At 68.6% G+C, this 56379-nt stretch carries 53 protein-coding genes and 1 pseudogene (1 of these 54 running past the window's edge); 33 read left to right on the top strand and 21 right to left on the bottom strand.

The genetic code is table 11. The features are described from left to right. Positions 1–260: 260 nt before the first annotated feature. Together mnmG and RAB70_RS05370 are read left to right on the top strand one after the other, a co-directional pair. On the top strand, positions 261–2150 hold the full coding sequence (gene mnmG, locus RAB70_RS05375; protein WP_148827462.1) for a tRNA uridine-5-carboxymethylaminomethyl(34) synthesis enzyme MnmG: 1890 nt from the start codon (positions 261–263) through the stop codon (positions 2148–2150). Next, complete coding sequence (locus tag RAB70_RS05370; RefSeq protein ID WP_225851496.1) at positions 2150–3016, top strand: nucleotidyltransferase domain-containing protein; 867 nt, start codon at positions 2150–2152, stop codon at positions 3014–3016. The genes mnmG and RAB70_RS05370 overlap by 1 nt, the downstream gene beginning before the upstream one ends. A 251-nt stretch (positions 3017–3267) precedes the next feature. Here the strand turns inward: RAB70_RS05370 and RAB70_RS05365 are convergent, their stop codons facing one another. The 5 genes from RAB70_RS05365 to RAB70_RS05345 all read right to left on the bottom strand — a co-directional run bounded on the left by RAB70_RS05365 (position 3268) and on the right by RAB70_RS05345 (position 11563). Further along, a complete protein-coding gene (locus RAB70_RS05365) occupies positions 3268–4227 on the bottom strand; it encodes an alpha/beta hydrolase (protein WP_148827464.1) in 960 nt (319 codons plus the stop codon). A gap of 268 nt (positions 4228–4495) precedes the next feature. Continuing rightward, the gene (locus RAB70_RS05360) at positions 4496–5353 is read right to left on the bottom strand and encodes a PA4780 family RIO1-like protein kinase (protein ID WP_148827466.1); all 858 of its coding nucleotides are present in this window, start codon (positions 5351–5353) and stop codon (positions 4496–4498) included. A 441-nt stretch (positions 5354–5794) separates the two neighbouring features. After that, positions 5795–7237 carry an efflux transporter outer membrane subunit gene (locus RAB70_RS05355; RefSeq protein WP_148827468.1) on the bottom strand — a complete coding sequence of 481 codons (1443 nt, stop codon included), beginning with the start codon at positions 7235–7237 and terminating at the stop codon, positions 5795–5797. Beyond that, complete coding sequence (locus RAB70_RS05350; protein WP_017912444.1) at positions 7234–10362, bottom strand: efflux RND transporter permease subunit; 3129 nt, start codon at positions 10360–10362, stop codon at positions 7234–7236. The genes RAB70_RS05355 and RAB70_RS05350 overlap by 4 nt, the downstream gene beginning before the upstream one ends. Positions 10363–10372: 10 nt before the next feature. Next, positions 10373–11563, bottom strand: a complete 1191-nt coding sequence (locus tag RAB70_RS05345) for an efflux RND transporter periplasmic adaptor subunit (protein ID WP_026143679.1) — start codon at positions 11561–11563, stop codon at positions 10373–10375. A gap of 301 nt (positions 11564–11864) precedes the next feature. Here RAB70_RS05345 and RAB70_RS05340 point away from each other — a divergent pair, with 301 nt between their 5' ends. Further along, positions 11865–14294: a membrane-bound PQQ-dependent dehydrogenase, glucose/quinate/shikimate family gene (locus RAB70_RS05340; protein WP_148827470.1), complete on the top strand. Its 2430-nt coding sequence runs from the start codon at positions 11865–11867 to the stop codon at positions 14292–14294. 213 nt (positions 14295–14507) lie between these two features. Here RAB70_RS05340 and RAB70_RS05335 read toward each other — a convergent pair whose 3' ends face one another. Genes RAB70_RS05335 through RAB70_RS05320 form a run of 4 tightly spaced genes read right to left on the bottom strand, consistent with a single transcriptional unit; the run spans position 14508 to position 19606 of the window. Continuing rightward, positions 14508–15815, bottom strand: a complete 1308-nt coding sequence (locus RAB70_RS05335) for an MFS transporter (RefSeq protein ID WP_148827472.1) — start codon at positions 15813–15815, stop codon at positions 14508–14510. Positions 15816–15863: 48 nt separating this feature from the next. Further along, positions 15864–16769, bottom strand: a complete 906-nt coding sequence (gene aroD, locus RAB70_RS05330) for a type I 3-dehydroquinate dehydratase (protein WP_225851497.1) — start codon at positions 16767–16769, stop codon at positions 15864–15866. Between the two features lie 36 nt (positions 16770–16805). Beyond that, positions 16806–18101, bottom strand: a complete 1296-nt coding sequence (locus RAB70_RS05325) for a carbohydrate porin (RefSeq protein ID WP_148827474.1) — start codon at positions 18099–18101, stop codon at positions 16806–16808. Beyond that, positions 18098–19606: a nitrous oxide reductase family maturation protein NosD gene (locus tag RAB70_RS05320; RefSeq protein ID WP_148827476.1), complete on the bottom strand. Its 1509-nt coding sequence runs from the start codon at positions 19604–19606 to the stop codon at positions 18098–18100. The genes RAB70_RS05325 and RAB70_RS05320 overlap by 4 nt, the downstream gene beginning before the upstream one ends. A 276-nt stretch (positions 19607–19882) precedes the next feature. Between RAB70_RS05320 and RAB70_RS05315 the strand changes: the two genes are divergently transcribed. The 8 genes from RAB70_RS05315 to RAB70_RS05280 all read left to right on the top strand — a co-directional run bounded on the left by RAB70_RS05315 (position 19883) and on the right by RAB70_RS05280 (position 28682). Then, positions 19883–20422: a gamma carbonic anhydrase family protein gene (locus RAB70_RS05315; RefSeq protein ID WP_017915009.1), complete on the top strand. Its 540-nt coding sequence runs from the start codon at positions 19883–19885 to the stop codon at positions 20420–20422. Between the two features lie 97 nt (positions 20423–20519). Then, on the top strand, positions 20520–21443 hold the full coding sequence (locus tag RAB70_RS05310) for a DUF2167 domain-containing protein (RefSeq protein WP_148827478.1): 924 nt from the start codon (positions 20520–20522) through the stop codon (positions 21441–21443). 172 nt (positions 21444–21615) lie between these two features. Next, entirely contained in the window at positions 21616–22293 is a 678-nt protein-coding gene (locus tag RAB70_RS05305) for an RDD family protein (RefSeq protein WP_043094282.1), read from the top strand. Further along, on the top strand, positions 22290–23357 hold the full coding sequence (locus tag RAB70_RS05300; RefSeq protein ID WP_148827480.1) for a stage II sporulation protein M: 1068 nt from the start codon (positions 22290–22292) through the stop codon (positions 23355–23357). Before RAB70_RS05305 ends, RAB70_RS05300 begins: the two co-directional genes overlap by 4 nt. Beyond that, complete coding sequence (locus RAB70_RS05295; RefSeq protein WP_148827482.1) at positions 23347–25044, top strand: DUF4129 domain-containing protein; 1698 nt, start codon at positions 23347–23349, stop codon at positions 25042–25044. The genes RAB70_RS05300 and RAB70_RS05295 overlap by 11 nt, the downstream gene beginning before the upstream one ends. Continuing rightward, positions 25041–26228 (top strand): DUF4350 domain-containing protein, encoded by a 1188-nt coding sequence (locus RAB70_RS05290; RefSeq protein WP_148827485.1) that lies wholly within the window; start codon positions 25041–25043, stop codon positions 26226–26228. Before RAB70_RS05295 ends, RAB70_RS05290 begins: the two co-directional genes overlap by 4 nt. Continuing rightward, positions 26225–27217 (top strand): MoxR family ATPase, encoded by a 993-nt coding sequence (locus RAB70_RS05285; protein ID WP_043094277.1) that lies wholly within the window; start codon positions 26225–26227, stop codon positions 27215–27217. The genes RAB70_RS05290 and RAB70_RS05285 overlap by 4 nt, the downstream gene beginning before the upstream one ends. Before the next feature lie 166 nt (positions 27218–27383). Further along, a complete protein-coding gene (locus RAB70_RS05280; RefSeq protein ID WP_148827487.1) occupies positions 27384–28682 on the top strand; it encodes a DUF58 domain-containing protein in 1299 nt (432 codons plus the stop codon). 49 nt (positions 28683–28731) lie between these two features. Here RAB70_RS05280 and RAB70_RS05275 read toward each other — a convergent pair whose 3' ends face one another. The 6 genes from RAB70_RS05275 to RAB70_RS05250 form a co-directional block, all read right to left on the bottom strand. Then, entirely contained in the window at positions 28732–29694 is a 963-nt protein-coding gene (locus tag RAB70_RS05275; protein WP_225851498.1) for a hypothetical protein, read from the bottom strand. Continuing rightward, positions 29691–30074, bottom strand: coding sequence for a hypothetical protein (locus RAB70_RS05270; RefSeq protein WP_225851499.1), 384 nt, complete (start codon positions 30072–30074; stop codon positions 29691–29693). The genes RAB70_RS05275 and RAB70_RS05270 overlap by 4 nt, the downstream gene beginning before the upstream one ends. Before the next feature lie 158 nt (positions 30075–30232). After that, entirely contained in the window at positions 30233–30835 is a 603-nt protein-coding gene (locus RAB70_RS05265; protein ID WP_148827489.1) for a hypothetical protein, read from the bottom strand. Between the two features lie 67 nt (positions 30836–30902). Further along, positions 30903–32084 carry a glutathionylspermidine synthase family protein gene (locus RAB70_RS05260; RefSeq protein WP_148827491.1) on the bottom strand — a complete coding sequence of 394 codons (1182 nt, stop codon included), beginning with the start codon at positions 32082–32084 and terminating at the stop codon, positions 30903–30905. 34 nt (positions 32085–32118) lie between these two features. Next, entirely contained in the window at positions 32119–32676 is a 558-nt protein-coding gene (locus tag RAB70_RS05255; RefSeq protein ID WP_170268090.1) for a DUF1190 domain-containing protein, read from the bottom strand. A 102-nt stretch (positions 32677–32778) separates the two neighbouring features. Then, positions 32779–34083, bottom strand: coding sequence for a glycoside hydrolase family 5 protein (locus RAB70_RS05250; RefSeq protein WP_408068859.1), 1305 nt, complete (start codon positions 34081–34083; stop codon positions 32779–32781). A gap of 301 nt (positions 34084–34384) precedes the next feature. On the opposite strand from RAB70_RS05250, the gene ilvD reads away from it, so the two are divergent. Continuing rightward, positions 34385–36223, top strand: a complete 1839-nt coding sequence (gene ilvD / locus RAB70_RS05245) for a dihydroxy-acid dehydratase (protein ID WP_148827493.1) — start codon at positions 34385–34387, stop codon at positions 36221–36223. A 191-nt stretch (positions 36224–36414) separates the two neighbouring features. Here the strand turns inward: ilvD and RAB70_RS05240 are convergent. After that, positions 36415–37165 (bottom strand): annotated as a pseudogene (locus RAB70_RS05240) (integron integrase); the annotation flags it as partial. A gap of 189 nt (positions 37166–37354) precedes the next feature. On the opposite strand from RAB70_RS05240, the gene RAB70_RS05235 reads away from it, so the two are divergent. The 3 genes from RAB70_RS05235 to RAB70_RS05225 all read left to right on the top strand — a co-directional run bounded on the left by RAB70_RS05235 (position 37355) and on the right by RAB70_RS05225 (position 39869). Next, the gene (locus tag RAB70_RS05235) at positions 37355–37756 is read left to right on the top strand and encodes a hypothetical protein (RefSeq protein ID WP_148827495.1); all 402 of its coding nucleotides are present in this window, start codon (positions 37355–37357) and stop codon (positions 37754–37756) included. 130 nt (positions 37757–37886) lie between these two features. Next, positions 37887–38324, top strand: coding sequence for a hypothetical protein (locus RAB70_RS05230; protein WP_081613247.1), 438 nt, complete (start codon positions 37887–37889; stop codon positions 38322–38324). Between the two features lie 1095 nt (positions 38325–39419). Beyond that, positions 39420–39869 (top strand): hypothetical protein, encoded by a 450-nt coding sequence (locus RAB70_RS05225; protein WP_148827499.1) that lies wholly within the window; start codon positions 39420–39422, stop codon positions 39867–39869. An 8-nt stretch (positions 39870–39877) separates the two neighbouring features. Here the strand turns inward: RAB70_RS05225 and RAB70_RS05220 are convergent, their stop codons facing one another. Further along, positions 39878–40174, bottom strand: coding sequence for a hypothetical protein (locus RAB70_RS05220; RefSeq protein ID WP_148827500.1), 297 nt, complete (start codon positions 40172–40174; stop codon positions 39878–39880). A gap of 417 nt (positions 40175–40591) precedes the next feature. Here RAB70_RS05220 and RAB70_RS05215 point away from each other — a divergent pair, with 417 nt between their 5' ends. The 15 genes from RAB70_RS05215 to acpA all read left to right on the top strand — a co-directional run bounded on the left by RAB70_RS05215 (position 40592) and on the right by acpA (position 49817). Continuing rightward, positions 40592–41176, top strand: coding sequence for a DUF7010 family protein (locus tag RAB70_RS05215; protein WP_148827501.1), 585 nt, complete (start codon positions 40592–40594; stop codon positions 41174–41176). A 303-nt stretch (positions 41177–41479) separates the two neighbouring features. Further along, positions 41480–41887 carry a hypothetical protein gene (locus RAB70_RS05210; RefSeq protein WP_148827502.1) on the top strand — a complete coding sequence of 136 codons (408 nt, stop codon included), beginning with the start codon at positions 41480–41482 and terminating at the stop codon, positions 41885–41887. Next, positions 41884–42357, top strand: a complete 474-nt coding sequence (locus tag RAB70_RS05205) for a hypothetical protein (protein ID WP_148827503.1) — start codon at positions 41884–41886, stop codon at positions 42355–42357. Before RAB70_RS05210 ends, RAB70_RS05205 begins: the two co-directional genes overlap by 4 nt. Before the next feature lie 151 nt (positions 42358–42508). Further along, the gene (locus tag RAB70_RS05200; RefSeq protein ID WP_148827504.1) at positions 42509–42883 is read left to right on the top strand and encodes a hypothetical protein; all 375 of its coding nucleotides are present in this window, start codon (positions 42509–42511) and stop codon (positions 42881–42883) included. A gap of 56 nt (positions 42884–42939) precedes the next feature. Beyond that, positions 42940–43479: a transglycosylase domain-containing protein gene (locus tag RAB70_RS05195; RefSeq protein ID WP_148827505.1), complete on the top strand. Its 540-nt coding sequence runs from the start codon at positions 42940–42942 to the stop codon at positions 43477–43479. An 86-nt stretch (positions 43480–43565) separates the two neighbouring features. Further along, positions 43566–44102 carry a hypothetical protein gene (locus RAB70_RS05190; protein ID WP_225851500.1) on the top strand — a complete coding sequence of 179 codons (537 nt, stop codon included), beginning with the start codon at positions 43566–43568 and terminating at the stop codon, positions 44100–44102. A gap of 215 nt (positions 44103–44317) precedes the next feature. After that, entirely contained in the window at positions 44318–44554 is a 237-nt protein-coding gene (locus RAB70_RS05185) for a DUF1161 domain-containing protein (RefSeq protein WP_148827506.1), read from the top strand. Positions 44555–44627: 73 nt separating this feature from the next. Next, positions 44628–44930, top strand: coding sequence for a hypothetical protein (locus tag RAB70_RS05180; protein WP_148827507.1), 303 nt, complete (start codon positions 44628–44630; stop codon positions 44928–44930). A 183-nt stretch (positions 44931–45113) separates the two neighbouring features. Beyond that, a complete protein-coding gene (locus RAB70_RS05175) occupies positions 45114–45296 on the top strand; it encodes a DUF2695 domain-containing protein (protein WP_026143384.1) in 183 nt (60 codons plus the stop codon). 15 nt (positions 45297–45311) lie between these two features. Beyond that, entirely contained in the window at positions 45312–45605 is a 294-nt protein-coding gene (locus tag RAB70_RS05170) for a hypothetical protein (protein ID WP_148827508.1), read from the top strand. 18 nt (positions 45606–45623) lie between these two features. Then, complete coding sequence (locus tag RAB70_RS05165) at positions 45624–45962, top strand: hypothetical protein (protein ID WP_148827509.1); 339 nt, start codon at positions 45624–45626, stop codon at positions 45960–45962. Then, positions 45959–46348: a VOC family protein gene (locus RAB70_RS05160; protein WP_017907682.1), complete on the top strand. Its 390-nt coding sequence runs from the start codon at positions 45959–45961 to the stop codon at positions 46346–46348. Before RAB70_RS05165 ends, RAB70_RS05160 begins: the two co-directional genes overlap by 4 nt. Before the next feature lie 268 nt (positions 46349–46616). Further along, entirely contained in the window at positions 46617–47615 is a 999-nt protein-coding gene (locus tag RAB70_RS05155; RefSeq protein ID WP_148827543.1) for an AI-2E family transporter, read from the top strand. Between the two features lie 36 nt (positions 47616–47651). Next, a complete protein-coding gene (locus tag RAB70_RS05150) occupies positions 47652–47942 on the top strand; it encodes a hypothetical protein (RefSeq protein ID WP_148827510.1) in 291 nt (96 codons plus the stop codon). A 162-nt stretch (positions 47943–48104) separates the two neighbouring features. Next, positions 48105–49817 (top strand): acid phosphatase, encoded by a 1713-nt coding sequence (gene acpA, locus RAB70_RS05145; protein WP_148827511.1) that lies wholly within the window; start codon positions 48105–48107, stop codon positions 49815–49817. Between the two features lie 68 nt (positions 49818–49885). Here the strand turns inward: acpA and RAB70_RS05140 are convergent, their stop codons facing one another. Beyond that, on the bottom strand, positions 49886–51187 hold the full coding sequence (locus RAB70_RS05140; protein WP_148827512.1) for an MFS transporter: 1302 nt from the start codon (positions 51185–51187) through the stop codon (positions 49886–49888). A 375-nt stretch (positions 51188–51562) separates the two neighbouring features. Between RAB70_RS05140 and RAB70_RS05135 the strand changes: the two genes are divergently transcribed. The 3 genes from RAB70_RS05135 to RAB70_RS05125 all read left to right on the top strand — a co-directional run bounded on the left by RAB70_RS05135 (position 51563) and on the right by RAB70_RS05125 (position 53252). Beyond that, positions 51563–52030, top strand: coding sequence for a metallophosphoesterase family protein (locus RAB70_RS05135; RefSeq protein ID WP_026143442.1), 468 nt, complete (start codon positions 51563–51565; stop codon positions 52028–52030). Positions 52031–52184: 154 nt separating this feature from the next. Beyond that, a complete protein-coding gene (locus tag RAB70_RS05130) occupies positions 52185–52607 on the top strand; it encodes a hypothetical protein (protein ID WP_148827513.1) in 423 nt (140 codons plus the stop codon). 114 nt (positions 52608–52721) lie between these two features. Then, positions 52722–53252 carry a hypothetical protein gene (locus RAB70_RS05125; protein ID WP_225851501.1) on the top strand — a complete coding sequence of 177 codons (531 nt, stop codon included), beginning with the start codon at positions 52722–52724 and terminating at the stop codon, positions 53250–53252. A gap of 96 nt (positions 53253–53348) precedes the next feature. On the opposite strand, the gene RAB70_RS05120 is transcribed toward RAB70_RS05125, so the two are convergent. From RAB70_RS05120 to katB, 3 genes are all read right to left on the bottom strand, one after another. Further along, on the bottom strand, positions 53349–54920 hold the full coding sequence (locus RAB70_RS05120; protein ID WP_148827514.1) for an SDR family NAD(P)-dependent oxidoreductase: 1572 nt from the start codon (positions 54918–54920) through the stop codon (positions 53349–53351). 238 nt (positions 54921–55158) lie between these two features. Next, entirely contained in the window at positions 55159–55716 is a 558-nt protein-coding gene (locus tag RAB70_RS05115; RefSeq protein WP_148827515.1) for an ankyrin repeat domain-containing protein, read from the bottom strand. A 64-nt stretch (positions 55717–55780) separates the two neighbouring features. Further along, positions 55781–56379: the 3' portion of a catalase KatB gene (katB, locus tag RAB70_RS05110; protein WP_148827516.1), read on the bottom strand. Its footprint extends 925 nt past the window's final position; the window shows 599 of its 1524 coding nt (coding positions 926–1524); its start codon lies beyond the right edge, outside the window; the stop codon is at positions 55781–55783.

Raw genomic sequence — 56379 nt, 5'->3', positions numbered from 1 at the left:
CATAAAAAAGGGCCGGTAGTCCCCCGACTACCGGCCCCCAGCTCCCCCAACGTGCGCGTGACTGGCCCCTGTTCCAATTCCAGTCATACGCCCCTGACGCATTGCCACGTTGGGTGCAGTGGGAATATCTGCAGATTGCGTGCCAACTTGAGGCCCGGATCCGCAATTTGTGATGCAACCGCTAAAATTCCTGTTCACACCCCGGGCGACGTCCCGTGTCGCCCCCTGCCGCCGGCCCCGCGCCGGCCGACGAGACCCCGATGAGCGATTCCTTCTACCGCCATGACGTGATCGTGATCGGCGGCGGCCATGCCGGCACCGAGGCGGCGCTGGCGTCCGCGCGTGCCGGCGCGCGCACCCTGCTGCTGACCCATAACGTGGAGACGGTGGGGGCGATGAGCTGCAACCCGGCGATCGGTGGCATCGGCAAGGGCCACCTGGTCAAGGAGATCGACGCGCTGGGCGGGGCGATGGCCCACGCCGCGGATCTGGCCGGCATCCAGTGGCGGACCCTCAATGCCTCCAAGGGCCCGGCGGTGCGCGCGACCCGCTGCCAGGCCGACCGCAGCCTGTACCGCAGCGCGATCCGGCGCCTGGTCGAGGCGCAGCCGAACCTGACCGTGTTCCAGGCCGCGGTGGACGACCTGGTGATGGACGGCGAGCGCGTGCGCGGCGTGCTGACCCAGACCGGGCTGCGCTTCGAGGCCGCGGCGGTGGTGCTGACCGCCGGCACCTTCCTGGCCGGCAAGATCCACATCGGCCAGACCCAGTACGCCGGCGGCCGCGCCGGCGATCCGCCGGCCACCGCGCTGGCGCAGGCGCTGCGCGACGGCCGCTTCGGCGTGGACCGGCTCAAGACCGGCACCCCGCCGCGCATCGACGGGCGCAGCCTGGACTACGCGGCGATGGAGGAACAGCCCGGCGACGATCCGCTGCCGGTGATGTCGTTCCTGGGCGAGGTGGCGCAGCATCCGCGCCAGGTGTCGTGCTGGATCACCCACACCACCGAGCGCACCCACGCCATCATCCGCGGCGCGCTGGACCGCTCGCCGCTGTACACCGGCCAGATCGAGGGCATCGGCCCGCGCTACTGCCCCTCGATCGAGGACAAGGTGGTGCGCTTCGCCGACAAGGCCAGCCATCAGATCTTCGTCGAGCCGGAAGGCCTGGACGTGGTCGAGATCTACCCCAACGGCATCTCCACCTCGCTGCCGTTCGACGTGCAGCTGGAGCTGGTGCGCTCGATCCGCGGCTTCGAGCGCGCGCACATCACCCGCCCCGGCTACGCCATCGAGTACGACTTCTTCGATCCGCGCGGGCTCAAGGCCTCGCTGGAGACCAAGGCCATGCCCGGGCTGTTCTTCGCAGGCCAGATCAACGGCACCACCGGCTACGAGGAAGCCGCCGCGCAGGGCCTGATCGCCGGCCTCAACGCTGCGCGCCAGGTGCGCGGGCTGGAACCATGGTCGCCGCGCCGCGACCAGGCCTACATCGGCGTGCTGATCGACGACCTGATCACCCACGGCACCAGCGAGCCGTACCGCATGTTCACCAGCCGCGCCGAGTACCGGCTGCAGCTGCGCGAGGACAACGCCGACGCGCGCCTGACCGGCATCGGCCACGACCTGGGCATCGTCGACGAAACGCGCTGGGCGCGCTTTCAGGCCAAGCAGGAGGCGGTGGCGCGCGAGAACGAGCGCCTGCGTGCGCTGTGGGCCACGCCGGGCAACGCGCTGGGCCGCGAGGTCGCGGCGACGCTCGGCGTGGCGGTGAGCCGCGAGACCACCGTGCTGGACCTGATCAAGCGCCCGGAACTGGACTACGCCGCGCTGATGCGGGTGCCGTCGCTGGGCCCGGGCGTGGCCGACGCGCAGGTGGCGGAGCAGGTGGAGATCGGCATCAAGTACGCCGGCTACCTGGACCGCCAGCGCGACGAGATCGCCCGCCAGCAGCGCCACGAGGACACCCCGATCCCGCCCGCCTTCGACTACGCGCAGGTGCGCGGCCTGTCGGCCGAAGTGCAGCAGAAGCTCGAGCGCGTGCGCCCGCAGACCGTGGGCCAGGCGCAGCGCATCCCCGGCATGACCCCGGCGGCGATCTCGCTGCTACTGGTGCACCTGGAACGCGCGCGGCGCAGCCGGGTGGCGTGATGACGCCTTCGAACGACGCTGCAGCGACCGCGCCCTCCGCCTCGCCCGACATGGCGATCCACCCGATCGCCGCCGACAAGCGCGCTGCCGTGCTCGCCGCGCTGCAGGACATCGAACAGCGCCACGACGTCCGCATCCTGCTAGCCTGCGAATCTGGTAGCCGCGGCTGGGGCTTTTCCTCGCCCGACAGCGACTACGACGCGCGCTTCGTCTATGTGCATCGGCCGGACTGGTACCTCACCGTCAACGAACGGACCGGGCCGGGCGAACCGCAGCGCGACGTGATCGAGTTGCCGATCGACAGCGACCTGGACGTCAGCGGCTGGGATCTGCGCAAGGCCTTGCGCCTGGTGTCCAAATCCAACCCGACCTTGCTGGAGTGGCTGCAGTCGCCGGTGGTGTACCGGCAGGACGCCGCGGCCGTGGCGACGCTGCGGGAGATGGCCGAGCGCTTCTATTCGCCGGTGGCGACCTGGTGGCATTACTTCAGCATGGCCAAGGGCAATTACCGCGGCTATCTGCGCGGCGAGCGCATCCGCACCAAGAAGTACCTGTACGTGTTGCGCCCCGTGCTGGCCTGCCAATGGATCGAGCGTGGGCACGGCATGCCGCCGATGGCCTTCGCGTCGCTGCTGGACGCCCTGGTTCCCTCTGGCGCCCTGCGCGAGGCGATCGATGCCTTGCTGGACAAGAAACGCGCATCGGCCGAGGTCGAAGACGGCCCGCGGATTCCGGCGATCAGCGATTTCCTGGACGCGGAGCTGGGCAGGATGGAAGCAGGTGCCCCGCAACTGCCCGCTGGCAGCGGCGACCAGCGCGCGCTGGACGACGCCTTCCGGCAGTTGCTCCGCGCCACCCCGCGCTGAGGGCGGCGCGGCAGACGGGTTGCGTGTCAGCCTACAGATCTGCAGCGGGTGCGTTGCGCTCGGTCGATGTGAGCAAAGCGTCCAGCGCACGCAGGAGCGGCTTCAGCCGCGACCGGACCGCATATCGGCAATGCCCTGTCGCGACTGAAGCCGCACCTACGACGGATGCGACGGGTGCAGTGCGGCAGGCGGGGCAACGCACGCCACCGCGGGCGACGATTGCCGGGAAGCGGGACGCGCTGCGGTTGGACTCACTCTTGCGCGGCCACCGGCAGCAGCCGCTGGCGCAGCAGCAGCGCGGCCAGGTCCAGGGTTTCGCCGGCCACGCGCATCACCCTGCCCATGTTGATGAAGCCGTGGATCATGCCGGGGTGGACGCGCACCAGGGTTTCCACACCCGCCTCGCGCAGGCGCTGCGCATAGTGCAGGCCTTCGTCGTGCAGCGCGTCGCGCTCGGCGAGCACCACCAGCGCCGGGGCGACACCGGCCACGTCCGGCGCCACCACCGGGGAGATGCGCCAGTCCGACGCCAGCGACGGGTCCGGCAGCAGCTGGCGGTCGAAGTAGCGCATCGCCGCTTCGGTCAGCGGCGGGATGCCGGCGTTGTGCACGCGCGAGGGAAAGGGATTGTCCGGGCGCACGTCGGTCAGCGGATAGATCAGGATCTGGCAGCGCAGGGCGATGCCGGCATCGCGCGCGTCCAGCGCGGCGCTGGCCGCCAGTGCGCCGCCCATGCTGTCGCCGGCGATGGCCAGGCGCTGCGGATCGGCGCCGACCTCACCCGGGTGCGCGGCCAGCCAGTGCACCACCGCGATCACGTCCTCGATGCCGGCCGGCGCAGGATGTTCGGGCGCCAGCCGGTAGTCCACCGCCAGCACCTGGCAGCCGGCGCGTGCGGCCAGTTGCCGGCACACGTCGTCGTGCGAATCGAGGTCGCCGACCACACCACCGCCGCCATGCGCGTAGAGGCAGGTCGGCGCCGGGCCCGCGTCGAGGCCGTGCGGGCGGTACAGGCGCAGCGGAATCGGGGCGGCCGGGCCCGGTGCCTGCAGGTCGCGGACCTCGGCCATCTCCACGCGCGGGAAACCGAATTGCGCGGCGACGCCGCGCATCATCGCCCGCGCCTGGGGCAAGGGCAGTTCCTCCATCGGCGGCTGCCCGGACTGCTGGGCCTGGGCGAAGAAACGGACGACGTCTGGATCGAAATACATGGGTGGCCCTCCCGGGCGGCTGCGCAAGCGGCGTCGGGCTAATTGTTATTCTCCATAACCATTTCCGCAAATAAGCGAACCGGAACGCCGATGCGCGGTAGCCGACGGGTCAGCGGCAGGCGGCCGATCGTCACGGCGCGGATGCGCGTGCAATGCAGGCACGGCGAGGCGTTGCGCGGCTTGGGGCTCGCACTGGCGGCGGGCGCGCACGCGATGCCGCCACATTGCGGCGCAGCATGGACTTGCGCGCCGCGTGCCGGAACGCGGCTCAGTCGTCCTGCGCGGCGGCTTCGCGGCCCTGCTGGCGGATGATGGCCTCCTGCCGCGCGTCCTCGATCGAGGCGCGCACCGCGCGCACGTCGGCGCGGCGGGTGTCGAAGGTGAAGCGACCGGTGAGTGCGCTGTCCGGGCGCAGCGTGCCCTTCTCGTACAGCGCCCAGATCTCCTCGCCGTAGTGGGTGGCGTTGAGCTCGGGCGCGAAGCGGCCCAGGCAGTCGCGCAGGTTGTGCACGTCGCGCAGCAGCATGCTGCGGGCGGCGTTGTTGCCGGCGGCGCTGACCACCTGCGGGAAATCGATCACCACCGGACCATCGGCGGCGACCAGCACGTTGTATTCGGACAGGTCGCCGTGCACCAGGCCCAGGCACAGCATCTTCACCACGTCGCCGACCAGCTGCGTGTGGAAGGCGCGCGCCTGCTCCGGTTCCAGTTCCACCTCGCCCAGGCGTGGCGCGCTCTGCCCGTCGGCGTCGGTGACCAGGTCCATCAGCAGCACGCCGTGGAAGTAGCCGCGCGGCTGCGGCACGTGCACGCCGGCGTCCACCAGCTGGTACAGGGTGTTGGCCTCGGTGTCCTTCCACGCGGCTTCCTGCTCGCGGCGGCCGAACTTGCTGGCCTTGCCGATCGCCCGCGCCTGGCGGCTGCCGCGCACCTTGCGCCCTTCCTGGTACTGCACGCGCGCCTGGAAGCTGCGCTGCGCCATGTCCTTGTAGACCTTGGCGCAGAGCACGTCGTCGCCTGCCTGGACCACGTAGACCGCGGCCTCCTTGCCGCTCTTGAGCGGGCGCAGCACGCCGTCGATGACGCCATCGTCGATCAGCGGCTGCAGGCTCGGGGGGATCTTCATCGGGTGCGGCGTACCTGGAGTGAGTCGCCGCGATTATGGCCCAAGGCTGGCGTGGTGCCCGGCGTGCCGGAGCGGCGTCGACCGTGTCGCCAACGCGCCGGAGATACGCACAACGCCGCTTGCGGCCTGTGCGACGAACGATTGGGCGTCGCGGCGGCGCCCGGCATTTGTCTACGACGGCCGCCGAGGTGTACCGCCGCGTTCAGCTTTCGAGACGGTGGCGCAGGGCTGTCGTGTTGTTTGCGGCGAGGACGCGCGCGAGGCGTTGCCTGGGTGGATGGTTGGATAGGCGTTCGACTGCCGTCGCGTCGGGACTGAAGTCCCTCCCACAGAAGCGCGTCGTGCGTGGCGACGCTTCTGCACGCTCGTGCCAGCCTCAGGCCGGCCTCAAACTCGCCTCAGGCCAGCCAAGGCCCGGCCTCGCGCTGCCTCGGTTCCGGCTCAGGGCGAGGCAGCGACCTGGGCCTGGGCGTCGGCGCCGCCGCCGAGCACCTGGTACAGGGTGACGCGGTTGCTGGCGTCCTGCAGGCGCAGCGCGATCAGCGCCTGCTGCGCGGCGAACAGCGAACGCTGCGCGTCCAGCACCGGCAGATGGCCGTCCAGGCCGGCGCGGTAGCGCGCGTCGGCCAGGGTGTAGCTGCGCTGGCTGGCGTCGACCAGGGCCTGCTGCGCGGTCAGCTGCGCCTGCAGGTGGTCGCGCGTGGCCAGGGCGTCGGCCACTTCGGCGAAGGCCGACTGGATCGCCTTCTCGTACTGCGCCACGGCGATGTCCTTGCCGAGCTTGGAGGCATCCAGCGAGGCCTTCAGCGCGCCGGCGTGGAAGATCGGCGCGGTGATGCTGGGCACGAACGACCAGGTGCGGCTGCCGGCGGAGAACAGCGTGGACAGCGCATCGCTGCTGCGCCCGGTGGACGCGGTGAGGCTCAGCGACGGGAAGAACGCCGCGCGTGCGGCGCCGATGTCGGCGTTGGCTGCCTGCAAGGTGTGCTCGGCGGCGAGCACGTCCGGGCGCTGCAGCAGCACCGCCGAGGACAGGTGCGCCGGCAGCGGCGCCAGCGCCACGCTGTCCTGCATCGCCTGCGCGGTCGGCAGCAGCGCTGCGTCCACCGGCGCGCCGACCAGCAGTTGCAGCGCATCGCGCGCCTGCGCCAGCTGGGTGGCGGCGCTGGCGACGGCCACGCGCGCCGACTCCACGCTGGTCTGCTGCTGCGCCAGGTCCAGCCCGGACGCGCTGCCGATGCTGTGGCGGCGCTCGGTCAGTTGCAGGGTCTGCGCCTGGCTGTCCAGGGTCTGCTGCGCCAGCGCCAGTTGCGCCTGGTCCGCGCCCACGGTCAGCCACGCCGCGGCGACCTGGGCGACCAGGGTCAGGCGCACGTTGCGCTGGTTTTCCGCACTGGACAGCCAGTTCTGCAGCGCTTCCTGCTTGAGACTGCGCAGTTGCCCGAACAGATCCAGCTGCCAGCTGCTGAGCCCGACCTGCAGGGTGTCGCTGGTGCTGACCTGGGAGACGCCGTCGTCGTTGCTGGCAGCGCTGCTGCGGCTGCGGCTCATGCTGGCGTTGGCGTCGAACGAGGGCAACTGCGCGGCGCGCTGGAGGCGGTACTGCGCGCGTGCCTTGTCGATGGACAGCACCGCCACGCGCAGGTCGCGGTTGTTCTGCAAGGCCAGCGCGATGGTCTGGCGCAGGCGCGGATCCAGGAACACCTGCTGCCAGTCCGGCATCGCCAGCGCGTCGGTGGCGGCGCCCGCGGCGGGCGCCGCATCGACCGCGGCCAGGTCGGCCGGCACGGGTACCGCCGGGCGTACGTAGGTGGGCGCCAGGGTGCAGCCGGACAGGGCCAACAGCGTGGCCACCGCCACGCTCATGCGGGTCAACGCGCTCATGCCTGCGTCTCCGGGTGGGCGACCGCCGGTCCGGGGAACATCCGGCGCACGATCACGTAGAACAGCGGCACGAAGAACAGGCCCAGGGTGATCGAGGCCAGGGTGCCGCCGGTGACGCCGGTGCCCAGCGAGTGGCGCGCGGCCGAGCCGGCGCCCTTGCTGAACACCAGCGGCAGCACGCCGAGCAGGAACGCCAGCGAGGTCATCAGGATCGGCCGCAGGCGCATCTGCACCGCGTGCAGGGTGGCGGCGAGCAGGCTTTCGCCGCGGTGTTCGAGGTCGCGCGCGAACTCGACGATGAGGATGCCGTTCTTCGCCGCCAGGCCCACCGTGGTCAGCAGGCCGACCTGGAAGTACACATCGTTCTCCAGGCCGCGCAGGGTCATCAGCAGCACCGCGCCGAACACGCCCACCGGCACCGCCAGCATCACCGCGAACGGAATCGACCAGCTCTCGTACAGCGCCACCAGGCACAGGAACACGAACAGCAGCGAGATCGCGTACAGCGCCGGCGCCTGGTTGGCCGACAGCTTTTCCTGGTAGGCCATGTCCGACCACGCGTAGCCGAAGCCGTGCGGCAACTGCTTGCTGAGTTCGGCCATCGCGTCCATCGCCGCGCCGGAGCTGACCCCGGGCACCGCCTGGCCGGTCAGTTCCATCGCCGACACGCCGTTGTAGCGTTCCAGCGCGGCCGGTGCGCTGGTCCAGTGCGAGCGGGTGAACGCCGACATCGGCACCATGTCGCCGCCGCCGTTGCGCACCGTCCAGCGGTCCAGGTCCTGCGGCGCCATGCGTGCGTCGGCGTCGCCCTGCACGTAGACCTTCTTGATGCGGCCCTTGTAGATGAAGTTGTTGACGAAGTCGCCGCCGAGCGCGCTGTTGAGCGTGGCGTTGATGTCGCCCGGGTCCACGCCCAGCGCCTGCGCCTTGGCGTCGTCGATCTTGACCGCGTACACCGGCGCGTCTTCCAGGCTGGCGTAGCGCACGTTCATCAGCTTGGGATCGTGCTGGGCCAGACGCAGCAGCTTGTCGCGCGCGGCGACCAGGGCGGCATGGCCGGCGCCTTCGTAGTCCATCAGTTCGAAGGTGAAGCCGGAGGCGTCGCCGAGGCCGGTGATCGCCGGCGGCGAGGTCACGAACAGTTCCGCGTCGGGCACGTCGGCCAGCGCCTTGTTCAGATGGTCGGCGATGGTCGCCGCATCGTCGTCGCGGTCGTCCCAGTCCTTCAGCCGCACGAAGGCCATGCCGACGTTCTGGCCGGCGCCGGTGACGCTGAAGCCGGCCGAGGACAGCACCGAGCGCACGCCCGGATCCTTCAACGCGGCCTTGGTCAGCCGGTCGGTCACCGCCAGGGTCTGCTCCAGGGTGGAGCCGGCCGGCAGCTTGACCAGCACGTTGAGCATGCCCTCGTCCTCGTCGGGCAGGAACGCACCGGGCAGGCGCCACAGCAGCAGGCCGGTGACCGCGATCAGCAGCGCATAGGCGAGCAGGCCCAGCGCGCGCTTGCCCAGCACCCGTTCGACCAGCGTGCGGTAGCGCTCGGACAGATGCCGGAAGCGGGTGTTGAACCAGATGAAGAACCAGCCCAGGCGCCCGTGCGAGCCGATCGGCGCCTCGCCCTGGTGCAGCGGCTTGAGGATGGTCACGCACAGCGCCGGGGTCAGGGTCATCGCCACCAGCACCGACAGGATCATCGAGGCGGCGATGGTGATCGAGAACTGCCGGTAGATCACGCCGGTGACGCCGTTGAAGAACGCCATCGGCACGAACACCGCGGTCAGCACCAGCACGATGCCGACCAGGGCGCCGCCGATCTGCTGCATCGAGCGCAGCGTGGCCTCCTTCGGCGGCAGGCCTTCCTGGCCCATCACCCGCTCCACGTTCTCCACCACCACGATGGCGTCGTCGACCAGCAGGCCGATCGCCAGCACCATCGCGAACATGGTCAGGGTGTTGATCGAGTAGCCGAACGCGGCGAGCACGCCGAAGGTGCCCATCAGCACCACCGGCACGGCGATGGTCGGGATCAGCGTGGCGCGCCAGTTCTGCAGGAACAGGTACATCACCGCCACGACCAGCAGCACCGCCTCGATCAGGGTGATGACCACCTCCTTGATCGAGGTGGTGACGAACGGTGTGGTGCTGAAGGCGATGTGGTAGTTGAAGCCGTGCGGCCAGTACTGCTTGAGTTCCTGCAGGCGCTGGTCGATGGCCTTGGAGGTCTCCACCGCGTTGGCGTCGGAGTTGAGCTCGATGCCCAGCGAGGCCGAGGGCTTGCCGTTGAAGCGGGTGATGCTGTCGTAGGTCTCCGGGCCCAGGCCGATCCTGGCCACGTCCGATAGGTGCACGGCGGCGCCGCTGGCATCGCTCTTGAGCACGATCGCGCCGAACTGCGCCGGGGTCTGCAGGCGGCTGCGGGTGGTCACGGTGGCGTCCAGGCGCTGCCCGCGCAGCGCCGGCTGGCCGCCGATCTCGCCGGCCGACACGTCGGTGTTCTGCGACTGCAGCGCGTTCTCCACGTCCGAGGGCATCAGCGCGTACTTGCGCAGCTTCTCCGGGTCCAGCCAGATGCGCATGGCGTATTCCGAGCCCATCGGCTGGATGTTGCCGACGCCGCTGACGCGGCTGATCTGGTCGTCGATGTTCGATTCCATGTAGTTGGCGACATCGAAGTTGTCCATGCTGCCGTCGTCGGAGGTGAACGCCACCACCTCGAACAGCGAGCCGCTGGACTTGGTGATGACCAGGCCGTTCTGCTGCACCGCCTGCGGCAACACCGACATCACCGACTGCAACTGGTTCTGCACCTGCACCTGCGCGGTGTCGGCGTTGGTGCCGGTCTCGAACACCAGGTTGACCTGCGCGGTGCCGTCCGAGGCGCTGGTGGAGGTCATGTACAGCAGGTGGTCCAGGCTCTGCTGCGACTGCTCGATCAGCTGGGTGACGGTGTTTTCCACCGTCTGCGCCGAGGCGCCGGTGTAGGTGGCGCGCACGGTGATGGTGGGCGGCGCCATGTGCGGATAGCGTTCGACCGGCAGCCCATGGATGGCCAGCATGCCGATCAGGACGATGACGATGGCCATGACCCAGGCCACCACCGGGTGGTTGACGAAGAAGCGCGACATGCGGGAGTCCTCAGTCGGCCTGGGCGTCGTCGCCCGGCAGCGCCGGCGCGGCATCGAGCTGGGCGGCGGTGACCGGATACGGCTGCGCCGGCTTGCCGAGTTCGGCGCGGCTGCCGTTGACCACGATCAGGCGCTCGCCCGGCTTGAGCCCGGACTCCACCAGCCAGTCGTGGCCGATGGCCTCGCCAGTGCGAATGTGCCGCTCCACCACCTTGTCGTGCGCATCCAGCAGCTTCACCACCGGCTCGCCCTTGCTGTCGCGGGTCACCGCCTGCTGCGGCACCAGCACCGCGCCCTGGTCGGTGGCCATCGGCAGCACCGCGCGCAGGTACATGCCCGGCAGCAGCAGGTGTTCGGGATTGGGCACCACCGCACGCAGGGTGACGTTGCCGGTACCGGCGTTGACCTGGGTGCCGACGAACTCCAGCGTGCCGGCGTGCGGATAGGTGCTGCCGTCCTCCAGCCGCACCTGCACCTGCGCCTTGCCGTCGATGGCATGGATCTGCCCGGCGTCGAGCTGGCGGCGCAGCGCCAGCATCTGCGTGCTGGACTGGGTGACGTCCAGGTAGATCGGGTCCAGGCGCTGGATGGTGGTCAGCGCCGCGTCCTGCGCGGCGGTGAGCAGCGCGCCGACGGTGTAGGCGGAGGTGCCGATGGTGCCGGAGATCGGCGCGGTGATGCGGGTGTAGTCGAGGTTGATGCGCGCCGCCTGCAGCGCCGCCTTGGCCGCGACCACCGCCGCCTCGTCCTGGCGCAGCGCGGACACCGCGTCGTCGGCGTCCTGCTTGCTGGCCGCGTCCATGTCGGTGAGGCTGCGGGTGCGCTCGGCCTTGGGCCGCGCACTGGCCAGCGCCGCCTCGGCCTGCACCAGGTTGCCGCGGGCGATGTCGTAGGCGGCCTGGTACGGCGCCGGATCGATCACGTACAGCGCCTGCCCGGCCTTGACCTCCTGGCCCTCCTGGAACAGGCGCTGGCGCAGCAGCCCGCCGACCTGCGGGCGCACGTCGGCGGTCTCGTAGGCCACGGTGCGGCCGGCCAGGGTGCGCTCGACCGGCAAGGTGCGCGCGCCCAGGGTCAGCACCCCCACCCGCGGCGGCGGCGCGGCCGCCGGCTTGTCGCCGGAGCAGCCTCCGGCCACGGCAACGGCCAGCAATACGGCACAGCGAACGGGACGACGAGGCGCCTGGAAACGGTCGGACATGGGGGAGTGCGGCTGGGAAGAAACGCGCAACGCTACTCCACGGATGTGTCGCATCGCACCATGTCTGTAACAGTGCGTTGTACGGGCTTCACCAAGGTCGGAGAAACGTCGGAAACCGACACACAGCGTCGCACCGGCGGACGGCGCCATTCGTTCTATTACCGAACACAAATGCGATAATCGCCCATCTTGCCGACGTCGTTTCCCGCCGCGGCATGCCATCGTGCGCACGCCCACCCGCGCTGCCGTCGTGACCGGCAGCGGACGCCACGCGCCTACCCTGCTGCAGAGGATCGAAAACGTGCAAACCCAATCGGATGTGTCGGCCGGCGGCCGGATCGTGCTGTGGAGCGTCGGCCTGCTGCTGGCGCTGATCGGACTGGCGCTGCTGGTCGGCGGCATCCGCCTGGCCACGCTGGGCGGCAGCCTCTACTTCCTGGCGATGGGCGCGGCCTGCGTGGCCTCGGCGCTGCTGGTGCTGCGGCGGCGCCCGGCCGGCGCCTGGCTGTACGCGCTGGCGTTCGTGCTGAGCGTGGCCTGGGCGTACTGGGATGCGGGCCTGGCGTTCTGGCCGCTGGTATCGCGGCTGATGATGCCGGCGGTGCTGGCGCTGCTGGTCGCCCTGGTCTACCCGAGCCTGCGCCGCGCCCGCGGCCTGCCCGGCGGACGCGGCGCCTATGCACTGGCGGCGGTGCTGGCGCTGGCCTGCGCCGGCGGCCTGGCCGGCATGTTCGTGCCGCATCCGCCGGTGGTCGCCAGCGGCCCCGGCCCGGCACCGGTGCCGGTGACCCCGGCGCAGGCGCAGCGCGACTGGAGCCACTACGGCAACACCGCCGGCGGCAGCCGCTTCGCCGCGCTGGACCAGATCGGCCGCGGCAATGTCGGCCAGCTGCAGGTGGCCTGGACCTACCGCACCGGCGACATCGCAATCAGCGACGGCAACGGCGCCGAAGACCAGACTACCCCACTGCAGATCGGCGAGACGCTGTACGTGTGCACCCCGCACAACAACGTCATCGCGCTGGACGCCAGCAGCGGCCGGCAGCTGTGGAAGCGCGAGATCAACGCGAAGTCCTCGGTCTGGCAGCGCTGCCGCGGCCTGGCCTACTTCGATGCCGACGCACCGCTGGCCCAGCCCAGCGCCGCCAATGCCTCGCCGGTGGCGGCGGCGGCGCTGCCGGCCGGCGCCAACTGCCGGCGCCGCGTGCTGACCAACACCATCGATGCGCGGCTGATCGCGCTGGACGCGGACACCGGCGCGTTGTGCAGCGGCTTCGGCCAGAACGGCCAGGTCGACCTGAAGGCCGGCCTCGGCGCCGCACCCGATCCGTTCTACCAGTTGACCTCGGCGCCGACCGTGGCCGGGACCACGGTGGTGGTGGGCGGCCGCGTCGCCGACAACGTGCAGGCCGACATGCCCGGCGGCGTGATCCGCGGCTTCGACGTGATCACCGGCGCACAGCGCTGGGCCTTCGATCCGGGCAATCCGCAGGACACGCAGCCGCCGGCGCCGGGCAAGACCTACGTGCGCAGCACGCCGAACGTGTGGGCGCCGATGTCCTACGACGCCGCCTCCAACACGGTGTTCCTGCCGATGGGCAGCCCGTCCACCGACCTGTACGGTGCCGAGCGCAGCGCGCTGGACCACCGCTTCGGCGCCTCGATCACCGCGCTGGACGCCAGCACCGGCCAGGTCAAGTGGGTCTACCAGACCGTGCACAACGATCTGTGGGACTTCGACCTGCCGATGCAGCCGAGCCTGATCGACTTCCCGATGGCCGACGGCCGCAAGGTGCCGGCGCTGATCATCGGCACCAAGGCCGGCCAGCTGTACGTGCTCGACCGCGCCACCGGCAAACCGCTGACCGAGGTCCGCGAGGTGCCGGTGAAGGCCGCCGACATCCCCCACGAACCGTATGCGCTGACCCAGCCGCTGTCGGTGGGCATGCCGCAGATCGGCACCAAGCACCTGAGCGAAGCGGACATGTGGGGCGCCACCCTGCTGGACCAGATGCTGTGCCGCATCGCCTTCAAGAAGATGCGCTACGAGGGCCTGTACACCGCGCCCGGTACCGATGTGTCGCTGAGCTTCCCCGGCTCGCTGGGCGGCATGAACTGGGGCGGGCTGTCGGTCGACCCGGTGCACGACGTGGTGTTCGCCAACGACATGCGCCTGGGGCTGTGGGTGCAGATGATTCCGCAGAAGGCCGACAAGGCCGCCGCCTCCAGCGGCGGCGAGGCGGTCAACACCGGCATGGGCGCGGTGCCGCTGAAGGGCACGCCGTACGCGGTCAACAAGAACCGCTTCCTGTCGGCGCTGGGCATCCCCTGCCAGGCGCCGCCGTTCGGCACGCTCAGCGCGATCGACCTGAAAACACGCAGCATCGCTTGGCAGGTGCCGGTGGGCACCGTGCAGGACACCGGTCCGCTCGGCTTCAAGATGCACCTGCCGATCCCGATCGGCATGCCGACCCTGGGCGGCACCCTGGCCACGCAGAGCGGCCTGGTGTTCATCGCCGGCACCCAGGACTACTACCTGCGTGCGTTCGACAGCGGCACCGGCAAGGAACTGTGGAAGGCGCGGCTGCCGGTAGGCAGCCAGGGCGGGCCGATGACCTACGTGTCGACCAAGACCGGTAAGCAGTACATCGTGATCACCGCCGGCGGCGCGCGGCAGTCGCCGGACCGCGGCGACTACGTGATCGCCTACGCCTTGCCGAACGCCAAGTAGAAATCCGGCGCACCGGCGCCATCTGCGCGCGGCGGCAATGGATCGCCGCCGCATGTGCGGACCTCACAGCGCCTCGACCGAGGCGCCGCAGGTTGGCCGACACGTGGAGTACGGCGCCGGACACGGCGCCGATCGGTGACGCAGGCCAGGCCGCGCCGCAAAGCGCGTTGCTCTCGAAGACTGGAATGGAGCCGCGCCCGCGCCGCCCCGCCCTCACCGTGCCGGCTGCAGCCGCATCGTCAACACCGCGGCAATGGCCACCAGCAGCGGCAACGCCAGCACGTAATACAGATTGGCCGGCTGCCAGCCGGCGTCGACCAGCACGCCCACGGTCATCGGCGAGAGGATCGCGCCGACGCGGCCGATGCCGATCGCCCAGCCCAGGCCGGTGGTGCGCACGGTGGGCGCGAACACGATCGGCGCCACCGCATACAGGCCGGCCATCGAGCCGAACAGCGCCGCACCGATCACGAAGGCCACGGGGAAGGCCAGCTGCAACTGCGTGCCGAGCGTGGCGAACGCCGCCATCCCCAGTGCGGCGATCAGGAAGCTGGCCGCGGTCAAGCGCGGCAGCAGAAAACGTGCGGCCAGGCCGCCGAACAAGGCGCCGCCGACGATGCCGCCCAGGTTCAACAGCACCCCGCCGGTGACGCCCTGCTCGGCCGACAGCCCGGCCTGCACCAGCAGTTTCGGCGTCCAGCTCAGCACGAAATAGAAGGCGAACATGTGCATGAAGAAGCCCAACGCGATCAGCACGCTGTTGCGGCGCAGGTGCGGGGTGAACAGCGCCGCGTAGCCGGCCTTCTCCTGCACCGGCGGGCGCGGCGGCAGCGCGTCAAGGGTCGGTGCACGCATGCGCGCCAGCAGCGCGTTGAGCCGCGCCAGCGCATCCGGCGGGCGCCGGCTGAGCAGGAAGTCCAGCGATTCGGGCAGCAGCGCAAGCACCACCGGGATGCACAGCAGCGAGGCGAGTGCGCCGAACAGGAAGGCCGCATGCCAGCCCCAGCGCTCCAGCAGCATCGCGGCGATCAACCCGCCCAGCGTGGCGCCGATGGGATAGCCGGTGGCCTGCAGGGCCACTGCGGTGCTGCGCCACTTCGGGCTGGCGTATTCGGAGGTGATCACGCCGACGCCGGCGAGCATGCCGCCGATGCCGATGCCGGTGAACACGCGCAGCGCCGCAAGTTGCCAGATGTCCTGCGCCAGTGCCGAGGCGGCCATGCCGACGGTCAGGATCGCCAGGCAGCACAGGATCATGTTGCGCCGGCCCCAGCGGTCGGCCAGCGGCGCCAGCAGCAGCGAGCCCAGCGCCATTCCCACCAGCCCGGCGCTGAGCGCGATCCCCAGCAGCTTGCCGGACAAACGCCAGGCCTCCGACACGTGCGGGGCGATGAAGGCCATCACCATCACGTCGAAGCCGTCGAGCATGTTCAACAGCACGCAGACCGCGATCGCCGTCCACTGGAACCCGCTCATGCGATTCAGGACGAGGGCGGTGGGCGGGGCGGCGGCATGGCTCATGGCAACACTCCTGCAGGAACGGCGAACGAGGACGGCAGCGTCGCGGGATTACTTGGGCGGCGCGGCGGCATGCAGCGCATCGAGCGTCTGCCGCAACCGCGCCGCGTCGATCTGCCCGGGCGCCGAGGCGCTGCCGAGCATGCCGAAGGTCAGGCTCTGCCCGAAGGTCTCGCCAGACATCCGCGACACCGCGCCCAGCGGCCCCATCGCCATGGTCAGCAGCGGCTGCCCGCTGCGCTGGCGCATCTGCCAGGTGGCGTCGAGCAGGTGCAGCACGTCGCCGGGATCTCGCGGCATCACCGCGATCTTCAGCACGTCGGCGCCCAGCGCCTGTTGCCGCTGCAGCCGCGCCACGATCTCCGCCACCGGCGGGGTGGCGTGGAAGTCGTGGCTGGACATCACCACGTACACGCCCTGCCGGTGTGCGCGCTCGACCACCTGCCGCAGCACCGCCGGGTCGCGGAACATTTCCACGTCGAGCAGGTCGGCGAAGCGCGCGTCCAGCAGGCGCGCGTACAACGCGCCGTAGGCGGCATCGTCAATCGCCACCGCGCCGCCCTCGGCCTTGGTGCGGAAGGTCAGCAGCAGCGGCTTGCCGTGCAGTGCCTGCGCCAGGCGCGGCCCCAATGCCGCCAGCGCGGCCGCGTCGGTAGCCCCGTCCATCAGGTCGATGCGCCACTCGGCCAGGTCCGCATCGGGCGAGGCGGCGATGCGCTGCGCCTGCGCCAGCGCCTGCTCGGCGTCGTGCGCGGTGATCGGCACGATGATCTTGGGCAGGCCGGCACCGATGTCGAGTCCGCGGATCTGCAGCACGCGCGGCGGCGGCAGCGGCGCGCCCGCGGACGGCGCGGCGGGCGCCGCTGCCGGAGGCGCCGTAGGTGCGGCCTGCAGCGGCGATGCCAGCAGCAGGCCGGCGCAGCACAGGAAGGTCAGTCGTCGTGGGAACAAGGGCATCGGGATCGGCCTGGGCAGGAGGCGCGCAGCGCGCGCTCAGAAGGTGAGCTTGACCTGCAGCCCCACCGCCAGCGCGTTGTCGGTGCGCGCATAGGCGAAGGTGCCGGGGTTGACGATGTACTGCACGTCCGGCCGCAGCATCAGCCACGGCGTCAGCTGCGCGCTGTAGGACAGTTCGTAGAGTTCCTCGGCGGTGTCGAGCGCGAACACCGGCGCCTCCGGCGGCACGCCGGCATCGCGCAGCGCCGCGCGCCGCGCGTCGAGCAGGCGATGGTTGATGTCGGCGCCGACGTAGCCCAGCGCGATGCGGTCCTGGCTGCGCCGGCCGATGCCCTGGTAGACGCCGCCCAGCGCGTACCAGCGGGTGATCTGCGCAGTGGCGCGGTCGGACACCATGTACTGGGCGAAGCCAGTGAGGCCGCGGCCGCGCTCGCCGCCGGGCGAATACAGCTTCTGCTCCACCAGCAGGTAGGCGCCGTCGCGGCCGGTGGTGGCGCGCGGGTCCAGGCCCTTGCGCGGCACCCGCGAGGAGTCGTAGTAGCCGCCGAACTTGTAGGTGCCCGGGTAGTTGCCACCGGCACCCGGCGTCCAGGTGAGCTCGACGGGGAACAGCGAGCCGGTGGTGCCGCGCGCGGTCAGGTCGAACGCGGTGTGCACGTTGTTGTTGGTGCTGGGGTTGACCTGGAACCAGCCGACCCGCAGGTTCGCCGCCGGCGTCAGTTGCTGCGCCACTTCCGCGCCCCAGCGTGCGTTCGGATAGTTGTACCAGCCGCTGTTGCCGGACATCGCCAGCGGATGCGCGCAGAACGCGGCGTTGACGAAGTTGGTCAGCAGCGTGTGCGCGCCGAACTGGTTGCCCATCGCGTAGAAGCCGGCCTTGATGTAGCTGCGCCCGTCGTTGAAGCGGCGGTCGTAGCTCAGTTCGGTCAGCCGGGTGAACTGGCCGCCGTAGGCTTCCTGGATCGGGAAGCGATTGCCGAGCAGGTCGGCCGAGGTGCTGCGGCCGCGGCGGTCGTTGACGGTCACGTGCAGCGCGCCGCCGCCCCAGCCGGCGAGTTTCGCCAGGTCCAGGTCCACGCCCAGCCGCACCTGCTGCGCATAGCGCGCGCCGCGCTCGCCGCGGCCGCCGTCGACCAGGCCCATGGCTTCGCCGACGTAGTCGCCGCGCACGTTGACGCCGCGCTGCAGCCAGTCGCTGCGCGTGCCGTCCCAGTCGCCGGTCAAGGTGCTGTGCGCCAGGTCGGTGGCGTCCTGGGCGGCGGCGATCGCCGGGACGAAGGCGATGGCCGCGGCCAGCAGCGACCAGGCCGGTAGCGACGGTAGGCGGCTCACGGCGTCACCGCCAGCGGTGCGCTCAGCGGCGAGGTCGCGCCATCGTCGCTGGTGACGGTGGCGGTGAGTGTGGCCAGCACCGCGCCATCGCCGTCCAGCGGCAGCGCAAAGCGGCCCTGTCCCTGTGCATCCACTTGCGTCTCGACGCGGCCAAGATAGCGTTCGGCCTCGTCGTCGCCGCGGCGGCGGTTGCCGAACAGTTCCACCGTGTAGAGATGGCCGGGGCGGCCGACGAAGCTGCCCTGCACCTGCGGCACACCGGCGCCGCGTTCGATCGCGCGCAACTGCGGGGCGGCCTGGCCGAAGTTCGGCGGCGGTTGGCAACCGTCGGGCGCAGCAGCGCCGCAGATCGTCGCGCGCTTGCGCGGGTCCGGATCGACGCCGATGCCGCGCGAACCGACGAAGGGCGCATGCTCCAGGCCCGGCACGCCGAACACGATGGCGCCGCGCGGCTGGCCCGGGGCGCAGGCGCCGCCGGCGAAGCAGCGTTCGATCTTCAGGCCGTTGCCGGACAGCAGGTTGGCGCTGAACCGGTTGGGCTCGCTGCGCGGCTGCGGGCGTACCGCGATGCCGATGCCGTTGCCGGTCAGGCGGTTGCCCTCGATCAGATTGTCGCGGCCAGTGACGCTGACCCCGATCGAATTGCCGGCGAAGTCGTTGTCGGCGATGGTGTTGCGGTTGCCCCAGTTGATCTGCAGCCCGTCGGAATAGCGCTCGAAGCGGTTGCGCAGCACGGTGTTGTCGTTGCCCCACAGGATCTCGATGCCCTGCGAGGGCTCGGGGTTGGCATCGGTGGAGCGGAACAGGTTGTCGGCCACCAGGTTCCAGGCCGCGCCGCGGGTCAGTTCCAGGCCGTCGCCGTTGTCGAGGAAGGTGTTGCGCTCGATGCGGTTGCGCACCGTGGTGGTGGCGGTGGACTGGCCGTTGCCGTCGTCGCCGGTCAGCATCACCCCGGCGCCGCCATGGTTGGCGACGATGCGGTTGTCGCGCAGCACATTGTCGCTGGCGCGGTTGAGCAGCACGCCGATGCAGAAGTTGCGGATCTCCAGGCCGCTCAGTTCCACGCCCCGGGTGTCGCGCAGCACCAGGCCCGGCAGCGTGGTGCTGCGCACGTTGGTGCCGAACTGGCCCTTCTCCGCGCCCGGGCAGGCGGCGGTGCCCTTGCCATGGATGTAGCCGGCACCGTCGATGGCGATGTACTGGCCGTCGTGCGCCCGCGCCAGGCCCACCACCTGCAGCGGCCCCTGCAGCGCCGGCAGCGGTGCGCGCGGGCGGATCACGTACGGCGGCGTGCCCACCGCGGCGATCTCGATGCGGTAACGGCCGGGGGCCTGGTTGGCGGTGGTGATCGCCCAGCGCAGGGAGCCCGGGGCATCGTCGTCGGCGTAGCGGTCCACGGTGAGCACGCTGCGCTCCGGCGGCGGCGGCTCGGCCTGGTAGGCGCACACGGCGCCGGGAAGCAGGGCCGCGAGCAGGGCCAGGCCGCGGGAAAACGCACAGGACATGCACCATCTCCAACAGAATCGGGACCGCACCGGCGGCGGGCGGCGCCGCGGCCGCCAGCGGGCACGCGTCGCGCGCTGCCAGACGCCGGGACAGCGGCAACGCTAGTTTTATCGCACTGCACCATTCAAGTGCGAATATCGATTAGCGGTGCGCTTATCGCACAACCGCGTGCTTCGCCCAGCCGCTCGGGCGCTCCACGGGCGGCAGCCGGCGCCAGGCGCCGCGCTATCATCGGCGCCCGCGTGGCCGCCGGCCGCCCACCGCCGGAGAGCAGCATGTCCCCGATCCGCCCCTACCTCGACACGACTCCGCAGCTGGGCGCGCGCGTCTATGTCGACCCGGCCTGCACCGTGATCGGCGACGTGGTGCTGGAGGACGACGTGTCGGTATGGCCGGGCACGGTGATCCGCGGCGACGTCAACTACGTGCGCATCGGCGCGCGCAGCAACATCCAGGACGGCACCATCATCCACGTCAGCCACCACAGCCCGTTCAACGCGGCCGGCTACCCGACCCTGATCGGCGCGGACGTGACCGTGGGCCACGGCACCATCATCCATGCCTGCACCATCGAGGACCTGTGCCTGATCGGCATGGGCGCCTGCATCCTCGACGGCGCCACGGTGAAGAAATACGGCTTCGTCGGTGCCGGTGCGGTGGTCGGCCCGGGCAAGACCGTCGGCGAGGGAGAGCTGTGGCTGGGCAATCCCGCGCGCAAGGCGCGCATGCTCAGCGACAAGGAGATCGAGAGCCTGCACTACTCGGCGCAGCACTACGTGCGGCTGAAGGACCGTTACCTCACCGGCAACGGCTGAGGCCACTGCGGTGGTTGCGGCACCTGCGCCGCGGCTGGCGTGCGCCGCGCGCTTGCGCGACACTAGGCGCCTCTGGCGTGGGGACGCCACCGAACGAATGGAATCGCCGATGATCAAGATCTCGCTGCGCGGCCTGCTGGCCGTTTTTTTCTGCGCGCTGTGCGCCACCGCCGGCCCGGCCCTGGCCCAGGACAACGGCCCGGACATGACCGCCGAGCAGTTCGTCGGCTCGCTGCATTTCCGCGACGGGCATATCGAACTGCCGCAGGCCAAGGTGCATTTCGACCTCGGCCCGGCGTTCCGCTTTCTGGACAAGGCCGACGCGCGCAGGGTGCTGGAAAGCTACTGGGGCAACCCGCCCGACGACGACGTGCTGGGCCTGATCGTGCCGCGCCAGCCCGCGCTCGACGAGAAGGGCAGCTGGGCGGTGGTCGTCACCTATTCCGACGACGGCTACGTGTCCGACGAGGACGCCAGCAAGATCGACTACCAGGCCATGCTCAAGGACATGCAGGAGGAGACGCGCGAGTCCAACGCGCAGCGCAAGAAGGCCGGCTACGAGCAGGTCGACCTGATCGGCTGGGCGGTACCGCCGCGCTACGACACCGGCAGCAAGAAGCTGTACTGGGCGCGCGAGCTGGCGTTCGCCGGCGAGCACGAGCACACCCTCAACTACGACATCCGCGTGCTCGGCCGGCATGGCTATCTGAGCCTCAATGCGGTCTCCGGCATGGGCGAACTGGCGCAGGTGCGCGAGGGCATGCAGCAGTTGCTGCCGATGGCCGAGTTCGACAGCGGCGCCCGCTATGCCGACCACAACCCGTCCACCGACAAGATCGCCAGCTACGGTCTGGCCACCCTGATCGGCGGCGGCCTGGCGGCCAAGGCCGGCCTGTTCGCCAAGCTGGGCCTGTTGTTGGCCAAGGCCTGGAAGCTGCTGCTGGTCGGCCTGATGGCGCTGGTCGCCGGCGTGCGCAAGCTGTTCTCCGGGCGCCAGCGCGACGGCGGCACGGTACGCTGATCGGCGCCGCCGGCGTGCTGGGCAATTCACGCCACGCCGGCTAAAGTGCCGCTTCGGAGCAGGACGCAGTCGAGAGCAGCATGCCGCCACAGGCAGCCGGCCGAACGGAAGGACGGCCTCCCCACATCGCAGGTGCCCGTATCCGCCGCACCACCTGGCGGCGGTAAGCGGCATGCTCGATACCTACCGCGAAGTCATCACCCCCGAGGGCGTGCCGCTGCATCTGCCGGCCGCCGGTGCGGTGCCGCGCGCGCTGGCCTGGCTGATCGACCTGGCGCTGCGCTTCGCCCTGCTCACCGCCATGGGCATGTTCCTCGGCCTGCTCGGCGGCCTCGGCCAGGGCCTGTACCTGGTGGCGATGTTCCTGGTGTTCTGGGCGTACCCGATCGTGCTGGAGGGCTGGCGCGGCCAGACCCTGGGCAAGCAGGCGCTGGGCCTGCGCGTGGTGGCGCGCAATGGCGCGCCGGTGGGCTGGATGGCCGCGATCACCCGCAACCTGCTGCGCACCGTGGACATGCTGCCGTTCGGCTACGCCGTCGGCCTGATCGCCTGCCTGTTCGACACCCATTCGCGGCGCCTGGGCGACCTGGTCGCAGGCACGCTGGTGGTGCACCAGCCGCCGCGCGAGGACGAGGCGCTGCCGCCGATCGCCAGCGCGCTCGCGCCGCCGCGGCCGCTGCTGCCGGCCGAGCAGGCGGCGCTGATCGCCTTCGCCGAGCGCGCGCCGCGGCTCACCCCGGAGCGGCAACTGGAACTGGCCGCGCTGGCGCAGCCGCTGACCGAGACGCCGGGCCAGGCCGGGGTGCTGCGCCTGTACGCGATGGCCAACTGGCTGCTGGGCCGCCGATGAAACAGGAACAGTTCGTGCTCCGTCATCAGCAGGAATGGCAGGTGTTCGAGGCCTGGCTGCAGCGCAGCGCGCGCAGGTCGGCTCCGAACAAGGCCGGCGCCGCCGACGACGCCAGCAAGACCGCCGCGCCGCCGACCCCGCCCCCGATCACTAGTCCAGGCCAGCCGACGCCGCTCGCCGACGAGGACATGCCGGCGCGCTACCGGCGCGTGTGCCATCAACTGGCGCTGGCGCGCAGGCGCGGCTACAGCCCGCAGGTCACCGCGCGTCTGCAGCATCTGATGCAGCAGGGCCACACCGTCCTGTACCGGGCGCCGCGTCCGCGCTGGCGGCGCGCGGCGGAATTCCTGTTCGCCGAATTCCCGCAGCTGGTGCGCAGCCAGGCCGGCTACATGGCGGCGGCCACCGCGCTGTTCGTGGTGCCGCTGGTGACCATCTTCGTGCTGCTGCAGTTCCGTCCGGAACTGATCCACGGGTTGATGGACCCAATGCAGGTCACCCAGGTCGAGCGCATGTACGACCCGGCCGCCAGCGCACAGAAGCTCGGCCGCGACAGCGGCACCGATTGGCAGATGTTCGGCCACTACATCATGAACAACATCAGCATCGGCCTGCGCACGTTCGCCAGTGGCCTGCTGGCGGGACTGGGCACGGTGCTGGTGCTGCTGTTCAACGGCATCACCATCGGCGCGGTGGCCGGGCACCTGCACCAGATCGGCTACGGCGTCACCTTCTGGCGCTTCGTCGCCGGGCATGCGCCGTTCGAGCTGACCGCGATCGTGATCGCCGGCGGCGCCGGTCTGCAGCTCGGACTGAAGGTGCTGGCGCCGGGACGGCGGCGGCGCATCGATGCACTGGTGGAAGGCGGCAAGATCGGCGCGCGGCTGTGCCTGGGCGTGGCCGCGATGCTGCTGGTGGCCGCCTTCATCGAGGCGTTCTGGTCGTCCATCGCGACCGTGCCGGCGTGGGTCAAGTACAGCGTGTCGGCGGCGCTCTGGACGCTGGTGCTGGCGTGGCTGTGGCGCGGCGGGCGCGGCCGCGCGGAGGCCATCGATGCGGATTGAGCGCCTGGACGTGGTGCTGCGCGCACGCTCGGCCTGGGAAGCGATGGAACTGGGCAGCGCCCTGGTCCGCCGCCACGCCGGGGCGATCTGGAAGCCCTGGCTGCTGGTCACCCTGCCGCTGTTCGCCGTGCTCAACCTCGGCGCCTGGGCGATCGATGCGCTGTGGCTGGCACCGCTGCTGCTGTGGTGGCTGAAGCCGGTGCTGGACCGGATCCCGCTGTTCGTGATCTCGCGTGCGGTGTTCGGCGACGTGCCGCGCGTGCGCGACACCGTGCGCGCGCAGGGCGCCTGGGGCTGGCGCACCCTGATCGGCTACCTGACCTGGCGCCGGTTGAGTCCGGCGCGCAGCGTGTTCATGCCGCTGGAACTGCTGGAAGGCGCCAGCGCCATCCAGCAGCGCGAGCGCCGCCGCACCCTGGGCGGGGCGATCTACGGCCATGCGCTGCTGATGGCCAGCGTCTTCGCCACGTTCGAAGGCATGCTCAGCCTGGCCTGCATCGCCACGATCTTCCTGTTCGTGCCCATCGACCTGCTGCCGGAAACCGCGCGCGCTGCCTGGTCGCTGATCGGCCAGCAGACCCCGGTGTGGGCGGACATCGGCTTCAACGCCATCGCCTGGCTGGCGATCACCCTGATCGAACCGTTCTTCGTCGGCGCCGGCTTCGGCCTTTACCTCAACCGGCGTACCCAGCTCGAAGCCTGGGACGTGGAAATGGCGCTGCGCCGCATGGCCGCGCGCCTGCGCGGCGCCGCGCCGCTGGCGGTGCTGTGCGTGGCCCTGCTCGCCGCGCCGGCCGCGGCGCTGCGTGCGCAGCCGGCGGCCGACGACACGGCGGTGCAGACGGCGGCGGAGCAGGATGCTCCCGCCGACGCCGGGCGCGATGACGGGACCGATGCCGATGCCGACACGGACACTGACAGTGATGCGGATGCGGATGCGGATGCCGACACCGACAGCAAGCCCGCCGCCGACAGCCACCACAACAACGCGGCGCATCCGGTCCCGCTGGACGAAGTGTTCGACACCGAGCCCGCCGCCGATGCGCGCTTCGCCCGCGCCGCCGACCGCGCCTACGCCGATCCGCTGCTGACCGCCAAGCGCACCATCGGCTACTGGAAGAAACGCAATCCCGACGAACCGCCCAAGCCGGACGACAAGCAGCAAGACCTCACCGCGTTCGGCAAATGGATGAAGGCCGCCGCCCAGGCCATCGCGTTCGTCGGCAAGTGGGGCATGTGGGTGCTGGCCGGCATCCTGCTGCTGGTGCTGCTGCTGACCGCCAGGCACTGGCTGCCGTGGATGCGCGGCACCGGGCGCCGGCGTGCAACGGTGGCGACGGCACCGGAGCACACGCCGGTGCTGGCGCCGCAACCGCTGCCGGACGACGTGGCGACGGTGGCACGACGCGCCTGGCGCGAAGGCCGCCACCGCGACGCGCTGGCGCTGCTGTACCGGGCCAGCGTGGCGACGCTGTGCGAGCGCGCCGATCTGGTGCTGCCGCCCAGCGCCACCGAGGCGCAGTGCCTGCGCGCCGCGCAACGCCTGCCCGATGACGCCGACCGCAGCCTGTTCGCACGCATGGTGCGGGTCTGGCAGCACGCCGCCTATGCAGGCCGGCTGCCCGAGGACGGCGCCTTCGACGCGCTGGTGGACGACCTGCAGCGCCAGTTCCGGTGGCAGGCATGAACAGCGGCACGCGCAATGCGCTGATCTTCCTGGTCGGCCTGCTGCTGGTCAGCGTCGGCGCGGCCTGGTTCTTCGGCCGCTACGAACGCGCCGAGCGGGAGATCGTGCTGCCGCCGCGCGGCGAGGCCGCCTACAACCCGCTGTACGCGCTGCGCCAGACCCTGCGCGCCGACGGCGTGCGTGCCGAGTCGCGGCAACGCCTGGACCTGGAGGCGATGCGCCTGCGCCCGCACGACAGCGTGGTGCTGTATGGCGACCCACGCATGCTCGGCAAGGCCGACGGCGACGCCTTGCTGGACTGGGTGGAGCATGGCGGACATCTGGTGCTGCGCACGCCCACCGCAGAGGTCAAGCGCGGCGACGTGCCGATCCTGGAAGCGCTGGACATCACCGTCGAGGCGCGCAGCCCGGACGACTGCCTGGTCATGGCGGTGCCGGGCGCGGCGCCACACAAGGTGTTCTGCGGCGGCCGCCGCTTCAACATCGACCCGGATACGCCCAGCAACTGGTGGAGCGGCGAGGACGACGACTTCGTGTTCGCACGCGTGCCCTACGGCGACGGCAGCGTGGACGTGCTGTCGGAACTGGATTTCCTCGAGAACCAGGACGACCGGCTCGGCAGGATGTTCGAGGGCTCGCCGATGGAAGACGATCCGGTGCTGCGCAGCGGCGGGCTGCGCGAGGCCGGCAACCGCCTGCTGGCACGCCAGGTGCTGGGGCCGAACTACGGCCAGGGCACCATCCACCTGATCTATTCGGCCGAACTGCCATCGCTGTGGCGCACCCTGTTCACCCGCGGCTGGCCGGCCTGGCTGCCCGCGTTGCTGGTCCTGCTGGCCTGGCTGTGGTCGCGCATGCAGCGTTTCGGGCCGCTGCTCGCGGCGCCGGCCGAGGATCGCCGTTCGCTGCTGGAACACGTGCGCGCCAGCGGCGAACACCTGCTGCGCTACGGCCGCGCCGACCTGCTGCACGCGGCGGTACGCGAGGCGTTCCTGGCGCGGCTGCGCCGGCGCGCGCCGATCGCCGCCGCGCTGGAGGGCCCGGCCCAGGCCGCCGCCATCGCCGAACGCCTGCAGCTGCCCGTGGCGCAGGTCGAACAGGCGCTGCAACCGCCGCCGCCCAACCAACCCGCCGCCTTGCGCGAGCGCATCCGCCTCCTCGTCCAGATGAGAAACCAGTTATGACCACCGCCTCCTCCGACGCCGTCGCGCCGCTCGCCGGCCCTGCCCTGATCGAACGCGCCGAGGCGATCCGCGCCGCGGTCGGCCACGCCTTCATCGGCCAGCCGGAGGTGCTGGAGCAGATCCTGATCGCGCTGCTGGCCGGCGGGCATGTGCTGATCGAGGGCGTGCCCGGCCTCGGCAAGACCCTGCTGGTGCGCGCGCTGGCGCAGGCCCTGGAACTGAACTACGCACGCGTGCAGTTCACCCCGGACCTGATGCCCAGCGACGTCAGCGGCCACGCCGTGTACGACCCCAAGACCGAGAGCTTCAAGATCCGCCGCGGTCCGGTGTTCACCCACCTGCTGCTGGCCGACGAAATCAACCGCGCCCCGGCCAAGACCCAGTCGGCGCTGCTGGAAGTGATGCAGGAAGGCCAGGTCACCATCGAAGGCACGGCCTTCCCGCTGGCGCCGCCGTTCCTGGCCCTGGCCACGCAGAACCCGGTCGAGCAGGAAGGCACCTACCCGTTGCCGGAAGCGCAGCTGGACCGCTTCCTGCTGAAGATCCTGATCGACTACCCGCAACTGGAAGACGAGGCGCGCATGGTCGCCGCGGTCACCAGCGGCCGCAGCGCCGGCGACTTCGACCTGTCGCAGGTGCCGCGCGTGCTCGGCGCCGAGGACGTGGTGGCGATGCAGGCCGGCACCGCGGCCATCGCCGTCGACCCGCAGGTCATCGACTACGCCGTGCGCATCGTCGCCGCCACCCGCCGCTGGCCCGGCATTGCGCTCGGCGCCGGCCCGCGCGGCAGCATCGCCCTGGTCCGCGCGGCGCGCGCGCAAGCGGTGCTGTCCGGCCGCGACTTCGTCATTCCCGACGACATCCGCGACGTGGCCAAGCCGGCCCTGCGCCACCGCATCGCCCTGGCCCCGGAACTGCAGATCGAAGGCCAGAGCGCCGACGACGCCCTCGGTGGGTTGCTGGCCAAGGTGGAGGCGCCGCGGAAATGAGCGGGGAGTCGGGAATGGGGAATCGGGAATGGGAAAAGCCGGGGCTCCCGGCGTTGCCCGTAATTCCCGATTGCAGTGAGCTGACGAACGCAGCGATGCGTCGCGCTGCAGCCCTGCCGCTTTTCCCATTCCCGATTCCCCATTCCCCACTCCCGGCCCCCAAGCGATGAGACCCGCCCCGCTCCTGCTGGCCTTGCTTGCGCTGTGGGCGCTGTACGGCCTGGCCGTGGCGCTGGGCTGGCTGCCGCTGTGGAGCTGGCAGGCGGTCGCGGCGGGCATCGCGCTGGTCGCGGCGCTGGATGCATGGCGGCTGTGGCGCCGGCCGACGCCGCAGGTGCGCCGCGAGCTGCCCGAAGCGCTGCCGCTGGGTGTGCAGCGCGACGTGGTGCTGCACCTGGACAGCGCGCAGCGCCAGCGCGTGGACCTGTTCGACCTGGTGCCCAGCGGCTGGGAGCTGCAGGGCCTGCCGCAACGCATGACCCTGCCCGCCGCGCATCAGACCCAGGTGCGCTACCAACTGCGCCCGACCGCGCGCGGTCGCTTCGTCTTCGACGGCACCCACCTGCGCCTGCATGCGCCCTGGCGCCTGTGGTGGCAGCAGCGTCTGGCCGGGTCCGCACAGACCGTGCGCGTGTATCCAAACTTCGCGCCGCTGACCCGCTTCGCCCTGTTCAGCGCCGAACAGGCCTCGCGCCTGGTCGGCGCGCACCTGAAGCGGCGCCGCGGCGAAGGCACCGACTTCCACCAGATGCGCGAATACCGGGTCGGCGACAGCCTGCGCCAGATCGACTGGAAGGCGACCTCGCGCGCGCGCAAGCTGATCTCGCGCGAGTACCAGGACGAGAAGAACCAGCAGTTGCTGATGCTGATCGACACCGGGCGGCGCATGCTGGCCAGCGAGCGTGGCCTGTCGCACTTCGACCATGTGCTCAACGCCGCGCTGGTGGTGTCGTACCTGGCGCTGCGCCAGGGCGATGCGGTGGGCATGATGGCCAGCGGCAGCGACGCGCGCTGGGTGGCGCCGCAACGCGGCATGGCCACCGTCGACGTGCTGCTGCGGGCCAGCTACGACCTGCAGCCGCAGCCGGTGGCCACCGACTACCTGACCGCGGCCACCGAACTGTCGCTGCGCCAGCGCCGCCGCGCGCTGGTGATGCTGGTCAGCAACGTGCGCGACGAGGACATCGAAGACCTGCTGGCCGCCGTACGCCTGCTGCAGCGCCGCCACCTGGTGTGCGTGGCCAGCCTGCGCGAGCGCGAACTGGACCAGGCGCTGGCGGAGGACGCACACGAGCTGCCGCAGGCGGTGCAGGCCGGCGCGGTGGCACGCTACCTGCAACAACGCAGCGCCGCACACGACGCACTGCGCAGCCACGGCGTGATGGTGCTCGACGTCACCGGCGAGGAACTGCCCGCCGCGCTGATCGAGCGCTACCTGGCGGTGAAGCGCGACGGGTTGCTGTAGCGCGTGGCGGCGGCGCCGCCGCACCGCTCGGCCGCGCAAACCACGGCACTCACTGGCAGTGCTGCAACAGCTTCTCCAGTTCCGCCGCGGCGACGGCGGCAGGTGCCTTGCTCTTGATCAGGTCATAGCAGGCCATGGTCGATATGCCGCTCGCCAGCCGTTGCGCAGCCACGCCGGTCGAGAACATCTTGCCCAACCCGATCGACGCCGAGCCCTTGCCATTGACGGTACTCGTGCCATCGAAGCTGCCAAAGACGGAATAGGAGTCGCCCAGATTGCTGCGCGCGATCTTCGCATTGGCGGACTTGAGAATGGCTTCCTGCAACTCCGACGCTTTTTGCTTGCTGGCGTACTCGGACGCCACGGCGGCGGCGTTCTGCCGCAGGTCGTTCTCGCTCTGAGCGAAGCCCGCGAGAATCGCCTGATCTTCGGCAGTGGGCGCGAGCGCGTCCATGGCGCTCTTCGCGGCGATCACGTCCGCCTCTTCGACCGTGCCCGGGCTCGCCGCCGCTGCCTGCAGCGACGCCCATTTCAGCTTCGCTTGATCGTATGCGCTTTGCCGCTTGGCGGCTGCGCTGTAGCTGTCGCGCAGTTGCTTGAGCTTGCTATCGGCCTCGATCATCGCCTGCTTCGCCAGCGTCTCCTCCGACAGCGCCCTCGCATAGTCAGTCGATGCCTTCTTGGCCGCTTCGATCCGTGCATCTTCGCTGGTCCCGTCGGCGTCCGAATCGCCCTCTCTGGCGACGCCGGAGATCACCAGCAGCTCGTAGCCCTGTTTGCTGCAGTCGGCACCGGCAACGCCGTCGTTGCACTTTCTCGCCACCGCCACCGGCACATAGGCCGCATCCACCTGCTTGTAGCCCAGGTTCATCGAAATGCCTGGGTTTTCGGTGGATGCCGTGGAAACATCGACACCGAAGCTCGTCTTCGACGCGTAGACCAACGGCGCCTGCTCCAAATGCGCGCAGCCGCCCAACAGCAGAACAGAGAAACAAGCCAGAGACGTTTTCATCGTGACACCTCCTGTGATGCGATGCAGACCTGAGACACATCGCCACCGCCGGCCTGCAGGATCGCAAGCAGGCGGCGGACCTCGGCTTCGGTATTGGACATCAGCACGATGCGGCACGCGTCCGCATCCGGGGGAACATAGATCGCGGTTTCGGCGTGCCAGCCCAGCGTCCACGCGCGCGGGGTCTGCGAAATTCCCAGCCCGCGCGAACGGATCGCCACAGGGGCCAATCCCGTCGTGGCGACGCGTGCGCCGAACAGGCCACGCACGACCACGTCCTCGCGCGCGGTGGAGACCGTCACCACCGCGCACGCACTGCAGTTGGCTGCGACGCACGCCAGCAGCACCAGCACTCTGGCGCGAATACGAGATGCAGACATGCCGGCCCCCGCAGCACTCCCCGATGTCGATCTTCGTCAGACGGGCAAGCCCGGTCAATCGTGACGAGTATCACATCGTAGACATTTCGCATGCGTCGCGCGTGGCGCGACTGCGCCGGCCGCATTCACGGCGAAGAATGAAACCGCAGACGCCGCCGCTACGTTGCCGCCGCAGGCGGCGGCGACAGCTGCGCACTGGCCTGCTGCAGACGCTGCAAGGTCCGCAGCATCAGCGGCCGATGCCGCGCCAGCTTCATCCACGCCGGCAACCGCGCCACCATCGAGCGCCCGAACAGGCCGCGGCGTTCGCGCAGCGTCGCCGCCACATAGTCCTGCAACTCCTGCAGATGGCGCGGGTTGTAGGCCCACAGCAGGCCGGCGCGGGTCGGCGCGACCAGCGCCAGCGGCATGCCGAAATGCGGATCGTGGGGCGAGCCGTCGCGCACGCGCCGCGGCTGCACCGCCACCGCACAGTCCTTGCGACACGACGCGCAGCGCCCGGGCAAGGTCTTCGGCGGCGGTACAGCGGCGGCCGACGCTGCACAGACATGCACCCACTGATGCCCGCAGTGGCCGCAGGCCCGGCGGCCGACCAACTGCACCATTCCCACCCAGTCGTCCGCCGCGCTGTCCAACGCAGCGCTGCACTGCCCGCAACGGAAGCGCGCCTGCCAGCGATACGGCTCCCACTGCGCAAGTACCCAGCCCGGCGCGCCGCAGCGATGGCAGCGCACCGCCACCTGGTCGGCATACGCGGCCAAGGGCGTTCCGTCGTTGCGATGCCGACGCGGCGCATCAGGCGACGCCGTGTCGGCGCGCGACACCGACTCACGCATACAGCACGCCCGGCCGCGCCTCCTCGACGATGGCGTGCGGCAGGAACCGCGCGCTGTCGCTTGTGATCGGACCATCGTCCTCGCGAATGCCGATGCCGCAGGCGCGGTCGCCGACGATCCAGCTGCCGACCATCGGGTAGCGGCCCTCGAACGCCGGCAGCGGATGCGCTTGCTGGCGGATGTAGGGCCCGGCATAGGGGCCGTCGCTCTCCAGCACGCGGCCATCGTCCAGGTGCAGCACGATGTTGGCGCCCTCGCGCGAATGCAGCGGCTTGCGTACCCAACCCGGCGGCAAGGCGCTGCCGTCGTCGAACGCGGCCGGCAGCAGGTTGGGATGGCCGCGATGGCGCTCCCACAGCAGCGGCAGGATGCCCTTGTTGCTGAGCAGCGCCTTCCACGGCGGCTCCAGCAGGCGCAGGCCCGAGCCCGGCAGCGCCTGGCCGAAACGCTCGGCGAACATGTCCTCCAGCGGATACAGCTTGAACAGCGCGCCGATCACCGTGTCGTCCAGATCGGTGTAGCGGCCGTCGCTGGACAGGCCGATGTCCTCGATCGCGATCAGCTCGCCGCCGACGCCGGCCTGCGCGGCGCAGTCGCGCAGGTAGGCGATCGTGCCCTGGTCCTCTTCCGAATCGCGCACCGCGGCGAAGTACAGCGGCGGCGGCAACCCGCCGGCGAGCGCGGCGAAGCGCTCCAGCAGGGCTTCGTGGATGGAGTTGAACTGGTCGGCCTCGTCCGGCAATCGGCCCTGCGCGCGCTGGTCCTCCAGCCACTGCCACTGGAAGAACGCCGACTCGAACAGCGAGGTCGGCGTGTCGTAGTTGAGTTCGTAGAGCTTGGCCGGGCCGCGGCCGTCGTAGGCCAGGTCCAGGCGCCCGTACAGATGCAGCTCGCGGCGCCGCCAGCTGTCGGCGATCCAGTCGCGGAACGCCGGCGGGATCGCCAGCCGCTGCATCAGCGCCTCGCTGGCGACGATCTCGTCGAGCAGGCCCATCGCCATCGCGTGCAGTTCGGCACTGGGGTCTTCCAGATCGCGCTCGATCTGGCGCAGGTTGAACGCGTAGTAGGCGCGTTCGTCCCAGTAGCGCTGGCCGTCGATGGTGTGGAAGCGGAAACCGTACTCCGCGGCCTGGGCGCGCCAGTCGCCGCGCTCGACGATCGCGATGCGTTTCATGCGGGGTCTCGTGCGATGAGGGAAAAAGCCGGACTCAGCTGCCGAAGCCGCGCCCACCGGCGGATTCGCCGAAACCGCCGCGGCTGACGGTGACCGCACGATTCGGCGTGGCGCCGATGTGGGTCATGGTCTGGTTGCCGCGTAGCATCGTGCCGCTGGCGGCCGCCGCACCGGCACCGCCGGAATAGGACGCCGGCCGCTGCCACTGGTTCTGCCGGTCCTGGTAGGCGGGGGCCGCATTGAAACCGGCAGCGCGGTTGTTGTTGAGCATCTGCGACAGGAAGAAGCCGGTCATCATCGGCCCGATGAAGGAATGGCCGTGGCTGTCGCGCTGCTCCACGCAGCGATCCTGTGAATAGTCCTGCGCGCACTGCTCGCGGCTGGCGTACTTGGGCCCCTGCTCGGCCGCCTGCTTCTGCGCCTGCGCGAAGGCCTCGCGGCAGGTGGCGATGTCGTGGGTCTGCGCCACGCAGGCGTCCACCGAGGTGTACAGGCCTTCCTGGGCCTTGGCTTCCGGCTCGCGCCCGCAGGCGGTGAACAGCAGCGGCGCGGCGCTCATCAGCAACAAGGCGGTCGTCTTCGACCTTTTCATGGCAACGTCTTCCTGAGTCCAGCCACGATGATGCCCGGTTCCGCCGGCCGCGGAAACCCGCAGCCGGCGGTTGGGCATCACTGCGGACGCACGCGCGACGCGTCAGCTCTTCGGCGGCGGCGGCACGTAGCTGGACAGGCGCGCGTCGAAGTACGGCTGCACCGCAGCGATATTGGACTTGACCTGGATGTCCATGCCGACGTCGCGGCTCATGCCCAACACGTCGTTGTCGGGCCAACCGGGCCCGAAGCACCACTGCGTACTGGGGATGTTGTTGGCCTGCAGGTGCGCGAGCATGCGCTTGGTCGCCAACTCCGCGCTGGCGTTGCCCGCCGGGTAGCCGTGCTCGCCGAGAAAGCCGCGCTTGCCTCGGTGTCCCAGCCAGTCGATGAATGGCTTGACCATCTCGATGCCGGTGTCCGGCGCGACGGTTTCATTGGGATTGGCCCAGGCGCCGCCGCCGCGACCCTCGTTGTCCAGGTAGTTGTGCGCCTCGTAGACGATGCGGTCGTACGGGTCGGGGATCGTGTCCAGGTTGTTGGACACCTGGTCCCACAGGCGCGCACTGGCGTACTGATTGCCGCAGACGAACACGTAATGCGATCGGTCGAAATCGAAGATGCGCGCTGCGGTGGCGGTGGCGGTCCGCAGCCAGTGATCGGCCATCACCAGCGTGCTGCCGTCGGCGTTGCGCTCCGGTCCCTGGTAGGGCTCGTTCATCAGGCCCCAGCCGAAGATCGCCGGATGCGAGCGGAAGCGCTGCACGATGCGACTCCACAGATCCGGCAGGCCGGCGGCGTTGTACAGCGTGCAGCCCGGCGTGCCGATCACGCGATATTCGTAGAGCTTGAGCAGATTGTCGGCAGGATCGAAGTAGGCCAGGTACAGGAAATTGCCTTTGCGGTAGGTGCCGTTCCACACCGATTGGTCGGCCGGATCGGCGACCGCGCGGCCGTCCGGCCCGATCAACTGCCCGGCGCGATCGCGCCGGTAACCGGACTTGCTCGCGACCTTGATCGGCAAGCGCATGTAGTCGTGCAACTCCAGGATCGCCACCTTGCCGCGCTGCGCGAGCCGGTTCAGCACTTTCTCGACTTGGTCGCAATACGTGGCGTTGAGCGGCATCCCCTGGCCGGTACTGAAGCGTGCGGCGGTGGTGGGCAGGCGGAACAGCGGGCAGGCGCCGGCGGCGACGATATGCTGGTCGCTGATGTCGCGGTAGTTCCGGTCGATGACGGCGTTGTCGACGAAGTTGTTGGACGCCAATCCGGACAGATTGAGGCCGGCGAACGGCAGCGTGCCGGCGGCGCGGGCCTGGCCGCCAAGGCCCCACAGCGCTGCGCCGGCGGCGATGCCGACACCGGCGCGCAGCACGCTGCGGCGGCCCGGATCGGCTGGGGTGGACACAAGGGAAGGGGCGGGGGAGGAAACAGCGGGATACGACGAACGCACATGCCGAAGCATGGACACCTCCTGTGGTCATGATGGGCGAGCCGGGCCTACGCCCCCTGACGCACCGGCCACCGCAGTCTGCCAAGCGTGTTTGGGCAGGTCTGCGAACCGCTCCGCACTCCTGACCGGCGCGCGGCGGCGCCAGCCTGCGTGCTAACGTGGTCGGCCCACCGGTGGGCGTCCAGGACGGTTGCAGCAGCAACGATCCGATCGCGCCACCATCGCCAGCCTCCCCGCCCGCTCGTTCGCTGCTCCCATGCCCGACTATCGCTCCAAGACCTCGACCCACGGCCGCAACATGGCCGGCGCCCGCGCACTGTGGCGCGCCACCGGCATGCAGGACGCCGACTTCCACAAGCCGATCATCGCCATCGCCAACTCCTTCACCCAGTTCGTGCCCGGCCACGTGCACCTGAAGGATCTCGGGCAACTGGTCGCGCGCGAGATCGAGCGCGTCGGCGGCGTGGCCAAGGAGTTCGACACCATCGCCGTGGACGACGGCATCGCCATGGGCCACGACGGCATGCTGTACTCGCTGCCCAGCCGCGAGATCATCGCCGACTCGGTCGAGTACATGGTCAACGCGCACTGCGCCGATGCGCTGGTGTGCATCTCCAACTGCGACAAGATCACCCCCGGCATGCTGATGGCCGCGCTGCGCCTCAACATCCCCACCGTGTTCGTCTCCGGCGGGCCGATGGAAGCCGGCAAGACCAAGCTCGCCGACCACAACCTGGACCTGATCGACGCGATGGTGATCGCCGCCGATCCCACCGCCTCCGACGAGAAGGTCGCCGCGTTCGAGCGCAGCGCCTGCCCCACCTGCGGCTCCTGCTCGGGCATGTTCACCGCCAACTCGATGAACTGCCTGACCGAAGCGCTGGGCCTGGCCCTGCCCGGCAACGGCACCGTGGTCGCCACCCACGCCGACCGCGAGCAACTGTTCCTCAAGGCCGGCCGCACCGCGGTGGAACTGTGCCACCGCTGGTACGGCGCCGAAGACCCGCGCGCGCTGCCGCGCGGCATCGCCACCTTCCAGGCGTTCGAGAACGCGATGACCCTGGACATCGCGATGGGCGGCTCCACCAACACCATCCTGCACCTGCTCGCCGCCGCGCAGGAAGCCGAGGTGCCGTTCACCCTGCGCGACATCGACCGCCTGTCCAAGCGCGTGCCGCAGCTGTGCAAGGTGGCGCCGAACACGCAGAAGTACCACATCGAGGACGTGCACCGCGCCGGCGGCATCGTCGCCATCCTCGGCGAACTGGCGCGCGGCGGCCTGCTGCACACCGACCAGGCCACCGTGCACAGCCGCACCCTGGCCGACGCCATCGCGCAGTGGGACATCACCCAGAGCGACGACCCCGCGGTGCAGACCTTCTACCAGGCCGGGCCGGCCGGCATCCCCACCCAGGTCGCCTTCAGCCAGGCCACGCGTTGGCCCAGCCTGGACGCCGACCGCGCCAGCGGCTGCATCCGCGACGTCGCCCACGCCTACTCGCAGGAAGGCGGCCTGGCGGTGCTGTACGGCAACATCGCCGAGGACGGCTGCGTGGTGAAGACCGCCGGCGTGGACGAATCCATCCATGTGTTCGAGGGCAACGCCAAGGTGTTCGAAAGCCAGGACGCCGCGGTCAAGGGCATCCTCGCCGATGACGTGAAGGCTGGCGACGTCGTGGTGATCCGCTACGAAGGCCCCAAGGGCGGCCCCGGCATGCAGGAGATGCTGTACCCGACCTCGTACCTGAAGTCCAAGGGCCTGGGCAAGCAATGCGCCCTGCTCACCGACGGCCGCTTCTCCGGCGGCACCTCCGGCCTGTCGATCGGCCACGCCTCGCCGGAAGCGGCGGCGGGCGGCGCTATCGGCCTGGTCCGCGACGGCGACCGCATCCGCATCGATATTCCCCAGCGCCGCATCGACCTGCTGGTCTCCGACGCGGAACTGGCCACGCGCCGCGCCGACCAGGACGCGCGCGGCTGGAAGCCGGCGGAACCGCGCCCGCGCAAGGTCAGTACGGCGCTGAAGGCGTACGCGCTGCTGGCGACTAGTGCGGACAAGGGGGCGGTGCGGGACAAGGCGATGTTGGAGGGGTGAAGCGTTGCCATGAAGGCCGTGGGTTGCCGCGGTCTTCATGGCGTCCAGGTACTGCACTGTGGGAGGGACTTCAGTCCCGACGCGGGATCACAAACGCCGCTGCTGTATTATTTTCTGACGCCTTTGACGCTCGCCGCCGCCCCTAGACCATCCAGCGGACTGCGCATCGCTGGACTTCCTCGGACAGCTGGTCGGCCGACCCGACCACTGCGTGGATCCACCGACCGATGTGCGGCCGGGAACAGGTATTGCCAGCCCGGTTCAACCTCCGCATTGGGGTATTTGCGCACCAGCGCCTGCGGCAGGTACACACTCCCTGCCCCTTCGGCCAGATCCGCCGCGTGCAGCAGCAGTGCACTATCGCGTTGCCGCAGCAGCGGCTCGCCCAGGCGCATTGGCAATGGCACACGCCGATCCTTGCCGCCCTTGCCGTCAAGCACCACGATCTTGCCGCGCCCCAGCTCCACATCCTTGATCCGCAATCGCAGGCATTCCAGCAGCCGCATGCCGCTGCCATAGAGCAGCCCGGCCATCAGCCAGCAAGGTCCCTCCAGCGCGACCAGCAAACGCGTGACCTCCTCGACCGAGAGCACCACCGGAATCCGCCGCGGTCGCTTGGCGCGGACCAGATTCTCCATCCATGGCAGTTCCACGCCGAGAAAATCACGATAGAGGAACAACAGCGCCGCCAGCGCCTGACTCTGTGTCCCGGCCGAGACCTGTCCCTGAGTCGCCAGACTGGTCAGGAACGCTTCGACTTGGGCCTGCCCATACGCGATGGATGCTGTTTGCCGTTGGCCAGGATGAAGCGCCGTATCCAGCCAACATACGCTTGCTCGGTGCGCAGGCTGTATTACCGAAGCCGCAACCGGCCACGCACCGGCTCCAACACGTTGGCGGTGGATGCGCCGTTACGCCTTCATCGTCATGGGTGTAACTCATACGCCTGCTCGAACGTCGGATAACGTAGCCAGCATTGGCGCACGGAGCCGCGGCCACCATCAGGCAAGTCATTGATGCAGGGTGGGAATTTCCCCCTTTGCAGACGTCTGGCGTTGGTGGATACTTGGGGCATTACCGCTTTTGGGCGGTCCAATAGTAGTTAGGCCCTCAAGAACTACAGGACTTTGTATGACTATCCCAGATCACGTCAAGGATCGCATTCGCCTCAAAGCACAGTCGGATTGGCCCGACGACTTTGAAATGCAGCGACATACCATTGGCAAGCAGGTTGAGGCCTTCCAAGAGCTTGAAGTATTCAAAGAAAAGTTCGCATCCGACGAATTCATTGGTGCCATCTTCAACTTTGCCTCATCTAGCTGGCCGGATGACTACGAGATGGAGCTTCACACATTCAAAAAGCAGCTCGATGCCGGCATTGCTTTTTTCAACCATGAAGCCGTCGATGTGCCCAAGGGTACCTTTGAGCAGATAAAGCTCAAAGCCTTCTCAGAATGGCCAGATGATCATGAAATGAAGTTGCATACCTTGGAGAAGCAATTAAATGCTTGGCGCGCACTACAAAACTTTTGACCGCCTCCAATCATGCCTTCGCTCACCAGCCTAACTATTTGGTCAAGCCGACGCCCACAAGCTTCGCTTGCGGGTGCCCTCCGTGCTTCGCACTCCGGCGCGGCTTACCGCGAGCGTTAGAGGCCAAGACATGGAATATCGCAGAGCCCTGCTAGACAAGCTCGAGAGCCTCGACAGGATTGACAACGAGCACTTTCCCATCGTTTCTCTCGACGACTACTTCATCGGTAACCCACAAGAAGACTCGATCGCCCCAAACCAATGGGGATATGGCCGCCCTTCTATTCGTGACATCTATGCAAGGCTCAAAGAGATCGAAGCCCGTCCTGATGTTCAGGGCGTGTTTGTTGGGCTTCATCAGGATTGGGGCGAGTCGTTGGAGCACAGCGATCTTTGGCCCGCCGCAGAGAACATCCACATTTTCTCTTCCGCGCCACAAGACATTGCAGACCAGTGGATTGAAGGCTTAGAGTCTGACGGGATTGGGCCAGGCTGGCCATATGGAAAGCATGCAGCCGCACCCGAGCCGCCTCCCGGCTATCAGGTGTATACAATCTATTGGGACTGAGGGCTTGCCCTCTAACAATTCGTTCAAGCCGACGCCGCTTCGCGGCGCGGCTTAACTCAGGTGTTAGACCCCAATGATCGAGCGCATGACACACGAGGAGTATGTGCTCTCAGCTCGCCGGAAAGCGGTTGAGATCGCTACAGGCGTCCTCGCTGGAGAGATGCCTGTCTTGGAGGGCTGCCATTCCCTCGCCGCGCTTCGTTGCGAGGTCGAGGTGGACGTCCGTGACCCAGATTTCATGACCTTTGCAATGATCTCGTCAGAGGTTGATGCGCTACCCATTGGAGCTGCTCGGGCACGCTGGGCTCCGGAGGCATTGGCAAAGCTGGAGCCGGACATACAATCGGCAATCGCATGGGCAACACCGCAAGCACTTCCGGCCTGCCAGTCCATAGTGCAGCGGTTTGGGGCCTAACAGTCCATTCAAGCCGACGCCGCTTCGCGGCGCGGCTTAATTCAGGCGTTAGCTGCTAAGGAGAGTTTATCGTGGCCTTGAACTATGAAAATCTCGACTCTCGCACCCGGGAGAACATGTCATCAGAGATCGCGCACGATGTCGCTAGCGGGGTCTTATACATCAGTAGCCGCCTTACCGCAGAAGGGGCCAAAGCATGGCCTGCCCTTCTCGCCCAAGCCGCAGACTCTCATGACGACTCATGGCTTGCGGCTCAGTTGCAAGCTAGGGGTTATCTCAGGTCGCACGAGGAGCGCCGAACACCAAAAGGCGGCGTGACCGTCGCAAAAGTTCCCGTAACCGCGAACACCACGCTCGCAGAAGGTGAGTTCAATCGCTTCTACGCTCGGGGGTTGTGTCAGCGCGCCATCGCTGACGGGCAGCGATCCGTCGTCGCCTATCGAGCCAGGCACTCAGAAAACCCTCGTCCCGAGTCCGAGGCAATCATTGGAAAGCACTTTGAGCCCGATGCCTTGCTGCAGGACCTTCGGACATCGTCCGGCGTGGAGCCGGCGCTTGGCCTGCCGCCTGGACCCAATTCGGGGCTGTCGGTCAGGCTCCCGTGAACGCAGCTAACAACTCGTTCAAGCCGACGCCGCTTTGCGGCGCGGCTTAACTCAGGTGTTAGCCCGCAGGAAAAAATGACCGCATCTCCACCATCAGAAGAGCAGATACATCTCGCGGCCTCGCTAGGCATCGATGTTGTTCTTGACACGTTTGACGTGGCTGCAGCCCGATTGCTGGACCGTGTGGCAGCCGCAATCGGGCACGAACCCGCTGAGCCATCCAGCGATCGTCAACGCGCTTTCGCATCATCGCTTGGGCAAGACGTTTCCACCGATTCAAAGCGTGTCGCTAGCGCCAAGATTGGTGAGGCTCTTTTCGCCAAGAACCAAGATGCAATTGTTGCGCTCAACCTGAAGCCTGGAGATCGCGTTATTCGCCTCACTCGATTCGAGCATGATGGAGATTTACGCTCTTTCGAGCAGGAGTTTGTAATTTCCTCCATCCAGCCCAATGGTCGTGTCTTCTTCAAGGGTGGCAATGGTCAAGGTGCTTGGCCTACCCAGCTACACAAGCCTGCGGGCTAACAATTCATTCAAGCCGAACCCGCTTCGCGGGTCGGCTTAATTGACGCATTAGGTCTCACATGCGGCCAGGTACACACTTCGCCATCGAACTTGAAATCGCCGGCACGGCTTCCGCAAATTCCAGCCGACGCTTCCACAGCGAAGCGGATGCTCTTGCGTTTGCAAACAGCAGTCTTCAGCACGATGTAGAGCTGTTCGTCGCATGCTTGGGCAACCAGGTAGATTTTGGAAATTTCATCATTAGCGCGGGTGCGGACAACAACTTCGATGTGCGCGTCCACGACCACAGAGGTTTTCTCGCGCACGGCGTCACCAGGGAGCATGCGCTTCAGGCGCTCGCCTACTGGCTGCCATCGCAAGATCGGCTGCCCAGTCTTGCATGGAGCGAAGAATGAAACCTAACTGGGCGCTGCAGCGGACGGCTCCGGTGCGCAGCCCTTACGTTTCCCGCCATCGGATCGCTCGCCGCTTCGTCGGCCATTTTCATTGCTCCGCTGCGCTCATTGCCTTCGGGCTCGGTCACATCCAGCGGTCAGCGCCTCGGGCAAGCCCCAAGACCGCAATCTGTGGCATGCTCGTCACTCGGCGGCAGTGCTGGGGAGCGCTGACCATGCTCTACCACCGCCTCGCGCCGCCGCTTCACCATTCGTTCAAGCCGGCGTCGCTTAGCAACGCGGCTCAACTGAAGCAATTAGCACACAGAACAGCGAGAAGGGGGCTCGATGGAGATGACGATTGGAGACGCGCAGTGGGACATGCGTCGCGGCTACTTGAGCGGAAGTACCGGGATCGTGGCATCGGCGACGGCGTGGGCAGTCGCCACTGCGTTTGCGGCATTCGTCACACCAGAGCGTGCTATCTGGTCGCTGCTTATTGGCGGCATGCTGATCTATCCGGTCAGCGTGCTGCTGTGCAAGCTTCTTGGAGCCTCTGGCGCACACGGTGAAGGCAATCCGCTCGGTCAACTTGCGGGAGCGAGCACGTTCTGGCTCATCTTCAGCTTGCCGCTCGCGTACGGGCTGGGCCTCCGTCAGCCGACTTGGTTCTTCCTGGGCATGCTGCTCGTCATCGGGGGCCGCTATCTGGTGTTTGCATCTGTGTATGGCATGCGACTCTACTGGGCGTTGGGTCTGGCGCTAGCCGCGAGCGCAATTGTCTTGGCGTTATGTCGCGCGCCCGCCGTCTTCGTGGTTGCCGCTGGCGCGCTCATCGAGTTAGCGTTTGGCACCACAGCTTTCACGCAGCATCGAAAGTGGATGCGCGCCAACAATTCGTTCAAGCCGACGCCGCTTCGCACCGCGGCTTGACTGAGGCGTTAGGACTCACGAGTAACGACCCGACTCCCAAGGTGTTGTTCCGTGTCCCAGATGATGAGGGCGGGTCCACGGTTGATACGCTTTGGTCCGTTCCGCTCAGTGATGACCGATACACGTTGGACGACTCGCTCTTCTATGCTGACGGCGTCTCTTGGCAGGGCACGGTCTTTCCCCCGTCGACCTGCAAGAGGCCCGCACACGCAGCGAAAGCCGAGTGACAAGACGCCATGCAAGCGCCCCCCCATGCGTAGTCCGGTTCCATCCATGCATCCTTGCTGATCGACAGGACATCCCATGATTGCAGGCAAGAGCAAACTCGATCGCAAAAAGCACCTGGCGTCGATCGTCGCCGGTCATCTCGTGTCTCTCGGCTACACCGCTTCGGTTGTGGAAGGGAGGGTCAATTCGGCTGGTCACAGGGATCAGGTGCTCGTCGATAGCGCGATCGGACTGGTGCATGTCACCGCATCGAGTAACACCGAGCCGAACGGCAGCATCCTGTGTTCGGATATCGAAGACGGGGATCAGTCGTTCCTCGCCGACAAGGAAGTCGTGGCTTTTGGCTGGAACACCGGCGATGGGCGGACGACGGTCATGCTCGTGCCTGCCGAGGCGGTGCGCGGCAACAAATCGATGACCAAGGATCAGATCAGGTCGGCTAGCATTCGCGCGTACACCCTGATGCTGGGGCCACATGCATGAGCCTCGATGCAGGCACGACCGGCCCGAGCCGGCTTGGTTCACGGCTCAGGCACCATTTTCCACCCAAGAAGGCAGGCCGCCCGATGAAATCGCTCCGTCGCTGTACGCTTCTTGCACTCGCATTGCTGGTCTTCTGTTTTTCTGCCACGGCGGGCAATTCCCAAGATACGGTACTGACCTACCCCGCCGATGCCGCTGTGCCGATCTCGTTCACCTTGTTGACGCGCCAGGAAAAGGTGGGGCGTGACAACGCGATTTACGACAACTACCGCCCACAGGTGCGATTCTCCGGTGAGAGTAAGGACGTCATGTGTGCGGTGCGCATTTCCAAAGCGCAGGAGAAGATCGAACCCGGCGAGACCGCTGCGGTGTCTCTGAGCTGCATCGATCAGTTCCACGTTTTGGAAAAAGACAGGTCGTTCATCGCCTATGAGGGCGGGCGCAAGGTCGGCGAGGGCACCCTGCGTTGATGGCGCTGGCAACGTCAGGCGGCACGGCGCGCCAACGCAGAGCCGGCATCGGACCGGCGTAGCGCGTCGTTTGCGCGATGCGGAGTGTCCCCACCCTTTCAGCACGCGACGCACTTCTCGCTCGTTGATCGCGCGCCCCGTACAGCCGGCCATGCACTGGAAATCGATCTTTGCCTATGCCGCCCTGCTGTTTGTTCTCCGGTGCGGCGTTGGCTTTTTCAGCGGCTTATTCGAGATAGGCGGCTTGGTGAATGCCTGGACACATCTCTCTTTCCTGCTCTGCGCCGCACTCTTCGCACACCTCGCGTTGCGCGTGGCGCAACACCGCCTCGCGCACGCCTGCCTCATCCTGGTCATCTACGCCGCCTTCGCGGATGTTCTCGTGGCGCTATTGCCACCAGACATGACGGACGAACCAGCCATGTTTGTCGCTCTGGAATGGCTGCAGCTGCTCGCCTCCACAGGCCTCGGCTTGCTCGTCGGCTGGGTTTTTCGGCGCGCGGCCGATCAACGCCGGCTGCTGTAGTCGCGTGCAGCACGCGACTACAGCAGCCAATGTCGCCCTAAGGTTGGCTGACGCTCATGGTCAAGATCATCAGATTCGTTGGAAAAGGAACGGCGCTGCTCCTCCTGGCAACGCTTGTCGCATTGGTCGCTTACGATGCGCTCGCTGTCCGCCCACATCTGGCCCGAATCCGCGATCTGCTCGCCCACGCCAATCCAGAAGACGCCACTCCTCCCGAAGCGATTCGCAGGCTGATCGATGCGAATGTGGGATCGCCCTCCCCGCATGCGGCTCGCCTGGTGACGTCCCTCGTCTACACGGATTTGGCGCAAGGTCAGTCGCACGTGCGCAACGCGCTTTGGAGCATGCTGCTACCGATGCACTTCGACGAGTCGCACATCTACGGCCTCTACTGCAGTCTTGCCTACAACGGCACAGATCATGGATTGAGCAGCTTTGCCAATCGGGAATTCGGCAAACCGCTTAGCCAGCTTTCACCACTGCAGGCAGCGACCACCGTTGCGGTCACCCATGCTCCTACAATCTACTTGAAAGATCGCGACAAGCTGGGCAGGCGCGCTCGGACGCTATTGGCAAGGTCCCGGCCTCCGCATTAGACCTCCATGCTGCAACAGGCGACGCCGCCGTTTCGTCCACACCGACTCTCCTCTGACATGACCCGGCACAACGGGATTGGCACAACATGAAGAAGACAATCGCAAGCATTGCCATGACAGCGACCTTGACGAGCCTGCCGCTCGCAGCACCAGCGTCTGAGCCAGTGCCATCCATCAGCCAAGCGACACTGCAGGAGTCCGAGAGCGAATACCAGCACAGCCCGCTGTGCGGCAAGGACGAGCTCACCCTGTGGACGTGCCAGACGCGCAAGCGAGAGTTTTCGCTATGCTCGTCGAAGGCGGTCAACCGGACCTCGGGCTACCTGCAGTACCGAGCGTCGGAGAGCGGCAAGCTGGTGCTGCAGTACCCCGCACAGCAGAAGCCGCCGACGGGTCTTTTCACTTACAACACGTTTCCCAACGGCAACGCATCGATCGAGTTCAGCAACGGCGGCTACCGGTACAGCCTGTTCGACCCGCTCAGATCCGCTTCGTCCATCTCCGTCTCCGGACCTGGAGCATCGGACAAGACCACGCAGATCGCCTGCGGCCCGAACCAGACCCTCCAGCTCAACTACACGATGCGGTTGATGTACGACGCCGGCGTGTGGGTCGATCCCTGAGTGCGCCGAAACAGGCCGCGGCGTCGGCGTCCCGCTCCTCCCGACCGGCCGCCGACCGAGTGCGGTGGCGGTAGCGGTCGATGCAATTTGCGCTTGCTACACTCGGCGCGGCGGCGCTGCTCCCGAGAGCGACCAGGTCGACCGCCATGCCAAAGCCGCCACACCTTACGTTTTTTCCGCAACCTCTTTCTCCCTCATCGACTATCGGTGCCATCATGAAACAAGCCATCGCGCTTCTCCTGCTTGCCTTCGCCTCCTCGTCCGCTTTCGCGGCGGGTAGATCTTGCGAGGAGTTGAAGGCCGAGCTCACCGCGAAACTCGATGCCCACGGCGTCAAGGACTACACGCTGAACATCGTCGACAACGGCGACGTCAAGGATCGGAAGGTCATCGGCAGTTGTGCGGCGGGAAGCAAGAAGATCGTGTACAGCAAGAACAAGCCGTCGACGTAAGCAACAGGAGCTGTTACGTCATGCATGCAACGTGGACGCGAGGCATTGTCCTCGCACGTCGAAGGAGCGTTTCATGCAGGTAGTAGATCACGCGCCTCATGCCTGGTTTCTCCTGCGCGACGGCGACACGCTGCTGCTCGACGTCAACTGCAGCCATGGCCCCGTCGGTTATGCGTGGACCATGGCGCTGACAGCCCAGGAAGTTGCGCAGTACCGCGCGCTCGGGCGCGATTTCATCGCGCAGCTCGCCGAGCGCGTGCAGTCGACCGCGCCGGGGGTGCTGGGCAATCGGTCGCCGTATCTGGTTCGCAAAGCGGATGCCGAGACCCGCCAGCGGGTCACCGTGGCGATCAAGGCCTGGATCAAGGACAACTGATTGTCCGCCGCGGGCCGTACTTCTCCGCTATTTACGCCGCAGCATTGTTTTCTACCAGCGACAGAGACAATGACAGAAGACCCGAAAGCCCAAGGTCGCAAAGCGCTCCGCAGATCAGCGCAGTCCAAGCAGTGCGCGCCCGCGGAAGCCACCCTTCCGCTCCCCAGAGAGACGCTCTGGGCCTTGTTCGATTACTTGAACGACGCGCTCGCCGATGGCTGCGATCACTCCTTGCGACTCACCACGCAGTTCCTCGCGTCCCAGGATGTCGCTCCGGAGTCGGTCATCCCCTGGCTCGGTGCGCACGGAGGCTTCTGCGATTGCGAGGTACTGTTCAATGTCGAGGAGCGCTGGGGCAAGCCGTGACCGGACATCGACCTGATGCATGACCTTCCGCATCACTTCCTGGCCGATCTGCTGCTGCATCCTGCGCAACCAGGAAGCAAGGCGACTGCGCTCGTCTCCGGCCAGTGGTGCGCCATTCTCTGCATCGACCAGCAGCAGTGGTCGGCCCGCCTCACCTTCACCGGCAGCCCGGCGCCTGGGGTCACGTTCCGCGCAGGGGTACAGTTGCTGATGCCTGACGCACTTGCCCACTTCCCGGCGGGCGCCGATTTCACGCTCTGGGCGAACGGCAGCGAAGGGACAGGCCACGTGGTCTCGAGGGCGGCCTGACAGGCACACGATACCCGCATGCACGTCGACATCACCCACCACGTGGACGCCAGCGAGCCGGACGACGAAGACGGCTATTACTACGCCTACACCCTCTATCGCTTCAGCGACGGCCGCGATCGGCTGCTGGCGCGCAGCTACGACGACGATGCGGATCAGGCGCATTTCCTGAACATCGAAGTGGACGGGCACGTGCGCTTGATGATCGACGCGGACCTGCGGCATCCGCTGCTACTGGCCGCCGCGGCGTACCTGGCCGAGGCCGGCAAGCGTAGACTGCGCTGGCTGAGCGGCCGCGGCGACGGTTACGAGCCCCTGCCCGGCCAGCCCACCATCGGACCAGCGGAGGCTCCATGAAGCGCGTCACCGGGATTGGCGGCATCTTCTTCAAGGCACAGGATCCGGCCGCGCTGCAGGCCTGGTACCAGCGGCATCTCGGCATCGACGTGCAGGCCTGGGGCGGCACCGCCTTCGCCTGGAACGACGGCAGCGGCGCGCCGGTCACCGGCTCCACCGTCTGGTCGATCGGCGCGGCGGCGCAGGAGCCGCACTTCTCGCCCGGCACGGCACCCTTCATGATCAATTACCGGGTGCACGATCTGCACGCGCTGGTCGCGGCACTGCGCGAGGAAGGCTGCCACGTGCTGGACCGCATCGACGAGTCCGAATACGGCGCCTTCGCCTGGGTCATCGACCCGGAAGGCAACAAGGTGGAGCTCTGGCAGCCGCCCGCCGGGCAGTAGTGCCCGCTCCGGCCGGTCGACTGGCCGGCCGGTAGCACGGGACGCCCGACCGGTCAGCGTCGAACCAGCCGCGCCGACATCGCCGGTGCACGCCGACCGGTGGATTGGCGCCGCCGACCGGCGGCACACGATCTTCGCTCGCCCTGCACTGCGCTATCACTACTGTCCGCGCTCATTGTCCTGATCGGGATCCGCGCCACCGATGAATGCCTCCCTCCCGAGTTCCCCCTCGCCCCTGCGTCCCTTCGCGGCGCGGGTCCTGGTCGTCATGGCGCTGGGCGCGCTGGCGCTGCTGGCCTGGCAGTTGTCGGAGCTGCTGCTGATCGTGTTCGGTGCGGTGGTGGTGGGCGTGCTGCTGCACGGGCTGGCCACGCTGTTGCGCAAATGGTTGCCGCTACCGGAGTGGGCGGCGCTGGCGCTGGTGATCCTGGTGCTGGTCCTGGCGCTGTCGGCGATCGTGCTGCTGTTCGGTGCCGAGGTCGCCGCGCAGATCGACACCTTCCGCGCCACCTTGCCGGCGGCCTGGAACAAGTTCCACGCCTGGCTGCAGTCCGGTCCGCTGGGGCCGCAGATCGAGCGCATCCCCGACCAGTTGCGCGACGGCGCCTCGACCCTGGCCACGCACGCCGGCGCCATCGTGCTGTCGGCCGGCGGCGGCGTCACCGACGCGGTGCTGATGATGGTGGGCGGGCTGTACCTGGCCGCGCAGCCGCGGCTGTATCGCCAGGGCCTGCTGCACCTGCTGCCGCGCGACCGCCGCGGCGTCGCCGACGAAGCGCTGACCGCCAGCGGCCAGGCGCTGCGCGCGTGGCTGACCGGCCAGTTGCTGGCGATGGCGGTGATCGGCACCCTGACCGGCATCGGCCTGTGGCTGCTGGGCGTGCCGGTGGCGCTGGGCATCGGCCTGTTGACCGCGCTGCTGGACTTCATCCCGATCGTTGGCCCGATCGTGGCCGCGGTCCCGGCGATCCTGCTGGGCTTCACGGTCAGCCCGCAGGTGGCGCTGGGCGCGCTGCTGCTGTTCGTGGTGCTGCAGCAACTCGAAGGCCACGTGCTGCAGCCGCTGATCCAGGCGCGTGCGGTGGACCTGCCGCCGGCGCTGCTGCTGTTCTCGCTGTTCGGTATCGGCGTGCTGTTCGGGCCGATGGGCGTGGTGCTGGCGGCGCCGCTCACCGTGGTGCTCTACGTGCTGGTCAAGCGCCTGTACGTACAACACGCGCTGGGCGACGCCGAAGGCGCGGACGGCGCCGGAAAGCCCACCGCCTGATCTGCGGTGCGATCCACCCCGATCCCGCACGCCACGATGCCCACCGATCCGCAGGACCTGCAACGCGACCTGGCCGAGACCTTGCACTGTGCCGCCGCGTACAACGACAAGGGCTATGCCTGGCTGGGACACGATGCCCAGCAGATCGCCGACATGCAGCACCGGTTCCAGACCCAACTGACGGAACTGGCCGCGCGCCTGGGCGAGGCGCGGCTCGGCCCGACGCTGAGCGCCGCCATCGCCAGCGGCGCGGCCGCGCGCGACGGCTCGGGCGACTATGTGGTGCTGTGCGAGCAGGTATTTGGCAGTCCGCGGGTACGCCGCTGAAGGCGGCCTCGGGCACCGCCTGACGCAGCTTCATCCAGCCTCACGGGAGCGCGGCCTGCGATACGGTCGCTGAACGCCGGCCCGGCACCGGGACCGGCTGGCTTTGACTTGTCATTCACGCGGCCCACACTGGCGGGTGCCTTTCCCTCGCCCGATGACACCGTGAAGAAGCCGCCCCAGGATCCCGCGTCCACCACGCCTGCCAACACCGACACCACCCCCGAAAACCCGCAACGCCGGCGCCTGCTCGGCGGCCTGGCGCTGGCCGGCAGCGCCCTGGCGCTCGGCGGCCCCGCCGAGGCCCACGCCGAGAGCGCCAAACGCGCACCGGCGCGTGCGCTGTCGCCGACGGAACTGGATCGGCAACTGCGGCAGAAGATCGAGCACGTGGTGGTGATCTACGCCGAGAACCGCAGCTTCAACAATCTGTTCCCCGAGTTCCCCGGGCTGCAGCAGCCGCTGTCCAAGGTGACGCCGGCGCAGGCGCGGCAGGTGGACCGCGACGGCAGCGTGCTCGACATCCTGCCGCCGATCTGGGGCGGACTGGCGCCGGACGAACAGGTGGTGGCGCATCGCCGCTACAAGATCGGCGAGGACGCGATCGGGCCGCTGCCCAATGCGCCGTTCGCGCTGCGCACGCCCGATGGCCAGCTGCTGCCGCACGGCATCGTGACCCGCGACCTGGTGCACCGCTTCTACGAGAACCAGATGCAGATCAACGGCGGCCGCAACGACGGCTTCGCCGCGTGGAGCGACGCCGGCGGCCTGGTGATGGGCCACTACGCCGATGCGCCGGCCACGCTGCGGCTGTGGAGCCTGGCGCGCGACTACACGCTGTGCGACAACTTTTTCATGGGCGCGTTCGGCGGCTCGTTCCTCAACCATCAGTACCTGATCGCCGCGCAGGCGCCGTACTACCCCAAGGCCGACACCAGCCCGGGGCGGACGCAGATCAGCGTGCTGGCCAGCGACCGGCCCGACGAGATCCGCCTGGCGGTGCAGGACGATTCGCCGGGCACCGCGCTCAACGGCCGGCCGCGCTTCGTGCGCAACGGCGCGCTGACCCCGGATTTCTGGGCGATCAATACCCTGAGCCCGCCGTTCCAGCCCAGCACCAGCCAGGACCCGACGCGCCCGGACTACGCCGACCCCAACAGCCCCAACACGCTGCCGCCGCAGACCCACCGCCACATCGGCGACGCGCTCGACGCCAAGGGCGTGGACTGGGCCTGGTACGCCGGCGGCTGGGCGCTGGCGGTGCAGGGCAAGGGCGACACCGGCGACACCAGCGAGTTCCCGGGCAGTCCCAACTTCCAGATCCACCACCAGCCGTTCAACTACTTCGCCAACCTCGCCCCGGGCACGCCGGCGCGGGCGCGACGGCTGCGCGACGGCGGCCTGGGCGACACCGCCCCGGAGAACCGCTTCCTCGCCGACGTGCAGGCCGGCACGTTGCCGCCGGTGACGTTCTACAAGCCGCAGGGCAACCTCAACATGCACGCCGGCTATTCCGACGTGGCCGCCGGCGATCGCCACATCGCGATGGTGGTGGAGGCGCTGCGCAACAGCCCGCTGTGGGACAAGACCGTCGTGTTCATCACCTTCGACGAGAACGGCGGCTGGTGGGACCACGTGGCGCCGCCCAAGGCCGACCGCTGGGGCCCGGGCTCGCGCATCCCGGCGCTGGTGGTGTCGCCGCACGCCAGGCGCGGCCACGTCGACCACAGCGTCTACGACACCGGCTCGATCCTGCGCTTCATCACCCGCCGCTTCGGCCTGGAGCCGTTGCCGGGCCTGGTCGAGCGCGAACGTGCGATGCACGCGGCCAGCGGCGTGGTGCCGGGCGACCTCACCGCCGCGCTGGACCTGGGCTAGGCCGGCGCGGGTTGCGCAGGGCGGGGCGGACCGCCGCCGCCCTGCCCCGCGTCCGGGCAATGCGGCACTCAGGCGGCGTGTAACGTGCCGGCGCCGCGCTGGCGACGGAACAGCAGCAAGGTGCAGGCCAGGCCGATCAGCGCCGCCAGCGACAGCCACAACGCCGGGGCAGCACGGCTGTGGGTGGTGTGGATCAGCCAGGTGGACACCGCCGGGGTGAAGCCGCCCATCGTCGCAGTGGCCAGGCTGTAGGCCAGCGAGAAGCCGGTGGTGCGCACCTCGGCCGGCATCACCTCGGTCAGCGCCACCACCATCGCACCGTTGTAGGCACCGTACAGCAGCGACAGCCACTCGCCGACCAGCAGCAGCCGCACGAACGAGGGCGCGTCGACCAGCCACTGCAGCGCCGGCCACACCGTCAGCAGCATGGCCACGCTGGCGAACACCAGCAGCGGCTTGCGGCCGATGCGGTCGCTCAGCGCGCCCATCACCGGCAGCCACACGAAATTGGACAGGCCGATGCAGCCGGTCACCACCAGGCTGTCGAGCTCGCTCAGGTGCAGCTCGGCGCGGCCGTAGGTCGGCATGTAGGCGGTGATCAGGTAGAACGACACGGTGGTCATCATCACCATACCCACGCCGGCCAGGATCAATCCGACATTGGCGCGCAGCGAGCGCGCGATGCCGGCCAGGTCCGGGGCCTGACGCGCGGCGAACTCCGGGGTTTCCTGCAGCGAGCGGCGGATCAGGAAGATCAGCGGCACGATCAGGCTGCCGATGGCGAACGGCACGCGCCAGCCCCAGCTGTCCATCGTGCTGTCGGAGAGCAGCGCGTGCAGGGCCACGCCGAGCGCAGCGGCGAACACCACCGCCACCTGCTGGCTGGCCGACTGCCAGGCCACGTAGAAGCCGCGCCGGCCCGGCGTGGCGATCTCGGCCAGATACACCGACACACCGCCCAGCTCGGCGCCGGCGGAGAAGCCCTGCAGCAGGCGGCCGAGCAGCACCAGCAACGGCGCCAGCACGCCGATGGTGCCGTAACCGGGGACGAAGGCGATCAGCAGCACGCCGGCCGACATCAGCCCCAGGGTCAGGATCAGGCCCTTGCGACGCCCGTGCCGGTCGATGTAACCGCCGAGCACCAGCGCGCCGATCGGCCGCATCAGGAAGCCGGCGCCGAACGTGGCCAGCGACAGCATCAGCGAAGCGAACGCGCTATGCGACGGGAAGAACGCATGGCCGATGGCCGTGGCATAGAAGCCATAGACCATGAAGTCGTACATCTCGAGGAAGTTGCCGGTGACCACGCGGAACACGGCGGCGGCGCCGTGCGGCGCGGCCTCGGCTGGGGATGGTGCGGAAGCGGTCATCGGTCGGAGTCTGCTGGAGAAGAAACGGCACTGCCTTGCGATGTCGTGCGACAGCAAGGGCGGCGCGCGGCAACGGTACAACACGTCGCGTGCGCATGCCGCCATGACGCCGCACGCCGCTACGTGCGGGTTAATGCACAGCGGTACGACGCCCAGGCCGGAACTGCCGCTGATGCAACATCGGGTGCATCCCGATACGCGCCGGTGATGCACCAAGCGTCGATGTCGATGTCGATGTCGATACGATCTCTACGCCCGCTCTCGGCTCGCTGGCGCCATCGCCTCACGAAACAGGCCAGCACGCGCAGGTCGCAACGACGCCACCACGTCCGAACGGGTAGCCTGCACGCTGTCACGCACCAGGAAGCGCCACCGATGCGTCCCGTTCGACCGCTGCATCTCGGCGTGATCGCCGATACCCATGGCCTGCTGCGCCCCGAGGCGCTGGCGGCCTTGCGCGGCTGCGCCGCGATCGTGCATGCCGGCGACATCGGCAAACCGGACGTGCTCGACGCACTGCGGGAACTGGCACCGCTGCACGCGATCCGCGGCAACATCGACACCGCGCCATGGGCACAGGCGCTGCCCGAGACCCTGGACCTGGACATCGACGGCGTGCGCCTGCACGTGCGCCACGACCTGAAGACCCTGGCGCGCGTCGCCGACGGCGTGGATGTGGTGATCAGCGGCCACTCGCACAAGCCCTTGCTGGAGACCCGCGACGGCGTGCTCTACCTCAACCCGGGCAGTGCCGGGCCGCGTCGTTTCCGCCTGCCGATCGGCATCGGGCATCTGTACCTGACACCAGACGGCCCGCGCGGCGAGTTGCAGACCCTGGGCTAGCGCAGGCGGTTCCCGCGCCGTGGCGCAGCGACACGCGACGCGCGGCGGGCAGGCGACGAACGCGCGCGATCTTCGCTACAGTGGAGGCGGGGAGGCGTGCGGCCAGCGGAAGGCGTGGCGACGCCAGGATGCGGCAATGCGAAGGGGAGCGAGCATGCGCAAGGGATGGAACGTGTTCGGCAAGGTCGGCCTCGGCCGCATGACCAGGGACGAGTACCAGGCCAATCTCAACGGCCTGAACATGTTCTTCGGTGCCGTCCTGGGCCTGGTGCTCACCGGCACCGAGCGCCTCAACGCCTGGCAGTTCGGTGTGGTCCTGGGCGTCCTCGCCAGCCTGGTCATCTCGATCCTGTTCATTTCCAGCAGCCGGCACCGGGTGGCGTACGCGATCTACACCCTGCTGATGGTGCTGGCACTGCCGAAGGTGATCGACGTGATGCTCAAGGGCCAGGCCCTGCTGCCGGACAAGGTGCAGCCGACGCTGATCGTGTGGACCATGATGACCATCATGGTCGAGTTCTGGGGCCGCGAACGCGACCAAGGCGAAGCGACGGCCACCTCCGATCCATCCCGTTGAGCGCCGTCGCGCAAGCCTCGAGCGCATCGTCCGATCTTCCCGATCCGGATGCGTCTCTTACGAACCAACCATGTCGAACCGGCTGCTGGCCGATCGAATCGGATGCCATGTGCCATGAAAGCATGTAGACCCTGGGCCGTTGCGCTTGCGTTGTGTCTGCTGACGAGCGCCTGCGCCACCATCACCGCGCCGCTCTACTCGTATCGGCCACGCCCCGTCCTGGCCCACCCCAGCGATGCCAGCTTCGACTTTCAAGGCAGCTGGGAAGGCGTGCTCGACGGCTTCGACGCGCCGCACTACGTGGATAGCGCAGGCTTTCCCATGCGTTTTCGCTTCGTGGTTTCGCGCTGGCACGTGCGCGTCTACAACCTGGTCAGTGGCGCGTGGCGGGAAATGAAGCCGGGACAGTTCCGCATGCGCAATTCCGGCCCGCATGCGCTCATTTACAGCACCACCTCGGGACGCGATGAGGATGGCGTCTGGGTCGAGTCGTCGTCGTTCACGCTTGCGCGGACATCCAATGACGAGATGATCGTCTACTGGCAGCGCACGGTGAACAATCTCGACGTTCCCCCGACCGATCAGTGGCATCAATTCGCCTGGGGCTACAGCGGCACCATGCGGCGTGCGGCCGCCGGCGACTGACATCCGAAAGCACGACAACGCCGCCGGCATGGCCGCGGCGATCGTCGGAACAGGGACGCGGGCGCGCTGGCGCAGCCCGCCCCCGCGCGCCGTCTCTCACCAATCCGTCGGCGCGTAGTCCTTGAGGAACTGGCCCCACACGTGCTCGCCGGTGTTGAAGCCGTGGATGATCGGATCGACGATGCGCGCGGCGCCGTCGACGATGTCCAGCGGCGGATGGAAGCGCTCCTCCTGCACCTTGCGCGCGGCGATCTCGGCCGGATCCTCGTCGGTGACCCAGCCGGTATCCACGCTGTTCATGTGGATGCCGTCGTTCTGGTAATCGGCCGCCGAGGTGCGGGTCATCATGTTCAACGCGGCCTTGGCCATGTTGGTGTGCGGATGCCGGGTGGTCTTGAAGTTGCGGTAGAACTGCCCCTCCATCGCCGACACGTTGACGATGTGCTTGTCGCGCTCAGGCGTGCGCAGCATCAGCGGCTTGAGCCGCGCGTTGAGGACGAACGGCGCGACCGCGTTGACCAGTTGCGTCTCCAGCAGTTCCACCGAGGACACTTCGTCCAGCAGCAGGCGCCAGGAGTTGCGCCCGCGCAGGTCGACCTGCTGCAGGTCCTGGTCCAGGCGCCCCTCCGGGAACAGGTGCTGCTGGGCGAGCAGGTCGTCGGCCAGCAGCGGCACCTGCGACAGCTCCGCGGCGCGCAGCAGGCCGTCGGCACCGCTGCGTCCCTGGCCCGCCCCGGCCAGCTGCGTGCTGCCCCCAGCCGGCAGCAGATCGGGGCCGCGCAGGCCTTCGTACTGGCCCACCAGCCGGCGCACGTGCTCGGGCAGCTCGTGCAGCGCGGCGGTCTCGCCGGCCAGCATGTGCGCGTAGAACTGCGGCGGCCGGCGCACGGTCTGGCAGGCGTTGTTGACGATGAAATCCAGGCGGCTGCGAGTCGCCAGCAGTTCGCTGCAGAACGCCTCGACGCTGGGCGTGTGGCGCAGGTCCAGCCCGTACACCTGCAGGCGGTGGCCCCACTCGGCGAAATCCGGCTCCTCCGCGTAGCGCGCCGCCGAGTCGCGCGGGAAGCGCGTGGTCACGATCAGCTCCGCACCCGCACGCAGCAGCTTGAGCCCGGCCTGGTAGCCGATCTTGACCCGGCCGCCGGTGAGCAGCGCCACGCGCCCGCGCAGGTCCGCGGTCTCGGTGCGCTTGAAGTAGTTCAACTCGGCGCAGGGCGGGCACATCTGGTCGTAGAAGTGATGCAGCTCGGTGTACTTCTGCTTGCACACGTAGCAGTGGCGCAACTCGGGCGAATGCGCCGCCGGCGCCTCGGCCACGGCCTGCGCATGGGTCAGCGCTTCCGGCGTGTGCGGCGGGAAATAGTTGGGCGTGCTGAACACCGGTTTGCGCCGCAGCGCACGGATGCCGGTCTGCGCCAGCAGCTCCTCGGCCTTGCGCACCTTCTCCTGGTGGCGCTCGCGCGCCTGTTCCTTGAGCAGCTTGCGCCGCGCCTTGGGCTCGGGATTGAAGACCTGGGCGACCACCTGCAGCAGGCGCACCCGCTCGGCTTCCGGCAAGGTATCGAGCACGCGCCGGTCGGCGGCGATGGTCTCGAGCAGGTCCAGGGCAATGCGCAGGCGCTCGGCCAGGGGCAGGTGGTCGGGCGAAACGGGGGCAGTGGCGTTCAAGACAGATCCGGGATGGGCGACGGCTGGCCGCGGCAGAGCGCCGGCACGATGCCGACAGGGCAGCACGCGGCCCTGCGGCGCCACCGCCCGCCGGAGCGGGAACAGCGGCGGCACGGGCCGCGGCGGGCCGGAGGAACCGGCCACCCGGGCATTTTCGCCGATCCGCGGCCTGCGATCCACGCGCCGTGCGATTGCCGGTCCCGGCCTCCGCTCCGGAGGTGGAGCGAGGCGGGACCGCTCAGCGCGCCGGTGCGGTCGCGAACTCGCCGCGCTGCAGTTTGGCCACGTCGTTGCCTTGCGCATCCCTGGCCTGCAGGTCGGCACCCTTGGCGGCGAGGTCCTTCAGCACCTCGGTGCGCTGGAACAGCGCCGCATACATGGCCGCGGTCTGACCGGCGTTGTTGCGCTGGTCCGGCGCGCAATCGGCCTGCATCAGCCGCTTGGCGATGCTCAGCTCGCCCTTGAAGATCGCGCCCATCAGCGCGGTGTTGCCGCGCTTGTCCTGCGCGCAGGGATCGGCACCGGCGCGCAGCAACTGCTCCACCGCCGCCTGCTGGCCGTGGTAGGCGGCCAGGATCAGCGCGGTGTAACCCTTGTCGTCGCGGGTATCGAGGTCGTAATGGGCGCGGATGAACTCGGCCAGCATGTCCTGGCGGCCCTGCCGCGCGGCATCGAAGAAGTAGCTGCGCAATTGCGCCTGCACCGCGGCCGGATCGGGCGCCGCCGGCGCGGCCGGTGCAGCGACCGCCGTGGCGCTGACCGCGAGGCCAAGAAGGAAGAGGACAACACGACGCATGGGGAGTCTCCGCAAGAAAGTGCGCGGCGCGGCGATGCCGCCGCCGGGCCGCGCGTGGGACGGATCAATCCTGCAGCTGCGCAGCCAATTGCTTGACCCGCGCCAGGTCGCCCTTGGCCACCCGCGCCACGCCGCTGCCGTAGGCCGGGTCGGCCTTGTACAGGAACGACAGCATGATGTGCTTGCTCGCGTCGTCGGTGCCGGCCAGCGATTCGCCGAAGCTCTGGATCAGGTCCTGCTGTTCCTTCTTGCTGTAGCTGCGGAACAGTTCGCCGGCCTGCTTGAAGTTCTGCTCGCGCGTGATCCTGGCCTGCTGGGTGGTGCCGGACAGCGGCAACTGGCTGTAGCGCGCGTTCGGATCCTGCGGCCTCGGGCTGAGACGGCTCGGCTCGTAGTTCACGCCGCTGCTGGTGCTGCCGGCATTCATCGCGCCGTCCTGGTTGCCGTTGTTGACCGCCACGCGCGGCCGGTTCACCGGCAGGCTCAGGCCATTGGTGCCGACGCGGTACAGCTGCGTGTCGGCGTAGGAGAAGATCCGCCCCTGCAGCAGGCGGTCTTCCGACGGCTCGATGCCCGGCACCAGATTGGCCGGCGCCATCGCCACCTGCTCGGTCTCCTGGAAGAAGTTGTCCACGTTCCTGTTCAGCACCATCTGCCCGATCT

Origin of the sequence: Xanthomonas sontii (assembly GCF_040529055.1) — a bacterium.
GTDB classification, from domain to species: Bacteria; Pseudomonadota; Gammaproteobacteria; order Xanthomonadales; family Xanthomonadaceae; genus Xanthomonas_A; species Xanthomonas_A sontii.
The sequence above is the reverse complement of the archived record's forward strand: the minus strand, read 5'-3'. Positions and strand labels throughout refer to the sequence as shown.

Coding starts and splice junctions, on each gene's coding strand:
- RAB70_RS05160 (WP_017907682.1), top strand. CDS start 45,959: ATGAAGCGCGTCACCGGGATTGGCGGCATCTTCTTCAAGGCACAGGAT.
- aroD (WP_225851497.1), bottom strand. CDS start 16,769: ATGCCCTTGTTCCCACGACGACTGACCTTCCTGTGCTGCGCCGGCCTG.
- RAB70_RS05205 (WP_148827503.1), top strand. CDS start 41,884: ATGAGCCTCGATGCAGGCACGACCGGCCCGAGCCGGCTTGGTTCACGG.
- RAB70_RS05180 (WP_148827507.1), top strand. CDS start 44,628: ATGCAGGTAGTAGATCACGCGCCTCATGCCTGGTTTCTCCTGCGCGAC.
- RAB70_RS05235 (WP_148827495.1), top strand. CDS start 37,355: ATGACTATCCCAGATCACGTCAAGGATCGCATTCGCCTCAAAGCACAG.
- RAB70_RS05350 (WP_017912444.1), bottom strand. CDS start 10,362: ATGTCGCGCTTCTTCGTCAACCACCCGGTGGTGGCCTGGGTCATGGCC.
- RAB70_RS05195 (WP_148827505.1), top strand. CDS start 42,940: ATGGTCAAGATCATCAGATTCGTTGGAAAAGGAACGGCGCTGCTCCTC.
- RAB70_RS05130 (WP_148827513.1), top strand. CDS start 52,185: ATGCGCAAGGGATGGAACGTGTTCGGCAAGGTCGGCCTCGGCCGCATG.
- RAB70_RS05140 (WP_148827512.1), bottom strand. CDS start 51,187: ATGACCGCTTCCGCACCATCCCCAGCCGAGGCCGCGCCGCACGGCGCC.
- RAB70_RS05155 (WP_148827543.1), top strand. CDS start 46,617: ATGGCGCTGGGCGCGCTGGCGCTGCTGGCCTGGCAGTTGTCGGAGCTG.
- RAB70_RS05150 (WP_148827510.1), top strand. CDS start 47,652: ATGCCCACCGATCCGCAGGACCTGCAACGCGACCTGGCCGAGACCTTG.
- RAB70_RS05165 (WP_148827509.1), top strand. CDS start 45,624: ATGCACGTCGACATCACCCACCACGTGGACGCCAGCGAGCCGGACGAC.
- RAB70_RS05200 (WP_148827504.1), top strand. CDS start 42,509: ATGCACTGGAAATCGATCTTTGCCTATGCCGCCCTGCTGTTTGTTCTC.
- mnmG (WP_148827462.1), top strand. CDS start 261: ATGAGCGATTCCTTCTACCGCCATGACGTGATCGTGATCGGCGGCGGC.
- RAB70_RS05210 (WP_148827502.1), top strand. CDS start 41,480: ATGATTGCAGGCAAGAGCAAACTCGATCGCAAAAAGCACCTGGCGTCG.
- RAB70_RS05280 (WP_148827487.1), top strand. CDS start 27,384: ATGAGACCCGCCCCGCTCCTGCTGGCCTTGCTTGCGCTGTGGGCGCTG.
- RAB70_RS05125 (WP_225851501.1), top strand. CDS start 52,722: ATGAAAGCATGTAGACCCTGGGCCGTTGCGCTTGCGTTGTGTCTGCTG.
- RAB70_RS05275 (WP_225851498.1), bottom strand. CDS start 29,694: ATGAAAACGTCTCTGGCTTGTTTCTCTGTTCTGCTGTTGGGCGGCTGC.
- RAB70_RS05305 (WP_043094282.1), top strand. CDS start 21,616: ATGCTCGATACCTACCGCGAAGTCATCACCCCCGAGGGCGTGCCGCTG.
- RAB70_RS05335 (WP_148827472.1), bottom strand. CDS start 15,815: ATGAGCCATGCCGCCGCCCCGCCCACCGCCCTCGTCCTGAATCGCATG.
- RAB70_RS05185 (WP_148827506.1), top strand. CDS start 44,318: ATGAAACAAGCCATCGCGCTTCTCCTGCTTGCCTTCGCCTCCTCGTCC.
- RAB70_RS05370 (WP_225851496.1), top strand. CDS start 2,150: ATGACGCCTTCGAACGACGCTGCAGCGACCGCGCCCTCCGCCTCGCCC.
- RAB70_RS05320 (WP_148827476.1), bottom strand. CDS start 19,606: ATGTCCTGTGCGTTTTCCCGCGGCCTGGCCCTGCTCGCGGCCCTGCTT.
- RAB70_RS05345 (WP_026143679.1), bottom strand. CDS start 11,563: ATGTCCGACCGTTTCCAGGCGCCTCGTCGTCCCGTTCGCTGTGCCGTA.
- RAB70_RS05365 (WP_148827464.1), bottom strand. CDS start 4,227: ATGTATTTCGATCCAGACGTCGTCCGTTTCTTCGCCCAGGCCCAGCAG.
- ilvD (WP_148827493.1), top strand. CDS start 34,385: ATGCCCGACTATCGCTCCAAGACCTCGACCCACGGCCGCAACATGGCC.
- RAB70_RS05215 (WP_148827501.1), top strand. CDS start 40,592: ATGGAGATGACGATTGGAGACGCGCAGTGGGACATGCGTCGCGGCTAC.
- RAB70_RS05230 (WP_081613247.1), top strand. CDS start 37,887: ATGGAATATCGCAGAGCCCTGCTAGACAAGCTCGAGAGCCTCGACAGG.
- RAB70_RS05355 (WP_148827468.1), bottom strand. CDS start 7,237: ATGAGCGCGTTGACCCGCATGAGCGTGGCGGTGGCCACGCTGTTGGCC.
- RAB70_RS05295 (WP_148827482.1), top strand. CDS start 23,347: ATGCGGATTGAGCGCCTGGACGTGGTGCTGCGCGCACGCTCGGCCTGG.
- RAB70_RS05255 (WP_170268090.1), bottom strand. CDS start 32,676: ATGAAAAGGTCGAAGACGACCGCCTTGTTGCTGATGAGCGCCGCGCCG.
- RAB70_RS05170 (WP_148827508.1), top strand. CDS start 45,312: ATGCATGACCTTCCGCATCACTTCCTGGCCGATCTGCTGCTGCATCCT.
- RAB70_RS05310 (WP_148827478.1), top strand. CDS start 20,520: ATGGAATCGCCGATGATCAAGATCTCGCTGCGCGGCCTGCTGGCCGTT.
- RAB70_RS05315 (WP_017915009.1), top strand. CDS start 19,883: ATGTCCCCGATCCGCCCCTACCTCGACACGACTCCGCAGCTGGGCGCG.
- RAB70_RS05115 (WP_148827515.1), bottom strand. CDS start 55,716: ATGCGTCGTGTTGTCCTCTTCCTTCTTGGCCTCGCGGTCAGCGCCACG.
- RAB70_RS05285 (WP_043094277.1), top strand. CDS start 26,225: ATGACCACCGCCTCCTCCGACGCCGTCGCGCCGCTCGCCGGCCCTGCC.
- RAB70_RS05360 (WP_148827466.1), bottom strand. CDS start 5,353: ATGAAGATCCCCCCGAGCCTGCAGCCGCTGATCGACGATGGCGTCATC.
- RAB70_RS05225 (WP_148827499.1), top strand. CDS start 39,420: ATGACCGCATCTCCACCATCAGAAGAGCAGATACATCTCGCGGCCTCG.
- RAB70_RS05260 (WP_148827491.1), bottom strand. CDS start 32,084: ATGAAACGCATCGCGATCGTCGAGCGCGGCGACTGGCGCGCCCAGGCC.
- RAB70_RS05300 (WP_148827480.1), top strand. CDS start 22,290: ATGAAACAGGAACAGTTCGTGCTCCGTCATCAGCAGGAATGGCAGGTG.
- RAB70_RS05270 (WP_225851499.1), bottom strand. CDS start 30,074: ATGTCTGCATCTCGTATTCGCGCCAGAGTGCTGGTGCTGCTGGCGTGC.
- RAB70_RS05190 (WP_225851500.1), top strand. CDS start 43,566: ATGAAGAAGACAATCGCAAGCATTGCCATGACAGCGACCTTGACGAGC.
- RAB70_RS05135 (WP_026143442.1), top strand. CDS start 51,563: ATGCGTCCCGTTCGACCGCTGCATCTCGGCGTGATCGCCGATACCCAT.
- RAB70_RS05290 (WP_148827485.1), top strand. CDS start 25,041: ATGAACAGCGGCACGCGCAATGCGCTGATCTTCCTGGTCGGCCTGCTG.